This is a genomic window from Francisella sp. 19X1-34, assembly GCF_041102755.1.
GTDB lineage: Bacteria > Pseudomonadota > Gammaproteobacteria > Francisellales > Francisellaceae > Francisella.
Map to the genome: position 1 here is coordinate 1 of NZ_JBGCTX010000005.1, position 57,545 is coordinate 57,545.

A 57,545-nucleotide genomic window follows, 5' to 3' on the forward strand; every position below is an offset into this window, starting at 1 on the left:
CGGTTTTTCGCTTATTTTAACCTAAAAACACTACTAAACCCTTAATTTACAATGCTTTTAATTCCGAACTGAGGTTAACTTTACGCTAAGATTACTCTTTGAATGACTCTTCGAATAAATTAGTGTATGATGGTACAGTTCAGTTTAATCTTGTTAGTACTACAGATGGCACTAAAGTCAATTGGGATTGAAGAAAATCAGCTACATAGCTACTATTGATGACATTCTAATTTCCTACAAGCTGTCAAGATGCTTTCACAATAATTATAATAAGAATTTTATTTACAAGATTCATTCTTCTTTAAGAATACTTCAATCAAAAAATACCTCTAAAAATAAATTAGTTTTTATTTTACAAAATCTCTCAACTATATTCAAAAATACTATTGATCAAACTATTTTTATATTTATAATTAAAAGTATCTAAAGAATTTTATTTCTTTAGATATTTGAAAAATTATGTAAGGAATGAAGTGATGAAAACAAAAAGCAAAGGAGGTTTCTCACTGGTTGAACTAATGGTTGTAATTACTATCATTGCTATTTTAGCAGCTATTGCAATTCCTCTTTACTCAAACTATAAAGAGCGAGCAGCAATTATTGATTCGATATCAATAATAGGAAATGTAAAAACACAAATTAGTGAATACTTAAATGAGGGTGATAATATCTCCAACATAACTTTCGCAAATATACCTACGGGGATTTCCGTAATAAATGGTTCAACTTCTGGAGGCACTATTGAAATAAACCTAAGCCAAACTTCTCCGGATGTCTTTAGTAGCGCAAATGATACCATTAGGTTTATTGGTTCTGTAAATGGTAATACTACAATAGAGTGGTCCTGTGCATATAACAGTAATGCTTCAGACCTAACAACTAGTAATGTGCCAAGCACATGTCCCAATACTTTTTGATAATTAGAAGTTAAACTTCTCCTAAAAGCTCTTTTGCATGCTTAAGAGTATTTTCTGAAATATCTACGCCCCCTACTATTTTTGCTATCTCAGATACACGCTGATCATAACTAAGCTCTATAATCTTTGATTCTGTTGTATCTTTGAGGTACTTCTTACTTACGTGTAAATGTGTTTGGCCTTGTGCAGCAACTTGAGGCTGATGTGTAATACATAAGACTTGTAACTTTCCAGAAAGCTTCTTCAAAAGTCGGCCAACTATTTCAGCTGTTGCTCCAGAAATACCAACATCAACCTCATCAAAGACTAATGTCGGATATGAGCGTTTCTCAGCAGAAACAGCTTGAATTGATAGACCTATTCTACTTAGCTCACCACCTGAAGCTACTTTTTTAACAGGTGCAAGCTCTTCTCCAAGATTAAAATTGATCATAAACTGACACTCATCAAATCCTCTTGGTGTATTTGAGTTAGCTTTTACTAACTGTGCAATAAAACTACCTTTAGGAATATTTAATGAACGAATATTTTTCTCAACTTGTTTTGAAAACTCTTTTGCTGCTTTATTACGAGCATTACTAAGCTTAGCTGCATACTCATTATACTTTTGTTCTAAACCTTGCTTTTGTTCCTCAAGTTCATTTAATCTTGTAGTTTCATTAGCAAAACTCTCAAGCTCAGTTTGTAATTCTTCAATATATTGATACAAATAACTTGGCTCTACCTTATGCTTACGTGCAAGATCGTATATTTCGCTCATTCTTTGCTCTATCTTTGCAAGTTCTTCAGGATCTTGTTCTAATGCATCTAATTTATTTTGAGCTTCTTGATAAGCTTCTTGGGCATATACTTTTGTCTGAGATATTAACTCTTGTAGATTACTAAAACTAGTTCCTTCTAACTTTAAAGACTCTTTTTCAAGCTCACTTAGCATAGCTGTTATATTTGTTTCTTCATCATAGATTAAACTAGATATAAGATTTAAACTATAGCTAATATCATCGACACTAGACAAACTCTTTTGCTTTTGAGATAACTCTTCAAACTCATTTTTATCTAACTCTAAGGAAATAAGTTCTTCTAACTTATACTCAAGTAATTCTCGCTGACTATTTTGACTTTCAACTAACTCTTGTAGCTCTTTTATTTGAGCATTCATTTTTTGTAGTTGATAAAAAGACTCTGAAACATCATTTAATAGCTTATCATTATTTGCAAAACTATCTAGTAAGCTTAACTGTGACTTTGGGTCTAACAAGTCTTGATGTGAATTTTGACTATAGATATTTATTAACTTATCTGATACTTCTTTAACATCTGCTGCCTTAACCACACTACCGTTTATAAATAAACGACTTTGTTTTGACTTATTAACGACACGTCTAAAAGTACATTCATCATTCTCATAATCAATAAAAAGTTCATCTAGAAGCCGCTTTGCTTTTTGGTTATCTTTTATGCAAAAAGTAGCTGATACTTCTGTAACTTGCTCATCATGTAAAAATGTCTTTTCAAGCCTTGCTCCAAGAACAAAGCTTAAGGCATCAAGTAAAATTGACTTACCTGCACCAGTCTCGCCTGTTAAAACTGTCATACCACTTTTAAAATCAATTTCTGTAGATTTTATAATCGCAAAGTTTTTTATAGATAAATGTAATAACATAAATGATCAGTTATTTTTTATTGAACATAACTAATATATATTCTAGCCTAATTTTATACAAGTTTTGTCAACAAATATAATTTATTAGCCTTTCTTTAATAGATAAAAATATATTATAATTCAATATGTAAAACCCAACAAAATATAGGATCAAGAAAATGCAATTATCAAAAAGAGTACAGGCAATGCAAGCCTCTCCAGTTCGTAAGTTAGTGCCATATTCAATCCAAGCTGAAAAAGAAGGTAAAAAAGTTTACCACTTAAATATTGGTCAGCCAGATATTAAAACACCTCGTGAATTTATGGATGCTATTAGAGCTTATGATAAAGAAACTATTGCTTACTCGGTAGCAAATGGTGAACCTAGCCTAATCAAAGCAATATCAAAATACTACAAAAGATTTGATATGGATTTTGCAGAAAATGAAATCTTAATCACAAATGGTGGTTCAGAAGCTCTTATATTTGCAGCAATTGCAACTTGTAACGCTGGTGAAGAAATACTTGTACCAGAACCTTTTTATACAAACTACAATGGTTTTACTACAGCTGTTGATGTAGCTATTAAGCCAATCACAACAAAAGCTGAAGAAGGATTCCATTTACCATCAAAAGAAGAAATCTTAGCTTGTGTTACAGATAAAACTCGTGCAATTATGATTTCAAACCCAGGAAATCCAACGGGTGTTGTTTATACTAAAGAAGAACTTGAGACTTTAGCTGAAGTTGCTAAAGAGAAGGATCTATTTATTATAAGTGATGAAGTATATCGTGAATTTACGTATGATGGACTTACTTGTACTTCTTTTGGCAATATCAAAGGCGTTGAGGATAGAGTAATAATAGTTGATTCAGTTTCTAAACGTTATAGCGCTTGTGGTGCAAGGATTGGCTCTCTTTGCTCTAAGAACAAAGATTTTATAGCTCAAGTAACTAAACTTTGCCAAACTAGGCTATGTGCGCCAACACTAGAGCAAATTGGCTCTGCGGCTCTTTATGAAGTTTCTGAAGAGTATTTAAAAGAGGTAAATACTGAGTATGAAAAAAGAAGAGATGTAACTTTTGAAGCTCTCTCTAAAATGGAAAATGTACTTTGTGAAAAACCAACTGGTGCTTTTTACGTGGTTGCAAAACTTCCTATTGATGATGCTGAGAAATTTGCCCTATGGTTACTAACTGACTTTGAAGATAACAAAGAAACAGTTATGATATCTCCAGCAGCTGATTTCTATGCCACAAAAGGACTTGGTAAAGATGAAGTAAGAATCGCATATATCTTAGAAGAAAAGTCTCTTAAGAGAGCCTTAGAGCTTCTTGAAAAAGCTATTAAAGCTTATAACAATAAGTAATTTATTTTCTAGATTCTACGATTAAATCGTAGAATCACATCCCAATTTCATAATTGATCTAAACTTTCTGAAAAAAATTAAATATAGAACTAAATATAGAAACTTCTTAATAAACAAGCCTAAAAACTAACAACTGTTCTGATATTGTTATGCATATTCTCAAATCCTTTATTGATATCTTCAATTTTAATATTTGAAGTTATAAGATTATCTATATCTATACGGCCATCCATATACCAATCAACAATCATTGGTACATCAGTTCTTCCACGCATACCACCGAAGGCAGAGCCTTTCCATGTGCGCCCTGTTACAAGTTGAAATGGTCTGGTACTAATTTCTTGGCCAGCTCCAGCAACACCTATTATTACACTTTGCCCCCAACCTTTATGAGCACATTCTAGGGCCTGGCGCATAACTTTTGTATTACCAATACACTCAAAACTATAGTCTGCTCCTCCACCAGTTAGGCGGATTAGATGCTGAACAAGATCCTCATCAATCTCATTTGGATTCACAAAATCTGTCATACCATACTTTTCTGCTAGCTCTTTTTTATCATTATTAAGATCAACTCCAACTATTTGTCCAGCTCCGACGAGTTTAGCTCCTTGTATTACATTTAAACCAATTCCACCTAAACCAAATACAACCACGCTAGCGCCAGCCTCAACATTTGCAGTTTTAACAACAGCCCCTACTCCTGTTGTTACACCACAACCTATATAGCAAACTTTATCTAAAGGTGCATCTTTACGAATTTTAGCTACTGCTATTTCTGGTAGCACTGTGTAATTTGAAAATGTAGAGCACCCCATATAATGAAATATCTCTTGGCCATCATGCGTAGTGAACCTAGAACTACCATCAGGCATCAAACCTTTTCCTTGAGTTTCTCTAATTGCTTGACATAAGTTAGTTTTTGGATTTAAACAATATTCACACTCTCTACATTCGGGAGTATACAGAGCAATCACATGATCACCTGGCTTCACAGATGTAACATTTTTACCAACCTCTACTACAACACCAGCTCCTTCATGACCTAATATTGCTGGAAATAGTCCTTCAGGATCAGCACCTGATAAAGTAAATGCATCTGTATGGCAAATGCCGGTTGCTTTAACTTCAATTAAAACCTCATTATCTTTAGGTAGTGAAACATTTACCATCTCAACAGTTAATGGTTGGCCTGCCTTGTATGCAACAGCTGCTTTTGATTTTATAGCCATAGAGATACTCCTATTATTAAAATGTAAATTCAATAACTATTTTAAATGAAGGAGTATAGAATAAATATTTTTTTTAGTATTTTTTTAGAAATTAGTCACGCTTATAGATATCTTCTAAACGTACGATATCATCTTCACCAAGATAATCACCAACTTGAACCTCAATAATTTGAATATCACTATCCGTAAAGTTCTCTAATCTATGTACAGCTTCTTTAGGGATAAATATATGCTCACCAACGTTATATTCTTTAACACTATCATCAACTGTTATAGTTGGTTTACCTGTCACAACGACCCAATGCTCAGCTCTCTTAAAATGTTTTTGTAAAGAGAGTTGGCCTTTAGGTTTTACCGTTATGATTTTAGTTTGGCTTTTTTCTGTAAAATTAATTGTTTGGTAAGTTCCCCAAGGGCGCTCATAAATTTTACCTATTTCATTTATTGTAGACATTATTTTTACCTTTTTATTATAAAAAACGATCAAACATTATTATTAATGAAATTAATTCACAATTCAAGCTTATATGCATATTCAATACCTAACGTGTGAAAGGCATTTTGAGCATATTTTTAAGGCTTTGAGTAATATTAGAATCTTTGTACTGGTCTAAACCAATATCCATCAACATATAGCCTTTTTTAGGTTGCTTTTTATAAGTACCTAAAAGCTTATCCCAAAAGATTAAATTAAAGCCAAAGTTTGAATTAGTTTCAGAAGGTATTGTTGAATGATGCACCCTATGAACATCAGGAGTAATTATAAAAAATCTTAAAAAAATATCTAAGCTTTTAAAGAGCCTAATATTACCATGATTAAACAAGGCTAAACCATTTAAGGTAATTTCAAAAATAATCACTGCTAACACTGGAGCCCCAATAAAACATATTGCAGCAAACTTGATTAACATTGATAGGATAATTTCAACAGGGTGAAAACGTAAACCTGTAGTAACATCATAATCTAAATCAACATGGTGAACCTTATGAAATCTCCATAATAAAGGCAAATAGTGAAATAATACATGTTGAATATATATAGTAAAATCTAAAACTAAAAAAGCTATAATAATCTTAGACCATAAAGGTATACTAAATATATTAAGTACACCCAAACCATATTCATTACACAGTAATGCAACTCCAACAGCTGTGGTTGGAAAAATAATTCTAAGCACTAAAGTATTTAATACTACTAATACTAAATTATTGACCCAACGTTTTTTCTTTGAAATTTTCAATTTCCTCATAGGAGCAATAAGCTCCCATAAAGACACTACTAAGAATATTCCAATAAAAAAACTCAAGCGAATCCATGAATCATGATACATATAATTAATCCGAAATAATTCCGCACCACATTCTATTGCCTCCTCCACCAAGAGGCTTAGGACTATCTGAATAATTATCAGAGCCCTCATGGATCATTAAGCTATGCCCTTCAAGCTCCTCTAAAGAGTTTAGCTTCGGTGCTAAAACAGGCTTAGTCGCCGTACCATTTGGATTAACAACAAGAACAGGTAAATCACCCTTATGACCATTCTCATCATATGGCCCTAAATGTTTACCAGTATGTTGCGGATCCCAATGCCCTCCTGCAGCCTTGCCATTATCATCACAACTTGGATTGATATGAATATGCATACCATGAGTGCTAGATTTCGACAGATTATATAAGTGTGGTGTTATTAACATCCCTTCTTGCTTACCATTTTGTATATATGGTGATATTGTAACCGTACCTACTGCTTTTTTTGTTTGGGTACTTTTCATATGCACGATCAACTCATCATCATGATTAAGATCATAAGATTTTTCCTTAAAAAAAGAAAAACCTGACAATAAGACTAAAGCTACTACTAAGCCTAATATTCTATAAGGTTTATCTACAACCATGTATACCTCCAACATATTAAATATACACATTAATCATGATACAAATATTTATAAATATAATCCATGTTAAAGGTTGCTAATCTAAAAAATATTTAATGTTTTAACTTCTCGATCCATATGCTGATTATGTTAGAATCAAAGTATTCACTCATACTATTATATTATGTTTATATGAAGAAGTTTTTAGCCTTATTAATACTAGTAATTCCAATACTTGGCATATCTGAAACTCCAAAATGGCAAAACTATAATAAATCAGAAGCAATAAGTAAGCTTAGTAAGTTACAATACTATGTAACTCAAAAAGGTGGTACAGAAAGAGCCTTTCATAATAAATATTGGAATAACCATAAACAAGGCATATACGTAGATGTTGTTTCAGGAGAGCCTCTGTTTAGTTCAACAAACAAATACAATTCAGGAACAGGTTGGCCTAGCTTCACAAAACCTATTAATAAATCTTTTATTATTACAAAGAGTGACAATAGTTGGTTTATGAATAGAACAGAAGTTTTATCTAAATACGGTAATTCTCATTTAGGCCATGTATTTAATGATGGTCCCAAACCTTCTGGTAAAAGGTACTGTATGAATTCAGCTGCTCTTAAGTTTATACCTAAAGAAGATATAAAAAAAGATGGCTATGGTGCATATCTATATCTTTTTAATAAAAATTAAAATAAAGATAATATATTTAATAAAAAGCTTATATAATATTAATAAGCCACTTACTTAGATTGAGGTTACTATTATCACTAAGGAACTTGTTGGAACTATAATTCTAAACACTGGTTTTTTTGCATACTCAATACAGTATGTGCCTCAGATCATACATAATATGAGACACAGGGAAAGGCTATCAAATATAAGCATCTTATCTCAATTTGCAATTTTTGTTTCGGTATTATGTGATATGGTTATAACTATTGGGTGTGGATATAAATGGCAATATGCTGTCGTTGCTGTACTTTATCTACTTGGGGTCTGTATACAACAAATACAAATTACTTTTTTGTCAAAAAAAGTCCCTGAACAAGCCAATTTTCTTTTTATATTATGCTTTGCGATCGCAATGCTTGCAATGGGCTCAAATTCAGCAATTGTATATGAAGTTGCACAATATATTGGCTTTACTATAAGTATCTTCTTTTGGTTTCCTCAAATATATAAAAACTATCAGCAAAAGAGAGCCGATGGATATAGCTTAACCTTTATAATTATAGCTTTAATTGGTACTTGCCTATATCTATCTAGCTGTATATTTTTCTCTTGGGATAATGTATATAAAATTAATGCCGGCTCAATCTTACCTGTAGTAGCAATTCTTTTAATTCAAAAAATATATTATAAAAATTCGAAAAATTAATTAGACCTAATATCAAATATTTATTTTAAGTAAAAAAGGTGACTATTTTGTTATATCATAATATTGTTTATTTTTTCTTATCATTATTTTTATTAATTTTATGTTCTAAAATAAGTATCCATATAAAATCACTGACAATGCCTATAACTCTACAAACATATGCAATTGGAATTATTATTTTATTTTCGCCATCATGGATATTACTGTTAAGCATATTTACGTATGTAAGCCTAGGTATTCTTGGGTTACCTATATTCTCAGATAATTCTAAAGGAGTGAGAGTTTTATTTGGTCCAACTGGAGGATACATTATTGGCTTTCTTGTCGTTGCAGTCTGTTTTTACTTTTTAAAGAAATTATCACTTTTTTCAACTGAAAACCTATGGATTACATTTAGCTGGATAATCATTGCTCATCTTATAATAATTACTTGTGGATTTTGTCGACTTACCTTTCTAATAGGATATAGAAAAGCTTTTTATAATGGTATCTTAATACTAATAATCCCTGCAATAATTAAATCTTTGATGATAATTTTAACTTTTATTATATTCAAACATATTCAAATATTTTAACCATATACCTAAAGCTTATAAAATCAGACCCATATACCGATAAAATAAAAACAGTATTTATGTTATTATAAAGCTCATAAACTATTTATTATTATTAAGCATGTCAGGAAATACTTTTGGTAAAATTTTTACAGTAACAACATGTGGTGAGAGTCATGGAGATTCTCTTGCTGCTATTATTGATGGTTGCCCGAGTAATATTCCCTTAAGCGAAGAGGATATTCAGATAGAACTAGACAGACGTAAGCCGGGACAGTCAAAGTTTACAACTCAACGCAAAGAGCCAGATGAAGTTAAAATAATATCTGGCATCTTTGAAGGCAAAACAACAGGAACTCCTATTGGTTTAATTATAAAAAACCAAGACCACAAATCAAAAGACTATGGAGAAATAAAAGATAAGTTCCGCCCTGGCCACGCAGATTATACATATTTTAAAAAATATGGTATTCGTGACTATAGAGGTGGTGGTAGATCTTCAGCAAGAGAAACAGCAATGCGTGTGGCAGCTGGAGCTATAGCTAAAAAAATCCTAAAACTCCATGGTATCGAAATTTATGGCTACTGCTCGCAAATAGGAAATTTAAAAATTGATTTTAAAGAAAAAGACTTTATAAATGAAAATCCTTTTTTTATTGCTGATAAAAATGCTATTGGAAACTGTGAAAAGCTAATTCATAAAATCCGTAAAGAAGGTGACTCAATAGGCGCTGAAGTAACAGTTGTTGCAAGTGGTCTAGATGCAGGATTAGGCAGACCTGTTTTTGATAGACTTGATGCAAATATTGCCCATGCTCTAATGAGTATAAATGCTGTTAAAGCTGTAAGTATTGGAAATGGATTCGACTGTGTTGCTCAAAGAGGCAGTCAACATCGCGATGAAATAACACAAGAACAAGGCTTTTTAACCAATAATGCAGGAGGTATCCTTGGAGGAATCTCTACAGGACAAGATATAACTGCAAAGCTAGCTTTCAAACCTACCTCAAGTATCTTACAACCAGGTAAAAGTATAAATACTGATGGTAATGACACAACTGTTATAACAAAAGGAAGACATGACCCTTGTGTAGGTATAAGAGGGGTTACAATAGCTGAAGCTATGCTAGCATTAGTTATATTAGATGAACTATTAATTACAAAAGCTTATAAGAAATAATCATGAGTGAACAACAGTTCTGGAGTCTTTTACTTCATTGGGGATATCTTGCTGTAGGCTTGGCAGTATTTGTAGAGGGAGAGATCTTTCTAATTATGGTTGGTATCGCTACTGCAGCTACACTATTTAGCTATCCCTTAGTAATTATTGCGGCAACTCTAGGAGCTATTGCTCATGATAACACTATATTCATCCTATCTAAGTTTATTGGCAAGAAGCTTATTCAACGAAAGGCTTCATGGAGCTATAAAGCTAAAAAATCCTCTAAATTTTTAGAAAAATATGAATCTCTAGCCATTCTTAGTATTAGGTTTTTATACGGATTAAGGACAGTTACTATTTTAATAGTTGGTCTAAGTAATATTAGTAAACTAAAGTTTGTTAGCTTAGATGCTTTAAGTAGTTTTATATGGGCTTTTATCTATATAACATTAGGCTACTTATTTGGTCACGCTATCTTAAAATTCGTCAACCATATAGAAATATCTAACTGGATATCTAATAATAAATATTTATCCATATTTATACTTATCTTACTTTCAAGTATTATATACTTTAGTTATAAAATATTCAGGTCGATATCAAAGAGGCGTATAAAATGAGCAATCGATTAGATCTTCTAAAAAAAAATGCTGGCAATGATAAAGAAGAAACTAAAAAGAAAAGTTCTCGATCTGATATCTTTAGTGAGAAAATTCAAAAAGCTCAACAAGATAAACATAGTGAACTTACGAATGACCATGATCGTGATGATGAGTTTAAAAACGAATCTGATTATTCTGATGCTTCTGAATATGATATTGATGATGAGGATAATGATAACTCAGATGAAAATGTTAATGTAATTGAGATTAATTTAGATGAAAGTCAAGGCTTAGATCCATCAATACTTGAGGATGATTTTGATCAAGATGAAGAGCAAGTTAAAACAACAAACTCCTCTCTAAAAGAAGAGGAAGCTAAAGCAGAAGATCACAGCCTAGAAAATGAAATAGTCGAAGGTAGCATAACCATAGATTATAGTGAAGAAGATATCAAAGAAGAACTAGAATATACCTTTGATCACCGCGAAGAAATTTATCATATCCATTTTAAAATAATTAAAGATGGTGGTATGGAAATAAACTCACATAAGGTCTTTGAGCTTGGAGACATCATTAGAGTATCAATTACTCTAACAGAGCTTAAGGAGCAAGTTGGTTGTGAAGCACGAATAGTATCTATATACCCAAAAAGTATTCGCTCCTCCAATGAAGAAAATACTAACCAATATCGTTATATGATACAGTTTATAGGACCTAATGCATCAGAAACAGAAAGAGTTGTTAGTAAATATCTACTAGGTTATAAAATAAAGTAATTTTTTATGTCAAAACAAAAAACTATTTTCATCTGTCAAGAATGTGGCGCTACTTCACCTCGTTGGCAAGGTCAATGCTATAGTTGTAATCAATGGAATACATTAGTTGAAGAGGTTCAAGTAGATACTAAAAAAACCCCAAAGTCTAGAGCTGGATTTTCAGGAAGCATCTCAAAAGCTACTGCACTTTCTGATATAAAGGGTAAAGAATACTCTCGTACATCAACCGGTATCACTGAGTTTGATCGAGTACTTGGTGGCGGGATAGTTAGAGGTTCGGTAACCTTAGTTGGCGGTGACCCTGGCATTGGTAAATCATCAATTTTACTTCAAATAATGGCTTTTTTATCCTTAAGTAAGAAAGTCTTATATGTAAGTGGAGAAGAGTCCTTAGAACAGATCGCATTAAGAGCAGAAAGACTTAATCTACCTAAAGATGAGTTATTGGTAATGTGTGAAACAAATATTGAGCAAATCTCTAATTATATTATCAAGCATAAGCCTGAAGTTATAGTTATTGACTCAATTCAGACCATGTATAATCCTGAGCTTCAATCAATGATAGGTGGAGTATCACAAGTACGAGAATCTACAGCATATATCACACAAGTTGCTAAACAGCATGAAATAGCTATTTTCCTTGTTGGTCATGTTACAAAGTCTGGTGATGTAGCTGGGCCTAGAGTTTTAGAGCATATTGTTGATGCTGTAATTTTCATCGAGCCACAAGATAATGGTAGATACCGTATGATGCGCGCACTTAAGAATAGATTTGGTGCTGTCAATGAGATTGGTATATTTGCTATGACTGATAAAGGCATGAAAGAGGTTAAAAATCCTTCGGCAATATTTTTAAATAATGGTCGTACAAATCTTGTTGGTAGTGTTATAGTCTCTGTATGGGAGGGAACTAGACCACTATTGGTTGAGTTGCAATCTTTAGTTGTTGATAAAAATATTAATCAACCTCCTAGAAGATTATGCGTTGGTATCGATAGTAATCGTCTAGCAATGATTTTAGCTGTTATACAACGTTATATGCACATTGATTTATATGACAAAGATGTATTTTTAAATGTTGTTGGTGGTATCAAGATAAATGAAACAAGTATAGATTTAGCCCTTATTTTAATAATCTATTCAAGTATCAAGGAAATAGAGATACCTCATGACATGCTGATAATGGGAGAAGTTGGCTTATCTGGAGAAATTCGCCCCATTCCATACGGCATAGAAAGGATAAATGAAGCTAGAAAACACGGCTTTAAAAAAATTGTTGTTCCTCAAGCAAATATATCAAAATCATTATCACAAAAAGATATTGAAATTATTGGAATAACTAACCTAAATCAAATAAAGGATATAATAACAGGGTAAATAGATATGAACTTTTTAGATATTTTAATAATAATAGTAGTTCTAGTATTAAGTCTTTTTGCTTCAGTAAAAGGTTTATTTAAAAATATAGTATTATTAGTTTTAATGATCTTCTCAGTTGTTCTTGCTGGAATTCTGGCTCAGAAAATACAAGTAGCTTATATAAACTCTTTGATAGAAGATCCTAATATTGCATATATTGTGTCTTTCATACTAGTACTGCTTGGTGCTTACCTAATAATCTTTGGTATTATGAAAGTATTTCTGCGTAACAATAAAGAAAAGGAAAGTCTTTCAAATACAATATTTGCCTTTTTTGTTGCCTTAGTGCGTTTTAGCTTTGTATTTGCAATAGTTTGCTCAACTCTTAACTCTTTTGATAAAGTTAAGGAAAATAGCTTATGGGAAAACTCAACTATTGTGAAACCACTTATTAAATTTGGAGATTACGCATTTAATACAAGAGTTAGAATGCAGCAAACAAATTTCAAAGACTATGTACCAAAAAAAGTTGCTGGTGGTTAAATATTAGTTCTCATTTTTTAATTGACGAGTCATCAATTCTTTAACAATATCTCTAGGCTCAATAAACTCGTATAAAACCTTATAAGCAGCAAAGACTAAAGGCATGTCGACATCATGTTTTTTAGCAAGCTTATAAACTGCTTTTGCTGTTGAATAACCCTCGACAACGTTATTTACTTTCTCTAATGACTCTTCAATAGTCATTCCTTGGCCAAGATAAAGTCCAAATCTTCGGTTACGTGACTGATTATCTGAACAAGTTAAAAGTAGATCGCCTAAGCAACTAAGTCCGATAAATGTTTCAGAGTTTGCTCCAAGCTTAAGTCCAAGCTTTTTGATCTCAGCAAGACCACGAGTAATCAAAGCAGCATGAGCATTTACACCAAATTTCATGCCATCGGCAACACCGGCTGCTATAGCTAAAACATTTTTAACAGCCCCACCAACTTGAGCTCCAATAATATCTGTAGTTGTATAACACCTAAAATTCTCATTACTAAATAACTGCTGTGCATATTTTGCATAATCGATATCCTTTGATGCAACTACCACTGCTGTTGGTAGCTTATTTGCAACTTCTTTTGCAAAACTAGGACCTGTTAATAATGCAAATTTTACATCAGGTAATATGTTTCCAACAATTTCACTTAATAATGCATAAGTATCATGACAGAATCCTTTTGTTGCACTAATAATATTTTGATGTGGTTGTATAGCTTCTCTAAGCTCTAAAATAATATTTTTAAACCCTGAGCTTGGAGTTGCTACTAATATATCATCAAAACTACCTATATGATCTTGCCAGTTTTGTATCGCACTTAATGTTTCTGGAAAATTTTTTATACTTGGAAGATATTTAAAATTATTACTATCTTCTAACATTTGTTGATTATGCTCTTTTCTCCAAGAACTTATCTTAACATTATGTCCTTTATAGGCAAGCTGTAAAGCTAGTGCTGTGCCCCAAGCTCCTGCGCCTAAAACGAGTATATTTTTTTGCATAAAATAAAATCATATAACCACTATATTCCTACTATATTCTATAGTTGATAAAGTGTAAACACTTCTCACTAAGAACTTTCTATTATCATAAAATATTGATGCTGTATGCTAGAAGATAGCTAAAGTGGTTTCTTAGTATTAATTTAAAAGTAGAAACTTTTTTCAATTGACTAACCTTATATTGTAGTATAATCAGATAAACAGATAATTAAATAAAAACATAATGAAGCAGTTAATAACTGATTTTAAAATCTCTTTGCAAGAGAACTATTCTGTAATAAAAATATCTGCAATTTATACAATATTGATATATGCTTATTTCATATTTTCCTGGACCCTTTCTATAGATACAGAACTAGCAACATATAGTTTAGGAAATAGCCAATACTTATATCCATTGAATGTCCAATTTTTTAAACTTGGTAGACCTATATTAGGTATATTAGTCTGGTTAACAGGCTCTGTACCCATACCATACTTTAACTCTCTGTTAGCTGTAGGCCTTATTTTCTGTTCTTACATCATATGGATAGTTGTATTAAGTAAAATTTATACAGATAAAAAGCTAACTATTATTTTTGGACTATTTTATTTAGTATCACCAATATATATTTTTCAACTAAACTTTGTAAATCAAAATATAGGTATTGGATTAGGGTTTCTACTTACTTCTATTTCAATATACTTTTTATCATTATACTTTTATAAAGAAAATAATTTCTTTAGCTTTATTTTAAGCATTTTGCTTTTATTTCTTTCAATAGGTATTTACCAATCATTTTTAATATACTTTTTAGAGGGATCTATAGTAGTACTAATACTCAACTGCTTAAAATCAAACTTTAATTTAAAACAAATCCTAAAGTATAATTTATATTTACTTTCTATAGTTATTATAAGTCTATTTTTTTACTTTCTGACAACTCATATTATATATTTATTTATAAGTAAATCGCACTATTTAACAAACTTCTTTGATGGTTGGTCAAAACATCACTCAATTCTAAAAAGTATTCAGCTACTGGTAGACTATATTTTTAATATTTTTGAATCTCGCTTTACTATTATTTATGCTTTATGCTACATAGTAATTCTACCTCTAATTTTCAAAATAAGAAAACTATATAGCTTAATAGTTTTTATAGGTTTAATAACCCCATTATTATTACCAATTATATTTTTATCACCTATGCCTTTGAGAATACTATTCTCAATACCACTAAGTATTTCTATGCTAGCTACTGTTTGTTATAAGGTTTTTAATAAAAAACGCCTTATATTAGTGATAGCTATAATCATTGCTCTTTTTAACTTTAAGCAAATATGCCTTCTAACATATAGTAAAAATATGGCTGAGAAGTATAATGAAAAGATACTCAATACTCTCTATCAAAAAGCTTATAGAATGATTGGAAAAGATATATACCATACACCAATAGTCTTTGTAAGCTCTAAAAAAATTAGCAATAGCTTTTTTATTGAAGAAACTAAAAAGCAGCCTTTTTATTCTAACAGTGATTTTGATTTGTTTAGTAGTATATTCCCTGGTACCTCCTGGCAAGAAAGCAACTTGAATCATAGAGCATATTTTTTCTCTCACTGGTTAAATAACTACTATAAAATGCCTTCACATAAGCAAGTAAAGCTTGGTGAAAAAATCGCTAAGAATATGCCTATATACCCTAATGAGGGATCCATAATAATGAAGGATGATATTTTAATAATCAAACTTTCTAATTAAAAAGTTGATATATCCATTGAAAATTTATGATTTTACAAGTAATATTTCGCTATTTAGCGAAATATAGTTTTAAAAAATGAAACTTGCCGACATAGTAGACTTCCAAAAAGCTTTAAGTGATGAGACAAGGATACGAATTTTAATGGTAATATATCAGCATGAATTATGCCTTTGTCATTTAGCGCATATATTCAAACTTGCTAACTCAACTATTTCTAAACATTTAGATATCCTCAGACGTAATGGATTTATCCATAAACGTAAACAGGGTCGTTTTCATTATTTTTATTTTAATTCTATTTATAAAGAACAATTAAACTGGCTTTTAAAAATACTTGAAGATGATAGTACTATTCAAAGCGACCAAAAAATAATTAAACAGATGATAAAAGAAAAACTTGAACATCTGCCTGAAATACATGCAAAGGAGAACTTGCTATGAATCAAAGTAATCAACACTTAGAGTTCAAAGTATATGGTTTAGACTGTATTGAAGAAGTAAATATTATAAAAAAAGCTTTAGGTAAAAAGGTATCTGAAGAGAATATGCAGTTTGATCTACTTAATGGTAAGCTCCTAATAAATCAACAAGGTATTTCTGCAAAAGAAATAATTTCATTAATCAAGAAGTCAGGCCTAAATACCAAAGCTTGGAGTGAACATATTGCAGATGATCAAAGTTCTAGCTTTATTAGTAAATACTTACGCTTAATCACAACATCTATTAGTGGTATTCTAATAATATTTGCATATTTATTTCATGCTTTTGATCATGGCTTCATAAATGCATTTATAGATAATGATAATGGTTCAGGTACAACGCTTACTCTAATGTCACAATTTAGTTATATTTTGGCTATAGTATTTGGTAGTTGGTTTGTTTTCCCAAAAGCTATCGCTTCATTAAAGCGTCTTAATGCTGATATGAACTTACTGATGGTGATAGCTATAGTTTGTGCTGCAGCAATTGGACAACTTTTTGAAGCTGCCGTTGTAAGTTTCTTGTTCTCTTTATCTCTCGTTTTAGAGGCTTGGAGTGTTGGTAATGCACGCTCAGCAATAACCAAACTTATGGATCTAACCCCCGACACAGCTTTAGTATACTGCTGTCATGATAAAGAATTTGAGGAAAAACCTTTAGCAGAAATTAATGTAGGTAAAAGACTACTTATCAAACCTGGCCAAAAAATTGCTCTGGATGGTATTGTTATAAAAGGTGATAGCTTTATAAACCAAGCACCTATTACAGGTGAATCAATTCCGATAGAGAAACAAATCGGTGATGAAGTTTTTGCAGGTAGTATAAATGGTAACTCATCTATTGAAATTAAAACCACAAAAACGGCAAGTAATTCATCTATAGCAAAAATTATCCAAGCAGTAGAACATGCACAATCAAAACGTTCATCATCTGAAAAATGGGTCGATAAATTTGCTAGAGTCTATACTCCTTGTATGATAGTACTCGCTATATTGATTGCTATAGTCCCTCCACTATTTTTAGCCCAACCATGGATTAAATGGATATACCAAGCTTTAGTTATTCTCGTGATAGCATGCCCTTGCGCACTAGTTATATCAACTCCAATATCAATAGTTTCTAGCTTAGCAAGAGCCGCACGAAATGGTATTTTAATAAAAGGAGGAAACTTCATTGAAGTTCCTACAAAACTTAAAGCTATTGCTTTTGATAAAACAGGAACTTTGACTAAAGGTCAACCCGTGGTAAAACAAATTATCACTAACGATAACTTCTCTGAAAAGCAATTAATAACTATAGCTGCCAGTTTAGAAAAAACTATTGATCACCCTATTTCTAAAGCAATTATTGATTATGCTAATCAAAATAATATACAAATTGAAGAAACTATAAATACAAAAGTTATTGGTGGTAAAGGTATAACAGGACAAATAAAAGACTCATCTTATTGGCTAGGAAGCCATGCCTTTGCTCATGAGAAACAGCTTTGTAATAATAAGTCCATACACGAACAAGCAAATGAGCTTGGAGCTAATGGTTTTACATTAATTTTTATTGGAAATAATAATCAGATAGTTGGAGCTATAGCAATACAAGATAGTATAAAAGATAATATTAGTGAAGCTTTAAAACAGTTAAAAGAATCTGGAGTTAACCAAAATGTCATGCTTACCGGAGATAATATTGGTACAGCAAGAGCTATAGCCAAACAGGCTGGTATAGATAAATACTATGCAGAACTTCTACCGGAAGATAAAGTTGCTAAAGTAGAAGAGCTTGTAAATAAATATACTAATGTTGCAATGGTCGGTGATGGTATCAACGATGCTCCAGCTCTTGCTAGATCAAACCTAGGTATTGCTATGGGAGCTATTGGCAATGATATCGCTATAGAAACTGCAGATATCGCTTTGATGTCTGACGATATTGGCAAACTACCATGGTTAATCAAACATTCTAAAAGAACGTTAGACATAATAAAGCAGAATGTAACTTTTGCTATAGCTGTAAAAGCTATATTTATATCATTAGCTATGGCAGATTTAGCAACTTTATGGATGGCAATTGCCGCAGATATAGGAACAACACTTATTGTGATAATAAATGCGTTAAGATTATTAAAATAGTTTAGATGTCATATCTAGTCCATAAAGGTAACATTCTTTTTATGTCTTTCATAAATTTAAATAAGCCAACATTTAGCTCAACATTACCATTAGGATCTGTAACTTTCTGAGGGAATCCAATACCAACACCAAAAAGTCCCGGTGCTATAATTCCTGTAGTAGGATCATACTGTCTTACATCAACACCTTCTGCACTTGGCACTCTTTGTTGGAATCCTGTAGCATAAATAACTTTATTATACTTATGTAAATGATTATTAACTTGTTCACTTGTAGATAAGTATCTTTTGACTCTACTATCTAAGTTCTGAGAAATATTTTTTCTAACCCATTTAGCTGTCTCACCTTTTAAACCTGAATTATCATAAAGAATATAGTCACCCATATTAACAGCATACTTTAATGGTTCTAAATAAAAGTTAGCAACATCACTAACCCCAGATTCTAATAAATTTCTAATAATGATCATAGCTGAATGTGAAGATCCAAAAACTGCCACTTTATCATCAGACTTAAGTTCTTGTTTTAATTTACTAGGTGTTAAAGCCGTTGAAAGATCAACTTCTTCAGTCACTTCAAAATTGTGAATATTTAATGATTTTGGTATAGCACCAGTAGCAAGAACTACTTTCTTAGCAGCATAACTACCACTTTCACCACTAATATCCCAAACACCATCAGATACCTTTAAATCTGTAATCATATCTTTACTATTATCAACCCTATTTAAAAGGTCGTTTGTAACCCATTTTAAAGGCTTAGTAACTTCTTTTAATGAAGTAAATCCAGCTCTATCAAAGCTTTCTAAGGGAAACTTTTGATTATTTTCTGCATAATTAAATGATTTTATATCCTCTATAAATCTAAAGAAAAGTTCAACAGAAGTGTTACTACTTACTTCACCCCACTTCTCTCCAAAGTCTCCAACTTCAAAAAGTGGATCAACCCATAGAACATCACTAGCTTTAACACCATTATCCAATAAAAGGCCTAATGTAGCCATACCTGCAGGACCCGCTCCAATTATAGCCCATTCATACTTTTTAGATTCTTGCATCTGTGTCTCTCCAATTATTTATTAAATTTAACAATAGATTAATTTTATATTATATAGAAGCTTCCACTATGATCCTAATTAGTAATTCTAATATTGCATATCAGAAAATCTTATAATACAATTTTAATATATAAGTTTAGCTAAAATTAATATGCGAATTACATTAAAGCAACTTCAAGTTTTTGTTAATACTGCTAAATCAGAATCAATTAGTGCTGGTGCTGAGAAATGTTTTATATCTCAAGCTGCAGCAAGTATGTCACTGTCTCAACTTGAAAGTATGCTTGATACGACATTATTTGACAGAGTTGGCAAGCGCATGAAACTAAATGCCAACGGTAAAAACCTCCTAACAAAGGCTATAAAAATATTAGATGAAGTCCAAGAGTTTGAAACTTTTACTGATAGTGATTCAGAATTATCAGGAAAAATAATTATTGGGGCTAGCACTACAATAGCAAATTATATACTTCCTAAATATGTAGCTACATTTAGAAAAACTTATCCAGATGTAAACTTTGAAATAATATCTGGTAATACTCAAAAAATTATCAATAGTATTGAAACGCTAAGCTGTGATGTAGCCTTTATTGAAGGGGAATGCAGTAGCCAAAGCATAGAAACTAGTTTATGGAGGAAAGATGCTTTAAAGATTATTTGTCGAGCAGATCATCCTTTAAATAAGAAAAAGAATATAAAAATAAAGGACCTTTTAAAATACGAATGGGTCACTAGAGAACAAGGCTCCGGAACATTTGATATTTTCTTCAATGCTCTTGAAAATAATATGTCAAATATTAAAAAAGCGATTACTCTAAGTGGCTCAGAAGCCATAAAACAATACATTTCACATAGTGACTGCTTAGCATGCTTATCAGAGATAATAACAAGTCACTCCGAAGACACTAATAGATATAAAGTACTTGAAATACAGGATCTTGATCTTAGACGAAACTTATATAAACTGTTACATAAGAAAAAATATCATACAACTCTAACAAAAGCTTTCTGCGACTTCATAGAAGAAAATTTAAAATAAACTTGAAAAAATAATCATTTCATATCATCTTTATACTTAGATAACTCATTTAAGGAGACAGAAATGACATTTGGTATAATTCTACTAGTTATTATTGCAATAATTGTCATCTACATGGTAATGACATATAACAAGCTAATAGCAGAAATAGAAACTGTTAAAAACTCAGAAAAGCAAATAGACGTTCAATTAGATCGTAGAGCTAAAGTTTTTGATTCTTTAGTCAATGTTGTAAAAAAATACATGGACTACGAACAAACAACTCTTAAACAAGTAGTTGCTCTGAGAAGTAAAGCAAATACTGCTAAAGAACAAGGAGATACCCAAACAAGAATTGCAGCTGAAAACAAAATTTCTGATTTAGCTAAGGGTATCAATATCCAATTTGAAAATTACCCTGAACTAAAAGCTAATCAAAATGTAATACAACTACAAGAAGAAATCACATCTACTGAGAATAAATTAGCTTTTGCAAAACAAGCACTAAATGATTCTATCGAAAGATATAATGCACATAAAAAATCATTTTTTGCTGGTATTGTGGTTAATTTCTTCAAAAAACTAAATGAAGATTTTATTTACTGGAATATCTCTGAAGAGAAAAAACAACAACTAGAAGACTCTAGAGTGGAACTATAAAATGTCAAACACTGATAATCTTCAATATGGCTCAGTAAATTGGCGAGAAGTTGTCCGTAAAAACACTCGTCGTACCTATCTAGTAATAGCAACTTTCTTGATTGTATTTTTTTTACTGGGAATCTTTGTTGATACATTTTGGCGCTATAGTGAGCTGGCAAATTACTACTACGCACACACAGGTAATCAACTACCTATTGGCCAAGTATTTATGTGGCTCGTAACATTTCAAATACCTCCATACGCAACAATGATGATATCAGTGATCGCTATAATATGGATTTTCATAACCTTTAGCATGTACGACAAGATTATGCTCTCAGGCACGCAATATCATGAAGTATCTGCTGATAGCCAAGATCTTCTAGCAAAAAGAGTCTACAACGTAGTTGAAGAAATGAAAGTTGCTGCCGGAATGCGTTATATGCCTAAAGTATTTTTAATTGATGCAAATTATATGAATGCCTTTGCCTCAGGTTATTCTGAAAAATCTGCAATGGTTGCTATTACCTCAAAACTTGCAAATGCTCTAACTCGAGATGAGCTACAGGCTGTAATGGCACATGAGTTAACACACATTCGCAATCAAGATATTAAATTAAATCTATTTACAATGGTTTTATCAAATATGATGTTAATCATTATGGATTTACTATTCTACTCAGTCCTTTTCTCAGGTAATAACCGCAATAATAATCGCAATAATAACGCAGCAGCTTTCTTTATTATAATTATGATTTTAAGATATGTGCTACAAGTATTTACAATATTTATGATGCTATTTTTAAGCCGAACACGCGAGTATATGGCTGATGCTGGAGCCGTTGAACTTATGCGGACAAATATGCCGATGGCAAATGCCCTTATAAAGATTGCAAACGACAGTCATACACAAGAAGCACAATATAGCTACAAACATAATAAAAATGAAAATCTTCGTCGCGCATCATATATATTTGATCCACTAAGTGCTGGTTTTAACGGTGGTGATATGTCAGATTTATTTTCTACACATCCATCTATAGAGAAAAGACTAGCATCAATAGGAGTTAAATCAAGATAGTTAATAAATACTAAAAAACTATATCTTTTATTAAGATTACAACTCGTTAAATCTACATTTTTCTTGATAAATATATTATAATGAACGAGAAATCTTATTCAAAACTATAATTCTAAAACAAAAATTAACGCAAAATAAGTGAAATAAATGTCAGATCAACAACCACGCAAAAAACTTTCATTAGGTAGAAAAAAATTATCTACAACAAGAACATCAGCTATTAGCTCTAACCTTAAAACTAAACTAAAAGCTAAAAAAGAAGATAACATCCAAAACTTCTTTCAAAATACTAATAAAGAGCTTCGAGAGTTATATCAACAAAGAAAAACGCTAGAAGAACAAATTAAGCAAATAGAACAGAGACTACTTTTTGCAAAAAGTGAGCCATTACAAGACTTCTTATTTGAATTAAAATCAAAAGACTTTGATTTATTAATAAAGATAAACTCTTATATTCAAAATATCTAAGACTATTTCCTAAAATATTAACTCAAATATTTCTTTAATACCTTTTTTAGCTAAGCCTAGCATTTTTGCAAATTCTTCTTCTGAGAAATCTTTGCCTTCTGCTGTTCCTTGGATTTCGATCATGCCACCATTTGAATTCATTACGACATTCATATCTGTCTCAGCATTAGAATCTTCATCATAATCAAGATCTAACACTGGCTCATTATTATAGATCCCTACAGAAATAGCTGCTGCTTGAGATAAAAGAGGATCAACACCAGCCTCTATCATACCTTTATCTTTCATATAGATAATAGCATCTTTAATAGCTAATGATGCTCCTGTTATAGATGCTGTGCGAGTTCCGCCATCTGCTTGGATTACATCACAGTCTACCTTGATAGTATTCTCACCTATTTTAGTTAGATCGACACTTGCACGTAATGCTCTACCTATTAGACGTTGGATTTCCTGAGTTCTGCCTGATTGTTTACCACGAGCAGCTTCTCTATCCATTCTAGTATGTGTTGAACGAGGAAGCATGCCATATTCTGCTGTTAACCATCCTTCTCCAGAGTCTTTTTTAAATCTTGGTACTCCTGGTATTACTGAAGCTATACAAAGAACTTTAGTATCTCCAAACTCTATAAGAACGGAACCCTCTGCATGTTTTGTAAAATTATGTGTAACTTTTATATTACGTAATTGATCATTATTTCTGCCACTTGGACGCATTTTCGAATCCTTTTATTAATTTCATAACTTTATAAGTGTATAATTATACAAATCGAGAATAAAATAAGAAACCTTAACTTTAAGGTATTTCTAAGATATGAATATAATAAATAAAAATAGCCTAGATAAAGTTAAAAGATATTGGCTTAATGATGCTAAAAACTTAGTCACAAGTTTATCTAAATTTCATGGTGCTATAACACTAGATAAAATCTCTCAAAAAATTACAAACATAACACCACTAGAATCAAGTCTGCTAGATGTAAATGATGCTCTTGTAAGACAAATTTCTCTATCTAATAAAGACAAGACTTTTGTTTTTGCTAGAACAATCGTACCAAAAGATACTTATAATCATTTTACTCAAGAACTCGACAGCCTAGGTACAAAACCAATTGGTGATAACTTACTTTTTGATAAATCAAAATTTGATAGAGACGAGTTTATAATTCGTCAGCTATCAGCCGAAGATTTTCATCAAGAGACTGGTAGAAATCAACAGCATAAAATATTCTCTCGTAGCTCTATCTTTGAATATAAAAACGACAAAAAACTTAAATTTCTAATTACTGAATATTTTCTAATTTTACCGGAACAATATGATGGCTAGTAAAGAGAAGTTAAATGCATACTTTATGCTAATGAGGCTACACCGTCCTATCCCAATACTTTTGATACTATGGCCTACTCTTACAGCTTTAGTTTTAGCAGGTCATGGAGTGCCAAATATTAAATATTGGCTTATATTTACTCTTGGTGTTGTAATTATGCGTACAGTTGGCTGTATTGTTAATGATATTGCTGATATTGATTTTGATAAGCATGTTGCTCGTACTAGTAACCGACCATTAACTAGTGGCAAACTTAGTGTAAAAAATGCCGTTTATCTTTGCTTGATTCTCACTCTAATTGCTTTTATCTGTGTACTTTTTTTAAATACTCTTACAATCTTATTATCTTTCGTTGCAATATTTTTAGCAATACTATATCCATTTTGTAAAAGATTCTTTGTTATACCTCAGCTAGTATTAGGACTTGCTTTTAATTTTGGTATTTTTATGGCTTTTTCAGCTTTACAAAACAAAATACCTCTAGAGGCCTTAATTTTTTATTTATCAACTATATGCTGGACTATTGCTTATGATACTGTCTATGCTCTAGCTGATAGAGATTTCGACTTAGAGATAGGTATAAAATCATCCGCTGTTTTATTTGGTGATAAAGTATTCAAATATATATTTTTATTTAACATCCTATCTTTAGTATTACTTCTTATCTTAGGTATATACTGCCACTTTAATATAATTTTCTATTTAGGAGTAATAGCGTCAGCACTATTTTTTATCAAGAATTATTTTATCTACAAAAAGCTAGGCATCGCTAACTGTATAAAAGCCTTTTCTGACAATCACTGGGTTGGATTAATAATTTTTGTTATTGTATTATTACAATATCTTTAATAATTTTTTTCTAAAGAAATAAGGATTACAAGTATGGATTATATTACTATCCTTGGGTGGATTGCGTGTATTATAACTATTATTTATACTGCTCTAGGACTACCAGCTCAAGTAAAAAAGAACTACCAACTAAAATCAACTGAAGGACTTTCGTTATTCCTATTTTGCTTTCTTTTTTTAACATTCACATCTTGGGTTGTTTATGGAGTATGTAAACCTGATTGGTTTATCGTTGTACCTAATGGTTTAGGGGCAATATTTGCTTTTGTCATTGTGTTACAAATACTATTTTATACATCAAAAAATAAGTAAGGGAATAATATGCAACTTAACTCAGACAATATCAATAAAATAGTCCAAAATAAGCCTAGTATAAAAGTTTATACTAAACCAACTTCTACCTCTAAAATTATTCATTTTGGTGTAGGAGGGTTTCATAGAGCTCATCAAGTTATATACACGGGTGATGCTATGGAAAAATCCAATGATAATAGCTGGGGTCTAACAGGAGTTGGAATTCTTGAAATAGATAAAACAATGGCTAATTGTCTAAAAGAACAAGATTACAATTATACCCTAATGCTTAAACCAAATGCTGGTGAGAACTCTGCTAGTATAGTTAGGAGTATTGGTGACTACGTATATGCTTATAATGACTACGACCAACTAATTAAAAAAGCTTTAAATCCAGATTTAGCGATAGTTTCTATGACTGTTACCGAAGGTGGCTATAATATTGACCCTAACACAACAAAATTTGACTGGAATAGTGAACTAATTAATTATGATCTTAAAAATCATACTTCTCCAAAAACAATATTCGGCTATCTAGCATTGATTCTTAAATACAGAAAAGCCAATAATCTTAATGGTGTAACATTACTAAGCTGTGACAATGTACAACATAATGGTAAAGTATTAGAATATACCTTTCTCGAGTTCCTATCAAAACTTGACCCAAATCTAGAAGATTGGACTAAAAGAAATTGCAGTTTCCCAAACTCTATGGTTGATCGCATAACCCCAAAAACCACTGATCAAGACAAAAAAATGCTTCTAAATCAGTTTGGTATCGAAGATAAATGGCCTGTAGTTTGTGAGCCATTTACTCAATGGGTTATAGAAGATAACTTTGTAGCAGGTAGGCCAAAATGGGAACTTGCTGGCGCTCAGTTTGTCAAAGATGTATCTCCGTATGAGAAAATGAAACTTAGACTTCTTAACTCATCTCACCAAGCTTTAGCATATTTAGGATACTTACATGGATATCGTTATGTTCATGAGTCAGCTCAAGATGAAACTATTCAAAAATTTCTTTTGAAATACATAAAGCATGAAGTTGAAGCAACTCTTGACCCTGTTCCTGGCATAAACTTAAATGAATACCAGCATAGCCTAATAGAGAGATTCGCTAATCCAAATATTGCAGATACTCTTCAAAGAATATGTGAATTTACAAGCGATAGAATCCCTGTTTTTAATCTTCCAGCAATTAATGAACAAATTAATAAAGGCAAAGATCTAAAACTATCTGCATTGATTATAGCATCTTGGAGAGCATATCTAGATGGAGTAGATGAAAGTGGCAAAAAAATAGAAATCGTTGATAATAAAAAGCAAATGCTTCTTGATTTTATTACTGGAAATAGCGACCCTGTTGCATTTATAAAAATCAAAGATATATTCCATAGTTTAAGTAATGACATCACATTTGTTCAGCTTTATAAACAAGCATATATAAATATAAAAAAATATGGAGCTATAAAAGCGACTTCACTATTTCTATAACAACTTATCTTATCAATTTTTATAACCAAGGAGAAAAGATGAATCTAGCAATAGGAGCGATTCTAGGTTTTATCTCTGTAGCTTTTGGAGCATATGCAGAGCATGGACTCAAAACTCAAATTTCAGCAGAGCATTTTGATTTTATTATGACCGCTTTACGCTACAATCAGATATATGCTATTGTGATTAGTGGTATTGGTATAGCTCTTTTGAGTAGCAAGCAACTTGGTCAAAGCGTATTACTTAAGTTAAGTAGTTTTTTATTTATCATAGGAACACTACTTTTTAGCTTTAGTATTTATATTTCTATAGTGTTTAATCTTCCTAGCATTCTAAAGCTTGCTCCCATTGGCGGCACTACTTTAATGATTGCTTGGGTTGTATTAGTGATATCTGCTATTTATATTAAAAAAAGCTCGATAAACTTAGCATAATACATAAAATCACCAGAAATATTACAAATAAAGGAAAAATGAATCTTAACCAACTTAAATAATTAACTCGAGCAGTAGCTAAATATGCTAAAAGCATCCCCGATGTAGGAGTAATCATATTTGATAATCCATTGCCAAATAAAAATGCTGAAACAGTACTTTGAGCAGTCACATGTAATTGATGCCCAACAGGAACTAATATCGGTAATGTCACAGCTGCTTGGCCTGATGTTGAAGGGATTAGAACATCCAAAATCATTTGAATAAACATCATAATATTAGTAGAAATAATTCCATCACCAAACTGTAATAGACTACTTAGATCATAAATTATCGTGTCTAATATCATAGATTTCTTTAGTAAGATATCAACAGCTCCAGCCATTCCAATTAAAACTGCTGCTAAAACCATTCTGCGCATTCCTGATATAAATGCTTCAGCTGCAACACTTGGATTTAGACGAGCAACTATTGAGATTAATAAAGAAAATATAATATAGAAAGTACTTAATTGGTTAGTATTCCATGCCCAATGATGCTGAGCATAAATTAAGAAAACTATAGCTATAACTATTAAAATTAATAGTGCAAAACTTGTCTTATCAAGCTTTTCTGTTTTATGATGATCTATTACTACTGGTATAACAGCCTGTTTCTTAATATAAAAAAACATATATGTACAACCTGCAATCAATAATAATATATATGCACAAAAACGAAATGGTATACCGCTTAATACTGGAATACCTGCTATTGGCTGGGCAACAGATAAGGCAAATGGATTAGTTACAGATGCTATATAACCTAGCTTAGCTGAAATGGCAACTACAGCAAGACCTACTAAATTAGATAGCCCAAAGCGCGACATTAAAGCTACTATAATAGGAATAATAATTAGATATTCTGATATCAACCCAACAAATGTACTTCCTAAGCTTAGAATAACCATCAAAGTGAAAGTAAGCAAATATAAATTTGCCTTAGTCAAGACTAATAAACGATCTATACCTTTTTCTATTAATCCAGTTTCTTGTAATACTCCAAACATTCCACCAATAATCAACACCATCATTATTAAAGTAGAATAATTTTTGAACCCATCAGGTATCGCAAGAAATATATCTAAAATCCCTAAACCTGAAGAGGTTTGCTTTGAGTGAACTAAAAATAAATTTGTTAAGCTAAAGTGAGCATTTTTAATTGCAGTATAACTATTTGGTATAACATTTTTACCACTATAAGAAAAAGTACCCGATGGAATTAAATAACTTAAAACCAAGCATAGAAAAAGAACTATTAGCATCAACAGTACAGGATGCAATAGCTTCTTAGATTTATTATTTTTACTATCCATGACTTTTCCTAATTATTGGCTAATTTAGATTTAACATAATTAGAAAGCTTTTGGCTTAAAATACCAAGATTAGTTTGCAAGTTAATAAAACCTTCTTTTTTCACATAACGAGTTTCGTCCAAATATAGAGCTCTATTAATTTCTATTTGCACGCTATGAATATTCATACTAGGGTCGCTACAACTACGAACAATATCTCCTCCTTTATAAGGGTGATTATAGCTAATGCTATAACCTTGCGATTCTAATGTCTCAATACATAGTTTTACAAACTCTTTTTCGCTTGTTGTTCCTTCGGCATCACTTATTACAAAATCAGGTCTAGGTGCTCCAGCATCAATATTCATCTTATTACCTTTTGATTTCATCGAATGACAGTCAACATGATATGCTCGCCCAAACTTGTTTTTTTTCTCTTGAAGTAACTCAGCTAACTTATTGCGATAAGGAAGATAATACTTATCTATTCTTTCAACAACTTCTTCAACAGATAGCTTACTTGCATACATCGGCTGATTTGGTAATGCATATCTACGGATAAGTCCCATTCCTCTTTTTGAATAGTCAGTAGTATGGATTTCTCTAGTCCACTCACCCTCAATTAAATCTAAATCGATATCAGTAACAGCCCTATTTGGATCAATAAATGCTCTTGGAAAAGATGCTGATAGTATAGTTGCACCATACTTTAGTGACTCCTGCCAAAGTTGATCAACATACCAGTCACAGCCACTCTTTAATGCCTCAAGACTCGCACATGTTTTAAACTCTAAAGGAAAAATAAAACCGCTATGTGGTGAATCAAATAATAAAGGAATACCTTCAGAAAAAGGTTTATGAATAGTATATGACATAAATTTTATTTGTATAACTTTTTATCCACATTGTACTTTTAATCTAGGTATATTAAAAGAAAGTATACAACACTTACTCGTTATTTAACTTATGGCATTACCTAGTTTCAATAAGATATATTAAAAATATATGGCGGAGAGGAAGAGATTCGAACTCTCGATAGCTGTTAAGCTATACACGCTTTCCAGGCGTGCGCCTTCAACCACTCGGCCACCTCTCCAAAGAAATATAAAGTATACAGTAAAAGCTTATATTTTCAACTTTTTAGATAACCATAATAACGCCTGAAACAAACATCAAAATTACAAATAAAGATTTAAGTAATCTAGGGGATATAACACCCAGATAATTTACAGCTATAATGCTTCCCAATAAGGCAAATGGTATTGAAGATAAAAGCAAAGGTATACTTAAATATCCAAGTGTTGATGGAACATTTACAGACACTCCACAAGTAAGCATAAGTGTACCAATACCTGCTGTAATAAATACACATACGCTAGTAATTGCTATAGCTTTTTTAATATCAGTCCCAATCTTAACAAAAAACATTGTTGCAAATGTTGTCGAACTTGCCAATACACTTAAAACTCCACAAAGACCAAATATACTATATCTAGAAGCTCTTGGGAGCTTTATAACTTTATTATCATTATGTGATATCATCCAAATACCACTACCAAATAGTAAGAATGCAAATATTATCTTTAGCAAGTCAGTATTTATATATTTAGCTATTAACCCTCCTAAAATAGATCCTATAGCTAAATATAATAAATAATACCTAAGCTCCCCTAAATGAATGTTACCTCTCCTATAATGCTTATATGTAGCCATTAAGCTAAGAAAAACCGACATCCCGAAACAAGTTGCAAGAGCTATTTGCATTGCATACGATGGCCCATAAATATGGACAATAATATAGTAAAATGCTGGGACAGCTATTAATCCAGCACCACCACCTAATAAAGTTGAGATAAAGCTAGCCACAAAGCCAACAATAGCTCCTAAAATAATCACTAACATTTTTTGTTCCTTTTAGAATTAATTATTTAAGATAGTTATAAACAGTAGCTCTACTAACACCTAATGCTCTAGCTATGTATTGACTTGCGTTTTTACCATCTAATGCACCTTGGTTTTTGAGCTCCAAGATTAAGTCTTTTTTCTGAGAACGAGTCATATTATCTATTGATAAACTTTTTTCAATACAATACTTCTGCACAAATTTATTTATTTTCTCATACAGTGTATCTTTAAATAGGCTCTGCTTTTGCTCAGACATTTTATCGTCGTTATTCTTTAAAAATGCATTTATTAATCCTTGATACTTATCAAAGATAGAAATATCTAAATTTACACAAAGTGTCCCAATAACATTGCCTTTATCATTCTCAATTACAGTTATAATACTTTTGATTTTACGACCATCATAATTAAGCTTTTCATAAGGTCCTATTACTTTAGGAAGCTCATCGTAAACATCTAATCCAATATGATCCATATATGAAGAATCTCCCACTTCCCTTTTAGATATAGGGTTAAAAATAGCTTTTATCTGCTTTTTTTTAAGATCATGAATAACTACTTCAGCAAATGGATATAGCAACTTACTTATAGCTTCAGCTATATTAGAATATTCTTCAAATTTAGATTTCATGAAAGTCTTATTTAGATATTTTTAGATATTATATTCTAAATTAGAATAATTTGTCAATAGGTGTTAAGGGAAATTTACTTTGCTTTAATATTTCGACGAATATTTACAATATTAACAATAATTGGACCAATGATATTTTGCCAAATAGCATAAAATGTTGCAGCAATAGCTGCCTGATTTCCAAAAAATACCAAAGCTATCACAATTCCTAAACCAACGTCTAATATACTAAATTCAAAAAGTAAAGCTAATCTACTATCAATATCCAAGCCTAAAAACTTTCCTATTAAGTATCCTAAGATATTAGCGAATATACTAAGAACTATGACACTTATAATGATATCTATAGGTATAAGCATCATAGTGTGCTTATTTAGTGCTGTTACTATCATTACTATTAATATAATTAAAAGAATTGGAATATTGGATATTTTGTTTAAGACAGACTCATTTAATCTACTAAACTTACTAATTAAAATTCCTAATGCTATTGGAACAATAACTATTATAGCCATAGTTTCAAACATACCAAGCCAATCTAATTTAATACTCTTTGAAAAAAAGATATAAATAATTAATGGCATAAATATTGGGGCTAGTAATGTTGTTAAAAACGTCAAACTAACAGTTAACGAAATATTTGCTCTAGCTAATAGAGCCATCACTCCAGAAGCTGTACCACCAGGACAAGCTCCAACAATTACCAGACCTACCAACGCCGGTAGATTTAATCCCAATAGTTTACCTACTATAAAAGCAACTATAGGTGTAATTATTAATTTTAGCAGTAATATGACGGCTAATTTGTATTTAAGCTTAGCTACTTTGACAAAATCTTTCGTTTGTAAATGTAGTCCTATAACCAGCATAATAGCAGCTAATAAATAGGTAATATAAGGCTTTAATGGTGTAAATATAGAAGGTATTGAGATTGCTAAAACAACTCCTAATATCACTACAATTGCAAAATACTTTTGGATAAAACTCATTTTTATATTTAATAAATAAATTCTTTTAAACTATTTAAGCATAGATTTATATCTTTTATAACATTTAAAATTAAAAACAAGCTTGGAAAACCATAGCAGCTTGATATAATGAAATTGTTAGACTATTAACTCATATGACAAATAACAACCTCGTGAGGTGAAATTATGATGAAGAAAAAAACAATAATAATAGCAACGCTGTTAGCAGCTTCTATGTCGATTACATCATGTACAACTGCAGCTGTTGCTGTAACAGGTTTAGTTTTAGCCAGTGTCGCAGTAGGTGCTTTAGCATATAAATGGATGGAAGATCCTGACGCATATAATGCTTATGCCAAGAATAGAGAAACCGTATTTGCTGCTGCTACAGAAGTATTAAAAGAAAGTAAATATGTTACAAAAGAACAAACTGTTGATGAGAAGAAATCTGAGATCAAAGCGGTATCGCCAACAGGCGACACTATTGATATAGTAGTCCAATCTGCTAAAAACAATCCTAACCAATCTGCTCTTTATATTAAAGATGATAGTAAAACGAATGCCACAATCGTACTTAATCAAATTAATCAGAAACTTGCAGATTCAAAATAATATCTATAAATAACTTCTATCTAATAATTACACGATCTACCCAGCATTGCTTTAATATACTTATTCCTAACAAATGCTTCTAAAAATTTAACTATGGAATAATCTCTTTACCATCCCATGCAAAACATTTACCACTATCTTGTAGTTTCAAACCATATAATACTTCAATTAACTTACAAGCTGAATACTCTGGAGTGAAAAGTTTTCCTTGAGGCACTCTTGCTTGAAAAGGTTCTGATAAATGACTATCTACAGTCCCTGGATGTACCCCAACTATTACAGCGTTTGGATTTAAACGCTTAGTTTCAACACTTGCAGTTTTGATAAACATATTTAAAGCAGCCTTTGACGCTCTATATGCATACCAACCACCAAGCTTATTATCAGAGATACTACCAACACGTGCAGAAATCGCTGCAAATACAGACTTAGTATCTTTTGCTAATTTAGGTATAAAATGCTTTGCGACCAAAGCCGGAAATATTGTATTTGCTTTAAAAAGCTCAATAAATTTATCAGCTGATAATTCTTTTAGTGCTTTCTCTGGTTTTATTTCAGAGGTATGTAGTATACCAGTAGCGACAAAAACTAAATTAACAGCTCCTGATTTTTCATAGACATATTTTGCAGCTTCCTTAATTGTTGACTCATCATCATAGTTAATATATTGATAAACTACACCTTCTACACAATTGTTTACTTTAGAACGTGAAAAAGCATATATATTAGCATCTGGATATAAATATATTAACCTCTTGATTATGGCATGGCCTATAGAACCAGAAGCTCCTATAACAACTAAATTACTACTCACAGTACTTTCTCAAAATAAAAGGTTAATACTCCAAGTATACAAATAAGATTATGATTTTTTTATACGGATAAATAAATATTAAGAAAGTTTAATAAAAAGAATCTAGTCAGCTATTAGATCATATTCAGTAGATTCAGTAATCTCAACATTAGCAAACTCACCTACTTTCAAACCTCTTTCTACTGCATCACCAACAATAACTTGTCCATCTACTTCTGGAGCATCATATCTTGTGCGGCCAATTGCATAGTTTTCGTCAGGATTTATTGAATCAATTATAATCTGCTGCTCTGTACCAACAAAGCCTTCAAGCTTATCTGCACTTATTTGAGCCTGTAGCCCCATAAATTCATCTAGCCTTTGTTGCTTAACTTCTTCAGAAATCAGATTATCAAACTGGTTAGCCTTAGCTCCTTCAACTTCAGAGTATTTAAAACAACCAACTCTATCTAGTTGAGCTTTTTCAGCAAAATCTAATAAGTGTTCAAAGTCAGCTTCTGTTTCGCCTGGGAAGCCAACTATAAAAGTACTACGAATAGTTATATCTGGGCAAATATCACGCCATTTATTGATTCTATCAAGAGTCTTTTGCGTATGTGCTGGGCGCTTCATCCTTTTTAAAACCTCTGGTGACGAATGTTGCAAAGGTACATCTAAATAAGGAAGTATCTTTCCCTGAGCCATAAGTGGTACAACTTTATCAACATGAGGGTATGGATACACATAATGCATTCTTGTCCACATATCTAAATCGCCAAGAGCTGTAGCAAGATCTAAAATATTACTTTGATACTCTTTATCATTCCATATTCCGGGCTTATACTTAATATCAACACCATAAGCAGATGTATCTTGTGATATTACAAGTAGCTCTTTTACTCCAGCATTTTTAAGCTTTTCAGCTTCTTTCATGATATTGTCTATAGAACGACTTTTTAACTTACCACGAATATCTGGAATAATACAAAAAGTACAAGTATTGTTACATCCTTCTGATATTTTTAGATATGAATAATGTCTTGGAGTAAGCTTAATTCCTTGTGGTGGTACCAAAGATACAAAATCATTAGCAAATATAGGTGCATGTGTATGTACTGCTTCTATTAAGTTCCCATAATCCTGAGGACCAGTGATGCTTAGAACTCCTGGATGTTTTTCTTTAATTAAATCAGCTTTATTACCCAAACAGCCTGTTACTAAGACTTTACCATTCTCAGCAATTGCCTCACCAATAACCTCTAAAGACTCATCAATAGCAGAATTTAAAAATCCACATGTATTAACGATAACCATATCAGCATTATCATAACTATCAACTAAGTCATAACCTTCAGCTTTTAACTTTGTAATAATACGCTCAGAGTCAACAAGATTTTTAGGACAACCTAAACTAACAAAACCAATTTTAGGAATTTTAATCATAATAATTAAACTTAATAAAAAATTATGGACTATTGTAGATGAATTTAACTAAAAAAAATAGATAAAGATAGATTTAGATCTAGTAATTAGATTGAGCAGAAGAATCAGTTTGGTCACATTTAACACCAAAATCAAGCTCTGTTCTTCTATCTAAATAATATGCTTTTTCAGAGGCTTTATACATACAAGCATCATTTACACCATCAGTACAGAACTCATCATAGAACTTAGTTGGTTCTGCTGCAGGTTTTAATTTACCATAGCTAACCACGCATATTTGGTCTTTACTTACACCTTTATTTAGGAGGTAATTATAAACAGATTCTGCACGTTTTTGACCTAGGTTAAAGTTATATTTTTCACTTCCTCTTGGGTCAGTATTACCTGATAGCTTAATTGGTTGATTTGGATGAGCTATCAAGTAATCAGCTGTTTTATCTAAACAATCTTTAGCATCATCAGTGATATTATAGCTATCAAAACCAAAGTATACCGATCTACAGTTAATTCCCATAAGTTCTTTTTTCATTTGATCGACTTCATCAGAACTTAAGTTATCAGATCCATAAATTTGTGAAGACATTTGTAAAGCTTGTGAGCTATCAACTCCAGCATACTTATCTTTAATTAAGTCACTATTATCTGGTCTAGTACTAGAACAACTTGCTAACATAAGTACAGAACCTACTACCGCTATACTTAAAAGACTCTTTTTCATAGTTTACAACTCCTATTTAAATTTTATTACGCAACATTATCAAAACTTGTGGTTTCAAAATTACCACCATCATCAGCAAACCCAGTATATCCGCTTCCATCCTTTTGAGCTGATTTGAGTGTACTAAAAATATTAGCTCCTGATGTTTTATTTAATGCAGAGCCACTAAGATCAGCATCTGCATTTGCTTGTAAAGGAGGACCTTTATACCAAGCACACCCTGTCAGTAATGCTGCAATAATAACGAAGGTGTAAAATTTAGTAAAAATCCTCATGCATGCCCCTTAATAGTTTCTTGGTGACCAGCTTGGTGACTGAATTATAGTACCACCGTTACTTGCGGCCTCAACACTAAAGTGATTATCTCCATCTAATGATACCATATCTAAAGAACTATAGCCTTTCGAATTTGTAGAAATGTATGCAATCATATTTCCATATGGTGAGACAGTTGGTGAGCTATCAGACTTACCTTTTGTTAAAGTAGTTATATTGCCACTAGCTAAATTAAAATCTGCTATTTGAATACCACTTGAACGTGATCTTTGATACATAAACACTATATCTCTACCATTAGGTGTATAATTAGGTTCATATCCTTGGTATATTTTGGTGCTTAATCTTGAAGATTGTGGGTATTTAGAGTTTACTGGTGCTACATAAATATTAGGTCTGCCATTACCCCTATCAGATGTAAATACAATGCTTCTGCCATTTGGTGAAAACCTTGGAGCCGTATTTATACCATTGATAGTCAATCTTTTAAGCGCTTTTGTTGCCAGATTCATGATATATATATTTGTCTGATCTGAATTACCTTTAGATAAAGCTAAAGCAATACTTCTATCATTAGGAGAGAATGATGGTGAGCTATTTATACCTTTAAAGTTAGTTAAAGGAGTAACTTTCCCAGTAGCTATTTGCAAGTCATAAACTCCCATGCTACCACTACTATAGCTTGAGTAAACAATATCTTTACCATCAGCAGACCATGATGGTGTCGCAATTGGATTATCAGTTTGTCTAAGCACTGTATGTTTATTAAATCCATCATAGTCAGATATAACAAGCTCATAAACTCTACCATATCTAGCATATGGGTTACTTACTTTAACATAGGCAAGTTTCGTTAAGAAGAAGCCTTGCTCCCCAGTAAGTTTCTTATAAACATAGTTTGAAATCTTATGTGCTAACGTTCTCATAAGAGAAACATTAATATTTCTATATGTAACTGATTGGATATAACTTGTATCATTTCTCTTTAAAATCTGAACTTCTACAGTGTAGCTATTATAGGAGTTCTTAGTATATTTAGTTAAAACAACATAATCTCCTTTAATCTTCTTCCAAGGAATATCATGCTTTTGTTTTATCTCATACTTTATAGTATCTGAGCCTTGCAATTTAGCATTATGATTAAGGTCTGCAACAATCACAGAATTCACATTTTGAGAGAACTGGTCAACAACATCATTACTCATTACTGAAACTAAAGGTTTTTGTATAACTCCAGTTGTAACCTCTGCAACTAAATCTGCATATATATTAGATACTAAAAAAATTAATACTGAAAAGCTCAAAATGATTTTTTTCATTATTATTCCTTATCAAGTTTGTTTAAAGATAAAACTTATATTTTCCGTTTGTATAGTTTTTCGCGCCGCACTATTTGAAATCTGCGGAGGAGTTGTATTCTTAATAGCATTGATCAAAGACTGATCACACCTATAACTACCAGAAGTGCCAGTTAATTTAATAAATCTACCATCTCTAATAATAGCTCTTGGTAAATTATAAATCCCTCTACACGGATCCTTAATCCAGTTATCTCCAACTCTAGTTTGATACTCTGCTATATAACTAGAAATTGCTCTTTGAGCCTGATTTTGCTCAGCTTGTCTTTTAGCTGCGGCTATTGCTTCTGCTCTTGCTTTTGCTAATCTTTGTTGACGTGCTTTACGCTCGGCTTCTAATTTAGCTTGTTTTTGTTGTTCTAACTTACGCTGTTTTTCTTGCTCTTTTCGCTTAGCTTCTTCTTTGGCCTTTTTCTTAGCATCTTCTTTAGCTTTACGCACTGCTTCTAATTTGGCTTGCTTTTGCTGTTCTAACTTACGCTGTTTTTCTTGCTCTTTTCGCTTAGCTTCTAGAGCTGCCTTTTTTTTCGCTTCAATTCGAGCTCTACGTTCTGCTTCTGCTTTTTGCTTCATCAATAACTTATGCTTTTGCAAAGCCTCTTGCTTAGCCTGTTTTACATCTTGTCTAGCTTGACGCAACTCTTGCTGATGATTTTCATAATTAGATATTTGTTTATTAAGTTCGCTACTACTTATTGACGTAGCTTGAATAACTTGCATTTGCTTTGGAGTATCTGCAATTTCTGCTTTTAAAGATGCTGAGGTGGAATCAAATCTCAAAATACTTATATAAGATAGAATATACAAGATTATAACTATAGCAATATGCACAAGTATAGCTTTAAACACAAAAGGATTATGCTCAACCTGCTTTTTAAAAGATTGTAATAACTTTTGGTAATTAAGATTTGCCATCTTCTGTGACTAACCCCACTTTGTCAACGCCTGCTCTTTGGATAAGAGCCATTGCTTTTACTACCTCTCCATAACTAGCACTACTGTCACCCCTAACATATACTGGCTTACCAGGGTTCTGTTGTGATAACTTAATTACAGCATTTGCAAGACTTGTAGGGCTCAGTGGTGCTTTTGGATCACTAACCCCTTGATTAACAAAATACTCACCTTGCTTATTTACAGTAACAACTATTGGCTTACTATCGTTAGATGGAATTTTTTCTGACCTAGCTTTTGGTAAATCAACTTTTACACCTTGAGTTAAAATAGGTGTAGTAATCATAAAAATAACCAATAGCACAAGCATAACATCAATATAGGGGACTACATTGATCTGTACCATTGGTCGTTTTTTGCGATAGAATTTCTTATTTCTTTTTCTCATATCTAAAAGCCTTTACTAGCTTTCTTGATTTTGATAATGGACTTGATCTCTGTGCGCCTCTTTTAAAAGCAAGATACATAAGTCATCTTGAAATGATTCATAACTAGATAATACATCATCCACCTGATTTGATAATCTGCTATGTCCAATAACCGCTGGGATAGCCACAAATAAACCAAGAGCTGTTGCAATCAGAGCCTCTGCAATATGAGGCGCTACAACAGATATTGTAGCTTGCTCAACACCTCCAAGAGTATTAAATGAAGACATAATTCCCCAAACAGTACCTACTAAACCAATATATGGAGCAACTGCACCAATTGTACCTAATGCCGGAAGCTTTCTATCTAACTCTTTAGCTTCTTGAGCAATAGCTATACTTACAGTTCTTTCCATACCTTCAAGTATAGTATCACCTTTTAAGATGCCCGTTTCTTTAAGATTATTAAACTCTCTTAAAGCCGAGCAGAATATTATTGATTTACCAAAGATATTTTCTTTATGCTGTAAGTAATAATCATAAAGCTTTTGAATATGATGACCCGCCCAAAATAATTTATCAAACTGTGTTTGTTCATGACAGTATTTTTTTACACGATTATTCACTTCAAGCATTATAGCCCAAGAGTAAACTGACATAGCAATCAAAGCTATCATTATAAGCTGAACAATAAAGTTTGCATGCCATATTAACTGAATTAGAGAAAGGGAGTTATCTTGCATAATTAATCCTAAAAATTTATGTTTCTTTACTTTTTCACATACCTGTTCGCAACATTATACGTAAAGATTTTAAAATTATAAACAGTTAAGTTTACTTAAATTATACATAAATCTGATATGATTATTAATAATATATAATCTATTCATTAATAAAATTTAAGCATGAAAAATATAAAACTTTTATCATTAAGCATTACTACTTTAGCATTAATATCATGCTCTACCTCAGCAGATGATCAATTTAAGTATGTGACTCCGCCACCGACTCAACAAAACATTGATACAAGCAATACTGTTATTTCAGATAAACAAGAACCAACAAGTAATAAACTTGAAGTGTCTAGTACTAGTAAACAAAAATTGTAAATAATGAAAAACTGAAAGAATAATTTAGCTTATTAGAAATTAAGAATCTGCATCAACTATTTTTTTGCCATCTACATTAGATTTCTCATTTAAGTCACTATTTTTTATTTTTTGCTTATATTTATAATGAGAAATTGGCCCTGATAATGCATAGCCTATCATTATTAAATAAAGTAACTTATCAGGCGTTGTAAATAACATTAAGATAATTAGTATAAAACAAATAACATAAACCTTACTAATGTTACCTTGACCATCACTATCTTTAAAACTTCTAAACTTAATATCACTAACCATCATAAAGGCTAAATATAAAGCCGTAAATGCAGTAAGAGCAACAACCACAAAACTTGAAAATGTAGATCCACCTACCAAAAACCTTTGTCCCATCCATATAAGACCTGAAATAGTAACAGCTCCAGCTGGGCAAGGCATACCATAAAAGTATAATTTACGTTCAAGTATATCATCTTCACTAAGATCTTTAGGTGCTGGCTGAGTATCAAACTTGGCTAATCTTAAAGCTACCGCTAGTAAATATAAAAAGCAAATTGCAGCCCCTAAAGAACCTAGATTATGTAATGTCCAAAAATACATAACCAAAGCAGGAGTTGCTCCAAAAGAAACCACATCTGCTAAACTGTCTAGAGCTGCTCCGAATTCTGTTTGAGTATGTGTATATCTAGCAACCCTTCCATCAAAAGCATCTGCAAACCCAGATAGTAGCATATATACAGCACATGAAACAAAGCTCTCTTGAAATGCAGATATAATAGCTAAAAAAGCAAATAATAAACTAGCACTAGTAAATAGACTAGGAAGTATATATTTAGATTTCTTCATATCTATATTTTCTAACAACCACATAGCATACCTTTTATTTTATTAAATCAGGCCTTAATTTTTTTGCTTCATGCAAATAAACATGCCTAATATCATCTTGATCCTTTTCTGTATTATATGTCAACATAACTCTAATACAAAGCTCTAAAGCATCATCACACATCATTTGGTGGCAGTCAATTAATGGAACACTAGTCAAACCTATCTCACGAGCAGCAACTGCAGGAAACGTAGAAGTTATATCAGATGTAGCAGTAAACATGATATTGACAATACTTTTAGTTTCAACGTCATTCTTAGTTAATATATAGTATAAAAGCTCTTTTGTAGCTTCGATAACATTCTCTTTAGTATCCTTTGTTATCGTTGTCGCACCTCTTATAGATCTTTGCATAAATTACTTCGCCTTAATTTTAGTAGCTTTTTGTTTCAAAAGCCTTGGTAATGGAAAATGAACTTCTTCTTTAATACCCTCAAATTCATCAACTGTAACATTATTATTACAAACCTCAGATATCTTAGATATTATATCCTGAACCAAGTATTCAGGAGCTGATGCTCCAGCACTTACACCACATACCTGCTTATTTTCAAACCAAGCTCCCTCAATATCTAAAGGGTTATCAACCAAATAAGAGTCCATATTCTCTAACGTGGCAAGTTCTTTAAGCCTATTTGAGTTAGAACTATTTTTAGAACCTACTACAATTAACATATCTATATGCTTTAACATCGACTTTATTGCAGTTTGACGATTTTGTGTTGCATAGCAAATGTCTTCTTTTTTAGGTCCTTTTATATTTGGATATCTATCTTTTAAAGCTTGTATTATACTCTGTGTTTCATCAACAGAGAGAGTTGTCTGTGTTGCATAGTAAAGATTATCTGGATCATTAATTTTTAGTTTAGCGACATCTTCTTCATTTTCAACTAAGTATATAGCACCTTTTGTACTACGGTACTGTCCCATTGTGCCTTGAACTTCTGGATGGCCTTTATGACCAACAAGAACACATTCTGCATCATTGTTACTAGCTAATCTAACACCACGATGAACTTTCGTAACTAAAGGACATGTTGCATCATAAAGAACCAGGTTTTTTTTAGCAGCAGCCTCTTCAACCTTTAGAGAGACTCCATGAGCACTAAAAACACATACAGAGTCATCTGGGACCTCATCAACCTCCTTGACAAAGATAACACCTTTCTTTTTAAGTGAGTCTACAACAACTTTATTATGTACAACTTCATGACGCACATATACAGGAGATTTCTCAACTTCTAACACTTTTTCAACTGTTTCGACAGCTCTACTAACACCGGCACAAAAACCACGTGGATTAGCTAGCAATATTTTCATCTAATTTACCCTCTTCATCAGCGATATCTAATATTTTAGCTTCAAAAACTATTATTTGACCTGATAGTGGATGATTAAAATCCACAGTCACATCATCTTTACCAATATCTGTAACTAATCCAGGAAGTTTAGAGCCATCTTTTTGACTAAATGACACTATTAGCCCCTCTTCTAACTGCATATCTTTAGGGAATCTGTATTTTGGTACAGAATAAATACTTGCAGGATGCTTCTCACCAAAAGCTTCTTCAGGCATTAAAACAACTCTCTTACTATCGCCAATGGCAGCTCCTACGAGCTCGTTTTCAACCTTATCAGTAAAGCATCCTTGACCCATTTGGAATATAAAAGGTCTATTATAATTCTCTGTATCTTCAGCAATTGAGCCATCTTTAAGCCTAAATTTAAAATGCATTTTCACAAAACTATCTGACGCGATTTTCATATTATTTTTTATTATTGATATTTTGACTTTCAAGATACCATATTTAAAATCTTTATTCATCTAATCTTTGTACAAAACCCTATTTACAAAAGTAACAAATACCCTACACAAATATCGTTAACTTATAGTAGAATACTTTTATAGGGAATCTCTTTAAATATACAAAAGTATGAAGAAACTGTTATGTATTGTTCTTTTAGCAATATTTGCTAGTCTTGTCACAAGCTGTGACACCATGGGTAAAAAAGATAATAAACCTTTATCATTTCCAACACTAAAGTACTGTACTTCTGAAATGCTAAAGAGTGATAAGTCATTTATTTGTATACAGCGTCAAAAAGGCCCAGACTTAATAGAAACTAATATTAAATTTGATACCGATAGCTTCACCCTAAATAATCAAGCTAAGGCTGTTTTAAATAAACTATTTGCTTATTTAAAACTTACAAATACAACTAGATTCACAATTAAAGGTTATGCTGGCAAAATTGACTCAAACCTTATTTCTGATAAAAACCTACTAACTGAGCATAATATACGTTTATCAAAAAATAGAGCTATTAGCGTCAGAGAATATTTAGTTAAAAAAGGTTTGGAGCCAGATGAAGGTATTGAACCTGCTGATGGTATAAAAATCGAAGCTTTAGGTTATCAAGACCCTATTGCACCTAATGACTCTAGTGCTAATAGAGCACTTAATCAAAGGGTAGAAATATCTATAGAAAGTAAGTTAGTTGAACAAATTGATAATATTGAGCATAACCTAAAACACTTGCGTCCAGCAGATTATACTAATTTCTTCTCTAACGTATATCTTTTAAATGACAATCAATTAAAGGATACTGCTGAGATCTATGACTCTCGCGAAAAAAGACCCGTTTTAGGACCTAACTTCACAATATTTGCCAACAAACAATATACAGCAAAACAAGATAATAGTAACTTTATAATAGTATCAAAACCAAAACTTATTGCTAACTTTAATGATGATCAAAAGGTTTATAAGTTAGGTACAGCAATATACAAATTCACATTTAATGGAATAACAGCTTTACAAACTAAAAATATGAGTCGTGAAGCTAGTGTTGGTGATTATGTAATTCCTAATGATATTGTTTCTGAAAAACTACCTGATAAAACTTTCAGAGTCGAAGATAAGATTACTGCTAATGTAATGGAAGATGTATTAAATACAAATACATTTTCATCTTCTTATAATAGTGCCGTATTAAACAAAGGCTCTTCTGATGGCTTAAAACTAGGAACGGAAATGATATTATATGAGCCAGCTACTAGAGTTGATGGCTTCCCAGTACCTCCTAAATATATTGGATATGGATTCGTCTACCGACAATCTGATCACTACTCGATCATGCTGGTAGTAAACTCATTACAAGAAATAACCAATGATACAATGGCAACAACAACCCTATAATGCAAAGTAGTACTAAAAGCCTAATTATTCTATCATGCACCCCATACTTTGGATCTAGTAGGTTTCTAAAATCACTAGCACAAGGTATTAACCTTGAAGAGATAATTAACAACCCATCTAAACATTCAAAATCATTATCTTTACGCCAAGAAACTATAGATTTTCTGAATCAAAACAAATATGAAACATATCTAAAAAAAGTTACTAAATGGCTAGCTAAGCCAATAAATCAAATATTAACCTTTTTAGATAGCAAATATCCAAAATATCTAAAGCAAATACCAAACCCTCCAATCATTTTATACTGTTGTGGTAATATAGAGCTTCTAAAAAAGCCTCAACTTGCTATAGTTGGGGCTAGGAACAATACCACATATGGTAAAAATGTAACTAATAAAATATGTACAGACCTTAAGAATTCACAGCTATCAATAATAAGTGGTCTTGCATATGGTATTGATACATTAGCCCATAAGTTTGCGATCGAGAATGATCTCAACACAATAGCAGTAGTTGGCACAGGAGTTGATATCATATATCCTAGCTCAAATAGAGATCTATATGAGAGACTTCTAAATACAAATAATTTAATAATTTCTGAGCTTGCTTTAGGAACAGCTCCTTTACGTCACCACTTTCCTCAAAGAAATCGCATAATTAGTAGTTTGGCAGAAGGTGTTATAGTTGTTGAAGCTGCTAAAAAAAGTGGCTCTTTAATTACAGCTCAACTCGCTTTAGAGCAAAATAAAGAAGTATTTGCAATACCAGGGAGTATTTTTAGCAAAACAAGTGATGGAACTAATGAGCTAATCCAGCAAGGTGCAAAGCTAGTTTATCGAATAGATGATATTCTTGAAGAAATAAATATACACTCCACAATTACACAAAAAGACTCACTCCCACTTAAAAATAGCGATCACAAAGATATCAGTACTATTGAGAAAGCTGTTTTAGATAGCATCGATACTGAATTAACAACTCTAGACAAAATTATAACAAGATCCAAACTACCGTATAGCCAAGTAGTTTCTACCCTACTAGAATTAGAACTAGAATCATTAGTTGAGTCAGTAGCTGGAGGATATATAAATATTCAATAATAGTTTTTACAAAATACTATTTCTATGGCCTTATTATTAATTATAGGCACTCAAGTATCATTGCACTCATAAGATGCTTCTAAAAAGAATTATTTATATCTTTTTTGGTAAGCCATTCTCTCATATATTCTTTGACTAATACTTACTTAACTGTTTTACTAACTATATTCCAAAGTAAGGATTACTACTATGAATAGCCATTTAAGCCCTTTTGAATTTAAAGAAGAACTCATAAAGCTTGCAGAGAATAAAACAGATAGGTTAATGCTAAACGCAGGTAGAGGAAACCCCAATTTTTTAGCAACAGCTCCAAGGCATGCATTCTTACGTCTCGGAGATTTTGCTATTAAAGAATCTGAACGGTCATATTCTTATCTTGATGGACTTTTTGGAGGTTTACCTGAGAAGAAAGGAATTCTGGAAAGATTCGACCAATACTCTTTAATTAACAAAAATGAAAGTGGTATTAACTTTCTAAAAGCTACTCTATCTTTTGCAAATGATCACTTAGGAATTAATAAGGAAAATCTATTATATGAAATGGTTGGTGCTTTTTTAGGATGTAACTATCCTTACCCACCAAGAATGCTACCTATCATGGAAAATATTGTTATGCATTATTTACGTGATGAATTATATCAAGCTACCGATACACCTCTAGAATTTGATATCTTCGCAACAGAGGGTGGAACTGCAGCAATGACATATATATTTCAATCTTTAAAGATAAATGGTTTACTCAAACAAGGTGATAAAGTTGCCATAATCACCCCTATTTTTTCACCATATCTTGAGATACCTCAACTACCAGAATATAATAATGAAATAGTGCATATTCATGCTAGTAAAAAAAATGACTGGCAAGTCTCAGATAAAGAACTCAAGAAGTTAATAGACCCATCTATCAAAATCTTATGCTTGGTTAACCCTAGCAATCCTCCATCTGTAAAAATGAATAATTTAACGTTAAATAGTTTAGCTAAAATTATAAAGGATAATAGACCGGAACTTATGATTATCACAGATGATGTTTACGCTACATTCTCTGATAATTTTGAATCAATATTTTCTAAGTGCTCCTACAATACTCTTTGTGTATATTCTTTTTCAAAATATTTTGGAGCTACCGGATGGCGCATTGGCACTATTACATTACACAAAAATAATATTTTTGACTCTTTAATTAATAACCTAAATAATCAAAAGCTTAAAGAACTTGATAAGCACTATGGTTCATTAACACCGACTCCTAGAGAATTAAAGTTTATTGATAGATTAGTTGCTGATAGTCGTTCAGTGGCTCTAAACCATACAGCCGGCATTTCTTTACCACAGCAGTTACAAATGACTCTATTTGCCCTTTCTAGCCTTCTAGATAACCAAGATACTTATCGTAAAGAAGCAAAAAATCTTATTCGTAGACGTTACAATATTCTATACAGGTCGATATCACCACAGTTACAAAGAAATTATGATGAAAATAATGTCGGCTACTACACACTACTAGATTTAGAAGAGCTTTCAAAAGAAATATATAACGAAGATTTTTCTATTTGGCTAATGCAAAATCATAATGGGCCAGAAACTTTAAAAACCTTAGCAAAAGAGACTGGCATTGTTTTACTTCCTGGTAAGGGATTCGATGTTAAACACCCTTCCGCTAGAGTCTCACTAGCAAATTTAAGAGAATATGACTATCAACAAATTGGTATCAATGTCAGACAACAGTTAGATAATCTATATATTAGATATACCAAGCAGTAAAACAAGATAACATTTAGCCTCATGGATAATAGTTTTGTACTATGTTAGAGATATGATAAATAGAGGAGAGAAAAATAAATGGATGATAACTTAATAGGCAAACATAAGCTTGATCTTGATACTCCGTGCTTGGTTATAGATAAGGTAAAACTAATAGATAATATCAAGAGAATGCAAAAATTTGCTAAAGCAAAAGGCAAGCAAGTAAGGCCTCATGCTAAAACTCATAAATGTCCAAATATCTGTAAGTTACAATTAGATCATGGAAGTATTGGGATCTCAATAGCAAAACCTACTGAAGCTTTAGAGCTTGCAAAAGCAGGTATAAAAGGTTTATTAATCACATCACCGATTGTTACAGACAAAAAACTTGGAACTCTCACTAAAATCCTTCAATTGTCTCCAGAAACTATTATTGTTACAGACTCTTTAGAAAATATCCAGCAGCTAGATACACTAGGAAAGCAACTTCAACAACAAATCAATATACTTGTTGATATTGATGCAGGTATTAGTCGTACAGGTGTAGGTTTTGATACTGCTTTGAAACTTGCAGTAATTGCTAATAAGAAAGAGCATTTACAAATGATGGGGATTCAGTGCTATGCTGGACATCTACAACATATCAAAGATATGCAACAGCGTATTAATGCTACAGAACAGCTTTTAAATCATGCAAGCCAACTGAAATTACAAATAGAACAAGCTACAGGCTTATCTAATCTAATACAATCAGGTTCTGGAACTGGTACATTTGAAATTGATTGTAATATAGAAGGTGTAACTGAAATACAGCCAGACTCGTATACAGTTATGGATAAAGAGTACTATGACATAGATAAAACAATAACTTTTAAAGCAGCTATGACATTACTAACCACCGTCATAAGTACAAACACTAAAGCACATGTAACTGTAGATGCAGGAACTAAGGCAATATATAAAGAAACTACTTTACCACAAATTATAAGTCATCCAAATTTAAAATATGATTGGGATGGCTTTGGAGATGAGCATGGTAAAGTCACAGGGAATAATTTACCGTGTGTAGGTGAAGTTATAGAAATGATAGTGCCTCACTGTGATCCAACAATTAACCTTTATGATAGATTTTATGTAACTGAGAATGATATAGTCACTGATATATGGGATATAACTCTGCGTGGCAAAATACAATAAATAAACTAAAGTTAGATAGACTTTTCTTATACTAATCACTAAAATATAGCATTTAGTATTTCATTAGCATCAAAATGTTACACAAAATAGAAGCTTTTTTTGATCTAAAAGCAAACAATACCTCTATAAAAAAAGAGTTTTTTGCAGGCCTTGCAACTTTTTTAGCAATTTCATACATTATTGTAGTTAATCCTAAGATTTTAGCATCTACTGGTATGCCTAGTAACGCCTTAGTTACTAGCACTATAGTACTATCTGCATTTGGTAGCATAACTATGGGACTTTTCACTCGCAATCCATTTGTAATCGCACCAGGAATGGGAATGAATATTTTCTTCTCATATACTGCTGTATCTGTATATCACTTACCATGGCAAACTGCACTAGGGGCTACATTTTGGTCTGGAATTATATTTAGCTTACTTGTAATTTTAAATATCCGTACTAAAATCATGCTTAGCTTACCTAAATCAATAAAGCAATCTCTTGGTGCTGGAATAGGGCTATTTATAGCTTATATTGGTTTTGTGAATAGTCACTTTATAACATCTCATGAGGGTCTATTAACCTTAAACACTATTAACCCACATATAGTGCTATTTTTGGTATGCTTAATTTTACTAATAATTCTGTTTATAAAAAAAACCCCTGCCTCGATCATTATTGTTATAGTTGTTGGATATATATTATCATTCCCTATATCTTATTTTAGTCATGAAAATATAGTATCTCTTCCAAATCATATTATAAGCCTTCCAGACTTCTCATTAATTGGACAAATTGACTTCACTAATGGCTTAAAGTTTGCAATTTTGCCAACAATCTTTACCTTTTGTTTTTTAAGTCTATTTGATGGAACAGGAGCTATATCAAGCCACTACAGTAGCATGAGAAAAAAATGCTCGCCAACAGATAAAGAACTTAAAAGAACCTTCCTTGTCGATGCTACTAGTGCAACTATTTCTGGAGTATTAGGCTCAAGCCCATCAACTGTTGTAGTTGAATCTGGCGTAGGTATAGCACAAGGAGCCCGCTCAGGCCTTACAGCAATATTCGCTGGATTAATGTTTCTGCCATTTTTATTTCTATCTCCTTTGATAAGTTCAATCCCTATAGAAGTAATCTCTCCAGCACTTGTGCTAATTGGAATAATGATGATGCAACAAGTATCAAAAGTAAACTGGTATGATTTTGTCCAAGCCACTCCTGCTTTTTTCACTATTATTATGATGACATTATCTTCATCTATATCAACTGGAATTGCCACAGGAATTATTGTTTGGTTTCTAGTTTCAATTTTCTGTAATAAAAATGAGTTAAACTTTACAGCTGGTGTTATAACTATCTTTTGTTTTATAATGTTTCTTCACGCTGTTAATTTATTTTAAATAAAAAATTAACAAAAAGTACATAATTCCCAAAACCATATAATTTAATATTTACTAATATTTTTTTCTCTATCATAATGTTGTTATAGCTGTAATGAAATAATTTTTTCGTTGGGCTGTATAATATAATTTGAACTGTAAATTGAAGGAGAAAAAGATGAATTTAAAAAGAACATTAACTGTTACATTAGTTACTGGAGCTTGTGCTCTACTATTAGCATCATGTGGTCCTAATAAAAAAGAAGAAGCTTTAGCAAACTTACAACAACAACAGAAAGATCTTAATCAAACAGCGAAAAATCAAAAGTTACAAGCAGATAACCTAATCACAGATGCAAGCAATCTTGAGAAAGAATCAAAAGAAAGTAGCTCAAAAGCAAAATATGAAAAAGATCAAGCAAAAGTTCTAAATGCAAAAGCTGAACAAAACCTTTCAAAAGCAGCTAGTTTAGATTCACAAATTGCAGCAGCTAAAGCAGAGGTGAATGCTCAATCTTAATTGAGCTTACCCCCATTTTTCTTGATATTCTTTCTTATTCCAACCAGTTCTAGCATAATTCCCGTCAACAACTAAAGGTCTTTTGAATAATAAAGCGTCGGTAACTAGTAATTTAAAAGCATCTTCTTCAGATAGACTATTAAACTTTTCTTTTAAGCCCATATCTGAAAAAAGTCTACCGTTAGAGTTAAATAAATCAATAACCTCAAAATTACCAATTTGCTTTATTTTCTGCATTTCTTGCCAAGTAGGCCTTTCTTTTCTCAAGTTAATATATTCAACTTTTTTACCCTTCTCTTCAAAAAATTTAAGAGCATTTCTAACACTTGTGCAATTATTTATTCCAAATACTTTTATCATCATCTTTCCTTACAAATTTGACTTAGACTCACTAAATTAAAAAGAAATCATCAACACCATCAAGCATTATTTCAACAGAGAATGCAGTCAAAAATAAACACGGCAATTTAATTATCATTTTCATAATTTAACACCTCTCTTTACTTTTAAAATACTAAACTATTCTCATAAGCTTTTAGTATAAAGTCAAGTTTTTTCATTAATTTCAAAGTTCTTAAAAAAAGAATCCTTTGATTCCATCAAACATCATTTCAACGGCTAACGCTGTTAAAAACAATCCCATTATTTTCGCAATAATATCCATCACATTATGACCTAACACATCCAAAATCCTTGGTAGCTCTCTGAAAAATACCCACAGCAGTAGAGTGACAAATAACACACAACCTGATGCAACTATTTTAGTTTCTGACGTTATAAAATAAACATGGACATCTGAAATTGTCGCAACCAATGATCCAGGACCTGCGATTAAAGGAATAGCTATTGGTACAATTGCTAATTTTTTAGTATCCTGTTGAGTTTTTGATGCCGGTATTGGAGGAATAACTCCAATAACTCTTAAACCAAAAAAGAGCACTATAATACCACCACCAAATCTAAATGCATCAATATTTATACCAAAAACATTTAAAACGCTAATACCAATCCAAGTTACAATAATAAGAGTTACTAGTACAGCAGTTGCAACAGTAAAAGCAAAAGTATTTTGTTCCTTTTTAGTTAACGAATCAACAGCATCCAAATATATTCCCGAAATAGAAAAAGGGTTAATTATGGCTAAAAGTGTTACTATAAATTTTAAAATTATTGTTAAATGTACGCCTAAAATTATCATTAAATTACTCATTTTTACTAAATTAGTACAAATGGTATTTACCTACAATCTAAATGTAAACCCTACTCGTAATATATTTGATTATTTTTATATGTATCTAAAATAATATCCAACTCTTTTTTAGTTAACTTATGGGATAACTTTGGTAAATTATCTAGTTCAAAAAACTCAACCTTATTAACTTCAAAGTTAGGATTGTTTTCACCTCCAACAATCTCTGCTAAAAAAACTAAACTATAAACGTTATAGATTTCACTTTGGGTATATTTATTTCGATCCATCAATGCTAAAAACTTGGTTACTTTTATATCATAACCAGTTTCTTCTTCAACCTCTTTGATACATGTTTCAACAGGCGAAAGATCAATATCACACCATCCACCAGGTATAGTCCATTCTCCTGGAGTATCTGCATCTTGAGCCATTAAAAGTTTACCATCTTTAAATATAACTACTCGAACTCCAGGTTGAGGTGTTGGATAATGAGTTCCTAAGTAAATATCATATGGTTGAACATCTGATTTTATATACTCATGAAGCATTTTGGTGCTCAACTCAAGAAGTTCATGATAATTATCTAACGCATATTCACATTTTGAATAAACTACTCCCGTATGGGATATTGCTTGAACCTTTTTTATAAACTCGAAGATTTTATCTCTATTCACTATTTATCTTTTTCCGTAATCAAATAAGGTAAAATATATCATATAAGAAGATCAAGATTAATCTCTAAATATATAGGAAAGGATATATTAAAAATTAATTTTGTTTATGAATACTTATTTGCAATTTGCACTATTGAATGAGCTGCTTGCTCAGAACCAGGTTTTTTTTGCAAGTCCTCACTTATAACTGCTAGTTTCTCAGCCATTTTTTTATCATGCAAAAGTTTATTAATAGCCTTATCAAGATAAAATACACTATCTGAATAACGAGGAATATGTATTCCTAAACCTAACTGTTGAACTCTAGCTGCAACATTAAAACCATCCCAAGCAAAAGGAATAACAATAGAAGGTTTACCAAAATATAGAACTTCATTAAAAGTATTATTTCCTCCATGAAAGATAACTACATCTGCCTGTTTAATTATGTCTGGTTGAAAAGTAAAAGATACCAGCTGAATATTATCTGATAAGTCTCTATATTTAGAAATAAACTCATCTCCAACACTTGCAATAACTCTATAGTTTTTGTTTTTAAAACTCTGAAGCTGTCGGTTTGTAAATTCAAAGTCAGCATGTCCCATAGAGCCATATGATAAGTAAATTAGAGGATAATTTTGATACTTAACATCAAAAAAGATATTGTTACTGTTACTCTCATTTGGTGAAACTCTCACACTAGCATTCAAATAAATAAATTTTTGAGACAAAGGTTCTTTTCTTTTATAGGCTATACTTTTAGGTGTCAGCAATAGATTTAAGTAAGGAGATGGATTTAAGAGCCTACCTAAAGGTAACTCTTCGACACCATTTTGTTTAAGAAAAACATTATATTTTTGATGAACTTCTTTAATATTTTCATTGAAAGCTAAATCAAAACTCTTCCACTCTGCTACTTCATTTGTTGAAAAATCAGATAAATGAGAAGGTATTGCATCATCTTGAACTTCTGTTTCAAAGCATGAAATTATTCTCACCCATGGCTTAGAACTCTTTATAACAGCAGGGTATGTAACAACATCATCAACACATAACACATCATAATCTATTGTTTTAAGCACATGCTCAATATTTGGATTTGCTGCTAAAGAGGACTCAACTATCAAACTATAGTAAGGTAACATATATCCTTTTATTTGATCAATAGGCTTTTTTCTCCAGTATTTAACACCTGAGTTAACCAATTGATTCCATGCTTGTTTTGCGGATTCTGAAGGATTAGTTTTTATAGTAACACATTCAAACCCATACTCTTCTACCATCTGAGAATATGATAAATCTACTAAAAATATGCACGAATGCCTCATCTGCCTTAGCCGTTGTGCTATAGCAATGCAGTTATATAACTGGCCAATAGCATCTACATAAAATACTATTTTCACCTATACTTCCTTAGCTTAGATAACTATTTATGCTTATCATCAATAACTAAATCATCATCTTTATACTTAGACTTCTTTAAAACTATAGCTATCAACATACCTATTACAGATACTGCTAAAATAACAAAAAATATTTTTATAATAAGAAATACTATATCTTGCATAAATTAAACCTTTTTATTTTGAAATTTCTTTTGAGAGAATATTTTGAGATTACTTATATTTTATTACTATTCAGGTTTACAAGCTTTCATAGTATCTTTTGTTGTTGCTTTATCAATACATGATTTGGCTTGTTGCATTTTATCTAATTTTTGTTGCATTTTTGTGATTCTATTTTGCATTCTTTCAGTAATTTTTGCTTTTCTTGCTTCAAACCTCTGCTGTTGCTGATTATTCTGCTGACTATTATCGTTAGCATTGCTAGAATCTGCAAAAGTTATAAAAGGTGCTAGTAGTATAGTTGCTAATAATATTTTCTTCATTTTTACATCCTCTTAGTTATGAGTCCAATATCAATCATATCACAAAAAATATATAAACTTACTTCTTAATCTCAGCTATTTTTGCTTTCCATAATTTAGGACCTTGCTGATGAGCTGACACACCAAGAGAATCAACTGCTACAGTTACAGGCATGTCTTCAACTTCAAACTCATAAATAGCTTCCATACCAAGATCAGCAAATGCTACAACTTCAGCCTTCTTAATTGACTTAGATATTAGATAAGCAGCTCCACCAACACCCATAAGATATACAGCTTTATTCTTTTTGATAGAGTCAATAGTTGCTTGACCTCTTTCAGATTTACCTATCATTCCTGCTATACCAGCTTTTTCTAGCATAAAAGGAGTAAATTTATCCATACGTGTTGCTGTAGTTGGTCCAGCAGGTCCTACAACCTCATCTCCAACCGGATCTACAGGACCTACATAATAAATAAATCTATCTTTCAAGCTTACAGGGAAATCTTGACCTGCTTCATACATATCTTGTAAACGCTTATGTGCCGCATCACGTCCAGTTAAGATCTTACCACTTATTAAGACATTATCACCAGATCTTAATGATTCAATTTCTTCTTTAGTAACGGTATCAAGATTTATTCTTTTAACATCATCATTTTGATCTTGCTCAATTACAGGCCAATCCTCTAATTTAGGAGCAGGTAAATCCACAGCACCAGAACCATCTAACGTAAAGTGTACATGGCGTGTAGCTGCACAGTTTGGTATAAGAGCTACAGGCTTACATGCCGCATGAGTTGGATACTCATTTACTTTAACATCTAAAACAGTTGTTAAACCACCAAGGCCTTGGGCACCTATACCTAGAGCATTAACGCGATTATAAATATCTAATCTTAATTGTTCAGTTTCATTTTGAGGTCCATTTTTAAGAATATCCTGCATATTAATCTCTTCTCCAAGAGACTCTTTAGCTAAAAGCATAGCCTTCTCAGCTGTGCCACCAATACCAATACCAATAATTCCTGGAGGACACCAACCAGCTCCCATAGTTGGTAGCATTTCTTCAACCCAATCAACAATACTATCACTAGGGTTTAGTACTTTAAATTTTGACTTAAACTCCGATCCACCACCTTTTGCAGCAATATCTATATCAATTTTATCACCATGAACTAAATCAATATGTACAATTGCTGGAGTATTATCTTTAGTATTTTTTCTCGCTCCATGAGGTGGAAAAACCATAGATGCTCTAAGTGGGTTATGCTCATCACCATAGCCTCTGCGAACACCTTCGTTAACAAGCTCTGTAATCGTTCTATCTGTTTTATCAAGCTTAGCATCCATACCAACTTTGACAAATGCACAAACCATACCAGTATCTTGACAAATTGGACGTTTACCAGTCGCTGACATTCTTGAATTTATAAGAATTTGCGCCATTGCATCTTTTGCAGGCTTTGATTCTTCACGTTGATACGCTTCATACATTGCATCAACAAAATCTTTTGGGTGATAATAAGAAATATACTGCAGAGCCTCTGCAACACTATTAATTAGGTCTTCTGTTTTAATAACTGCCATTTTAGAAATCCTCTCATTGGAAAAATATTAAAATTCAAAGAATATTATAACAGTAATAAGGTAATTTTTAAGCTTGATTATCCTTTGATTTTATAAAAGATCTGATTAGGGATATTGTATTATAACCAATAACTATGACTAATAACCAATGCAATCCATCTGCCGATAGCATTGTTACAATATTTACACCGATAAATACACCAATAACTCCAAAACAACCAACTATCAAAGCTTTTTTAAGAGGTATTGTATTATTTATTAAAAACGCAAATGTAGTAACTGGTTGCTGAATAGCTCCTGCTGTTGTCATAATTGGAAAGGCAACTTTTGGCGACATACCAAGTAAAAATAGTATAGCCTCAACTAAAGCAAACAGCCCAACTCCAAAACAAACTAAAAATCCCGCAAAAAACATTCCTATAAACCCAATAAAAAGCTTAATACCAGATAGCTTTAATAAATCTCCTCCCACAGGCAAAATATTAAACAAATTACCAAGCAATAAAAGAATAACTCCCACAAATGCAAATATCATTATTAGTCTAATTGCTGTAGCCTTAATTTTTGAAGCAAATACCCCACCTATAAAACCACCCAAAGTAGCCCCAAACACAAGAACTACTAAAGTAATAAAATCGACATGTAGCACCCCAAGAAAGAAAACTGCTTCAATAGCACCAGGTATAATCTGACAGCCATTTACAAATCCAGGTAACTCCACATCTTTAACAAGCTTTAGTGTTTTGCCAATAGCTATATTAGCAGCAAAACTACCAACGCCTATAGTATCTGCTATGAAAGATATAACACCAGTACAAGCTAATGCTAGCTTTTGATACATACTAGGGGCTTCATACAGATCTTGACCAGTGCCGAGTTTATAAAAGTAATAAACCATACACAGAGTAGATAGTGCTATAACCAAAAAAATAACAATAAAATACATATTCACAACCGTTTAAAAAAATAATTAAGGCAAATATTAAGCTTTTTTATAAAATTAGACAACAAAAAACTAATAAATAATGTTTAATAGAATTACATAAATAAAACTGCTTAAACAAAAAAATACAAAAGCTAAGATTACTGCATTTATAATATAGTCTTTTGTCAATAACTTACCTTTTTTGATGCTAAATCTATACAAAGACCTAGCTATTATTAAAGTAAATAATAAAGCTACAATTATTGCTACTATAGTTGCTAAAATCATTTCTTACACATCCACATAATTAACTCGTTTACTAAACCATTTATTTACTAGTTTTTTTGCAACATCAGGATTATTCTTGAGAATTATCTCTGCTAGTTGAGCAACCTTTTCATAATTATCATAATATTCATTTATATCAAAAGTTTTAAAGGTTGAAACCCCAGATTGTTCTTTACCTAATATATCTCCAGCACCGCGTATCTCTAAATCTTTTTCAGCCAAGTAAAAACCATCTTGGGACTCTCTAACTAGTGATAACCTTTTTTTACCTACCTCACTAATCCTATCACTATATAAAAGCACACAAAAACTCTCTTTAGCTCCTCTACCAACTCTACCTCGAAGCTGATGAAGTTGCGATATCCCTAACCTCTCAGCATTATCTATTATCATAATACTAGCATTTGGCACATCTACACCAACCTCTATAACTGTTGTTGCAACTAGCACATCATATTTTGCTGCTTTAAAAGCATTCATTTCTTGAAGCTTTTCTTTAGATTTCATACTACCATATACAAGACCAACTTTATCTTGGCCTAAACACTCTGAAAGCTCTTTATGTAGAGTTTTAACATCTTGTAAAAAATCAAGATCCTCAGACTCTTCAACAAGTGGACAAACCCAATAAATCTGTTCACTCCTAGATACTGCATCTTTAAGCTTTGTAATTAGGCTTTCTTTTTTAGCCCGACTTAACACTGTAGTTACAATTGGCTTACGATTAGGTGGCAGCTCATCAAGTATAGATAGCTTCAAGTTACCATACAATGTCATAGCTAACGTTCTAGGAATTGGGGTTGCTGATATTATAAGCTGGTGAGGGGCCAAATTATTACCACTCGATGAAGCTTTATTTATTAGTGCTAAGCGTTGCTCAACACCAAATCTATGTTGCTCATCAACTACAACTAGACCTAAATTACAATACTCTACTCTATCTTGGAAAATCGCATGTGTCCCAACAACGACACAATCTTTAATAGTTTTTATTCTATCAAGACTTTCTCTAGTTTGTTTTGCTGTCAACTTACCTAACAAAGGTACAACTTCAATACCAAAATTAGAAAAATAATCTGATAAAAAACTAAAGTGCTGTTCAGCTAAGATCTCT

At 31.8% G+C, this 57,545-nt stretch carries 64 protein-coding genes and 1 tRNA gene (1 of these 65 running past the window's edge); 30 read left to right on the forward strand and 35 right to left on the reverse strand.

The window, feature by feature from the left end:
* The first annotated feature begins 476 nt into the window (after window positions 1-476).
* Window positions 477-917 carry a prepilin-type N-terminal cleavage/methylation domain-containing protein gene (locus AB8E56_RS01355; protein WP_329477174.1) on the forward strand — a complete coding sequence of 147 codons (441 nt, stop codon included), beginning with the start codon at window positions 477-479 and terminating at the stop codon, window positions 915-917.
* Window positions 918-927: 10 nt separating this feature from the next.
* Here AB8E56_RS01355 and recN read toward each other — a convergent pair whose 3' ends face one another.
* Entirely contained in the window at window positions 928-2,580 is a 1,653-nt protein-coding gene (recN, locus tag AB8E56_RS01360) for a DNA repair protein RecN (protein ID WP_329477177.1), read from the reverse strand.
* Window positions 2,581-2,738: 158 nt separating this feature from the next.
* Here recN and AB8E56_RS01365 point away from each other — a divergent pair, with 158 nt between their 5' ends.
* Window positions 2,739-3,929 carry a pyridoxal phosphate-dependent aminotransferase gene (locus AB8E56_RS01365; RefSeq protein WP_329477179.1) on the forward strand — a complete coding sequence of 397 codons (1,191 nt, stop codon included), beginning with the start codon at window positions 2,739-2,741 and terminating at the stop codon, window positions 3,927-3,929.
* Window positions 3,930-4,048: 119 nt separating this feature from the next.
* On the opposite strand, the gene AB8E56_RS01370 is transcribed toward AB8E56_RS01365, so the two are convergent.
* From AB8E56_RS01370 to AB8E56_RS01385, 4 genes are all read right to left on the reverse strand, one after another.
* A complete protein-coding gene (locus AB8E56_RS01370; protein WP_329477181.1) occupies window positions 4,049-5,161 on the reverse strand; it encodes an S-(hydroxymethyl)glutathione dehydrogenase/class III alcohol dehydrogenase in 1,113 nt (370 codons plus the stop codon).
* Window positions 5,162-5,252: 91 nt separating this feature from the next.
* A complete protein-coding gene (locus AB8E56_RS01375) occupies window positions 5,253-5,615 on the reverse strand; it encodes a phosphomannose isomerase type II C-terminal cupin domain (RefSeq protein WP_329477183.1) in 363 nt (120 codons plus the stop codon).
* Window positions 5,616-5,703: 88 nt separating this feature from the next.
* Window positions 5,704-6,492, reverse strand: coding sequence for a sterol desaturase family protein (locus AB8E56_RS01380; RefSeq protein ID WP_329477186.1), 789 nt, complete (start codon window positions 6,490-6,492; stop codon window positions 5,704-5,706).
* Window positions 6,493-6,496: 4 nt separating this feature from the next.
* Window positions 6,497-7,057, reverse strand: a complete 561-nt coding sequence (locus tag AB8E56_RS01385; protein WP_329477188.1) for a superoxide dismutase family protein — start codon at window positions 7,055-7,057, stop codon at window positions 6,497-6,499.
* A gap of 171 nt (window positions 7,058-7,228) precedes the next feature.
* Between AB8E56_RS01385 and msrB the strand changes: the two genes are divergently transcribed.
* The 8 genes from msrB to AB8E56_RS01425 all read left to right on the forward strand — a co-directional run bounded on the left by msrB (window position 7,229) and on the right by AB8E56_RS01425 (window position 13,419).
* Complete coding sequence (msrB, locus tag AB8E56_RS01390; RefSeq protein ID WP_329477191.1) at window positions 7,229-7,735, forward strand: peptide-methionine (R)-S-oxide reductase MsrB; 507 nt, start codon at window positions 7,229-7,231, stop codon at window positions 7,733-7,735.
* A 73-nt stretch (window positions 7,736-7,808) separates the two neighbouring features.
* Window positions 7,809-8,423: a PQ-loop repeat-containing protein gene (locus AB8E56_RS01395; RefSeq protein ID WP_329477303.1), complete on the forward strand. Its 615-nt coding sequence runs from the start codon at window positions 7,809-7,811 to the stop codon at window positions 8,421-8,423.
* A gap of 137 nt (window positions 8,424-8,560) precedes the next feature.
* Window positions 8,561-8,998, forward strand: a complete 438-nt coding sequence (locus tag AB8E56_RS01400) for a biotin transporter BioY (protein ID WP_329477193.1) — start codon at window positions 8,561-8,563, stop codon at window positions 8,996-8,998.
* A 100-nt stretch (window positions 8,999-9,098) separates the two neighbouring features.
* Window positions 9,099-10,157: a chorismate synthase gene (gene aroC, locus AB8E56_RS01405; RefSeq protein ID WP_329477195.1), complete on the forward strand. Its 1,059-nt coding sequence runs from the start codon at window positions 9,099-9,101 to the stop codon at window positions 10,155-10,157.
* Between the two features lie 2 nt (window positions 10,158-10,159).
* On the forward strand, window positions 10,160-10,759 hold the full coding sequence (locus AB8E56_RS01410) for a DedA family protein (protein WP_329477197.1): 600 nt from the start codon (window positions 10,160-10,162) through the stop codon (window positions 10,757-10,759).
* Window positions 10,756-11,517 carry a PilZ domain-containing protein gene (locus AB8E56_RS01415; RefSeq protein ID WP_329477199.1) on the forward strand — a complete coding sequence of 254 codons (762 nt, stop codon included), beginning with the start codon at window positions 10,756-10,758 and terminating at the stop codon, window positions 11,515-11,517. Before AB8E56_RS01410 ends, AB8E56_RS01415 begins: the two co-directional genes overlap by 4 nt.
* Window positions 11,518-11,523: 6 nt before the next feature.
* Window positions 11,524-12,894, forward strand: coding sequence for a DNA repair protein RadA (radA, locus tag AB8E56_RS01420; protein ID WP_329477201.1), 1,371 nt, complete (start codon window positions 11,524-11,526; stop codon window positions 12,892-12,894).
* A 6-nt stretch (window positions 12,895-12,900) separates the two neighbouring features.
* Window positions 12,901-13,419, forward strand: a complete 519-nt coding sequence (locus AB8E56_RS01425; protein ID WP_329477203.1) for a CvpA family protein — start codon at window positions 12,901-12,903, stop codon at window positions 13,417-13,419.
* A 3-nt stretch (window positions 13,420-13,422) separates the two neighbouring features.
* Here AB8E56_RS01425 and AB8E56_RS01430 read toward each other — a convergent pair whose 3' ends face one another.
* A complete protein-coding gene (locus AB8E56_RS01430) occupies window positions 13,423-14,421 on the reverse strand; it encodes an NAD(P)H-dependent glycerol-3-phosphate dehydrogenase (protein ID WP_329477205.1) in 999 nt (332 codons plus the stop codon).
* A 223-nt stretch (window positions 14,422-14,644) separates the two neighbouring features.
* Between AB8E56_RS01430 and AB8E56_RS01435 the strand changes: the two genes are divergently transcribed.
* From AB8E56_RS01435 to AB8E56_RS01445, 3 genes are all read left to right on the forward strand, one after another.
* Window positions 14,645-16,162, forward strand: a complete 1,518-nt coding sequence (locus AB8E56_RS01435) for a glucosyltransferase domain-containing protein (protein ID WP_329477206.1) — start codon at window positions 14,645-14,647, stop codon at window positions 16,160-16,162.
* Window positions 16,163-16,238: 76 nt separating this feature from the next.
* Window positions 16,239-16,604, forward strand: coding sequence for a metalloregulator ArsR/SmtB family transcription factor (locus tag AB8E56_RS01440; protein WP_329477208.1), 366 nt, complete (start codon window positions 16,239-16,241; stop codon window positions 16,602-16,604).
* Entirely contained in the window at window positions 16,601-18,769 is a 2,169-nt protein-coding gene (locus tag AB8E56_RS01445) for a heavy metal translocating P-type ATPase (protein WP_329477210.1), read from the forward strand. Before AB8E56_RS01440 ends, AB8E56_RS01445 begins: the two co-directional genes overlap by 4 nt.
* 1 nt (window position 18,770) lies before the next feature.
* On the opposite strand, the gene AB8E56_RS01450 is transcribed toward AB8E56_RS01445, so the two are convergent.
* Window positions 18,771-19,826, reverse strand: coding sequence for an FAD-dependent oxidoreductase (locus AB8E56_RS01450; protein ID WP_329477212.1), 1,056 nt, complete (start codon window positions 19,824-19,826; stop codon window positions 18,771-18,773).
* Between the two features lie 151 nt (window positions 19,827-19,977).
* Between AB8E56_RS01450 and AB8E56_RS01455 the strand changes: the two genes are divergently transcribed.
* The 4 genes from AB8E56_RS01455 (at window position 19,978) to AB8E56_RS01470 (ending at window position 23,035) form a co-directional block, all read left to right on the forward strand.
* Window positions 19,978-20,865 carry a LysR substrate-binding domain-containing protein gene (locus AB8E56_RS01455; protein ID WP_329477214.1) on the forward strand — a complete coding sequence of 296 codons (888 nt, stop codon included), beginning with the start codon at window positions 19,978-19,980 and terminating at the stop codon, window positions 20,863-20,865.
* Window positions 20,866-20,928: 63 nt separating this feature from the next.
* Window positions 20,929-21,504 carry a LemA family protein gene (locus tag AB8E56_RS01460; protein WP_329477215.1) on the forward strand — a complete coding sequence of 192 codons (576 nt, stop codon included), beginning with the start codon at window positions 20,929-20,931 and terminating at the stop codon, window positions 21,502-21,504.
* Between the two features lies 1 nt (window position 21,505).
* Window positions 21,506-22,567 (forward strand): zinc metalloprotease HtpX, encoded by a 1,062-nt coding sequence (htpX, locus tag AB8E56_RS01465; RefSeq protein ID WP_329477217.1) that lies wholly within the window; start codon window positions 21,506-21,508, stop codon window positions 22,565-22,567.
* A gap of 147 nt (window positions 22,568-22,714) precedes the next feature.
* Window positions 22,715-23,035 carry a hypothetical protein gene (locus AB8E56_RS01470; RefSeq protein ID WP_329477219.1) on the forward strand — a complete coding sequence of 107 codons (321 nt, stop codon included), beginning with the start codon at window positions 22,715-22,717 and terminating at the stop codon, window positions 23,033-23,035.
* A gap of 9 nt (window positions 23,036-23,044) precedes the next feature.
* Here the strand turns inward: AB8E56_RS01470 and rph are convergent, their stop codons facing one another.
* Window positions 23,045-23,752, reverse strand: coding sequence for a ribonuclease PH (rph, locus tag AB8E56_RS01475; protein ID WP_329477221.1), 708 nt, complete (start codon window positions 23,750-23,752; stop codon window positions 23,045-23,047).
* Window positions 23,753-23,849: 97 nt separating this feature from the next.
* On the opposite strand from rph, the gene AB8E56_RS01480 reads away from it, so the two are divergent.
* From AB8E56_RS01480 to AB8E56_RS01500, 5 genes are read left to right on the forward strand one after another with little or no spacing between them, the layout of a single operon-like run.
* Window positions 23,850-24,362: a chorismate lyase gene (locus AB8E56_RS01480; protein ID WP_329477223.1), complete on the forward strand. Its 513-nt coding sequence runs from the start codon at window positions 23,850-23,852 to the stop codon at window positions 24,360-24,362.
* Window positions 24,355-25,212: a 4-hydroxybenzoate octaprenyltransferase gene (ubiA, locus tag AB8E56_RS01485; protein WP_329477305.1), complete on the forward strand. Its 858-nt coding sequence runs from the start codon at window positions 24,355-24,357 to the stop codon at window positions 25,210-25,212. The genes AB8E56_RS01480 and ubiA overlap by 8 nt, the downstream gene beginning before the upstream one ends.
* Window positions 25,213-25,245: 33 nt before the next feature.
* The gene (locus AB8E56_RS01490; RefSeq protein ID WP_329477225.1) at window positions 25,246-25,524 is read left to right on the forward strand and encodes a SemiSWEET family transporter; all 279 of its coding nucleotides are present in this window, start codon (window positions 25,246-25,248) and stop codon (window positions 25,522-25,524) included.
* Window positions 25,525-25,533: 9 nt separating this feature from the next.
* A complete protein-coding gene (locus tag AB8E56_RS01495) occupies window positions 25,534-27,000 on the forward strand; it encodes a mannitol dehydrogenase family protein (RefSeq protein WP_329477227.1) in 1,467 nt (488 codons plus the stop codon).
* Between the two features lie 38 nt (window positions 27,001-27,038).
* A complete protein-coding gene (locus tag AB8E56_RS01500) occupies window positions 27,039-27,434 on the forward strand; it encodes a DUF423 domain-containing protein (protein WP_329477229.1) in 396 nt (131 codons plus the stop codon).
* Here the strand turns inward: AB8E56_RS01500 and AB8E56_RS01505 are convergent.
* From AB8E56_RS01505 to AB8E56_RS01530, 6 genes are all read right to left on the reverse strand, one after another.
* Window positions 27,406-28,788: a hypothetical protein gene (locus tag AB8E56_RS01505; protein WP_329477231.1), complete on the reverse strand. Its 1,383-nt coding sequence runs from the start codon at window positions 28,786-28,788 to the stop codon at window positions 27,406-27,408. The two genes, AB8E56_RS01500 and AB8E56_RS01505, sit on opposite strands and share 29 nt — an antisense overlap.
* Window positions 28,789-28,796: 8 nt before the next feature.
* Window positions 28,797-29,642 (reverse strand): N-formylglutamate amidohydrolase, encoded by an 846-nt coding sequence (locus AB8E56_RS01510; protein ID WP_329477232.1) that lies wholly within the window; start codon window positions 29,640-29,642, stop codon window positions 28,797-28,799.
* A gap of 131 nt (window positions 29,643-29,773) precedes the next feature.
* Window positions 29,774-29,863, reverse strand: a tRNA-Ser gene (locus tag AB8E56_RS01515).
* Between the two features lie 44 nt (window positions 29,864-29,907).
* Window positions 29,908-30,669 carry a sulfite exporter TauE/SafE family protein gene (locus AB8E56_RS01520; RefSeq protein ID WP_329477234.1) on the reverse strand — a complete coding sequence of 254 codons (762 nt, stop codon included), beginning with the start codon at window positions 30,667-30,669 and terminating at the stop codon, window positions 29,908-29,910.
* Window positions 30,670-30,691: 22 nt separating this feature from the next.
* Complete coding sequence (locus tag AB8E56_RS01525; RefSeq protein WP_329477236.1) at window positions 30,692-31,303, reverse strand: PAS domain-containing protein; 612 nt, start codon at window positions 31,301-31,303, stop codon at window positions 30,692-30,694.
* A gap of 74 nt (window positions 31,304-31,377) precedes the next feature.
* Entirely contained in the window at window positions 31,378-32,292 is a 915-nt protein-coding gene (locus tag AB8E56_RS01530) for a bile acid:sodium symporter family protein (protein WP_329477239.1), read from the reverse strand.
* 165 nt (window positions 32,293-32,457) lie between these two features.
* On the opposite strand from AB8E56_RS01530, the gene AB8E56_RS01535 reads away from it, so the two are divergent.
* Window positions 32,458-32,883, forward strand: a complete 426-nt coding sequence (locus AB8E56_RS01535) for a DUF3568 family protein (RefSeq protein ID WP_329477241.1) — start codon at window positions 32,458-32,460, stop codon at window positions 32,881-32,883.
* A gap of 91 nt (window positions 32,884-32,974) precedes the next feature.
* Here the strand turns inward: AB8E56_RS01535 and AB8E56_RS01540 are convergent, their stop codons facing one another.
* From AB8E56_RS01540 to tolQ, 8 genes are all read right to left on the reverse strand, one after another.
* Window positions 32,975-33,697 carry an SDR family NAD(P)-dependent oxidoreductase gene (locus tag AB8E56_RS01540; RefSeq protein WP_329477243.1) on the reverse strand — a complete coding sequence of 241 codons (723 nt, stop codon included), beginning with the start codon at window positions 33,695-33,697 and terminating at the stop codon, window positions 32,975-32,977.
* 102 nt (window positions 33,698-33,799) lie between these two features.
* Window positions 33,800-35,119, reverse strand: a complete 1,320-nt coding sequence (gene rimO / locus AB8E56_RS01545; protein WP_329477245.1) for a 30S ribosomal protein S12 methylthiotransferase RimO — start codon at window positions 35,117-35,119, stop codon at window positions 33,800-33,802.
* 79 nt (window positions 35,120-35,198) lie between these two features.
* Window positions 35,199-35,837 (reverse strand): OmpA family protein, encoded by a 639-nt coding sequence (locus tag AB8E56_RS01550; protein ID WP_329477247.1) that lies wholly within the window; start codon window positions 35,835-35,837, stop codon window positions 35,199-35,201.
* A gap of 26 nt (window positions 35,838-35,863) precedes the next feature.
* The gene (locus AB8E56_RS01555) at window positions 35,864-36,112 is read right to left on the reverse strand and encodes a hypothetical protein (RefSeq protein WP_329477249.1); all 249 of its coding nucleotides are present in this window, start codon (window positions 36,110-36,112) and stop codon (window positions 35,864-35,866) included.
* Between the two features lie 9 nt (window positions 36,113-36,121).
* Window positions 36,122-37,432 carry a translocation protein TolB gene (locus tag AB8E56_RS01560; protein ID WP_329477251.1) on the reverse strand — a complete coding sequence of 437 codons (1,311 nt, stop codon included), beginning with the start codon at window positions 37,430-37,432 and terminating at the stop codon, window positions 36,122-36,124.
* Window positions 37,433-37,444: 12 nt separating this feature from the next.
* Window positions 37,445-38,386, reverse strand: a complete 942-nt coding sequence (gene tolA / locus AB8E56_RS01565; RefSeq protein WP_329477253.1) for a cell envelope integrity protein TolA — start codon at window positions 38,384-38,386, stop codon at window positions 37,445-37,447.
* Entirely contained in the window at window positions 38,373-38,813 is a 441-nt protein-coding gene (gene tolR, locus AB8E56_RS01570; protein WP_329477255.1) for a protein TolR, read from the reverse strand. The genes tolA and tolR overlap by 14 nt, the downstream gene beginning before the upstream one ends.
* 15 nt (window positions 38,814-38,828) lie before the next feature.
* On the reverse strand, window positions 38,829-39,536 hold the full coding sequence (gene tolQ / locus AB8E56_RS01575; RefSeq protein ID WP_329477257.1) for a protein TolQ: 708 nt from the start codon (window positions 39,534-39,536) through the stop codon (window positions 38,829-38,831).
* Window positions 39,537-39,698: 162 nt separating this feature from the next.
* Here tolQ and AB8E56_RS01580 point away from each other — a divergent pair, with 162 nt between their 5' ends.
* Complete coding sequence (locus AB8E56_RS01580; protein ID WP_329477259.1) at window positions 39,699-39,902, forward strand: hypothetical protein; 204 nt, start codon at window positions 39,699-39,701, stop codon at window positions 39,900-39,902.
* 39 nt (window positions 39,903-39,941) lie between these two features.
* Here AB8E56_RS01580 and AB8E56_RS01585 read toward each other — a convergent pair whose 3' ends face one another.
* From AB8E56_RS01585 to fkpB, 4 genes are read right to left on the reverse strand one after another with little or no spacing between them, the layout of a single operon-like run.
* Window positions 39,942-40,769 (reverse strand): phosphatidylcholine/phosphatidylserine synthase, encoded by an 828-nt coding sequence (locus tag AB8E56_RS01585; protein ID WP_329477261.1) that lies wholly within the window; start codon window positions 40,767-40,769, stop codon window positions 39,942-39,944.
* 10 nt (window positions 40,770-40,779) lie between these two features.
* Window positions 40,780-41,139: a chorismate mutase gene (gene aroH / locus AB8E56_RS01590; protein ID WP_329477263.1), complete on the reverse strand. Its 360-nt coding sequence runs from the start codon at window positions 41,137-41,139 to the stop codon at window positions 40,780-40,782.
* A 3-nt stretch (window positions 41,140-41,142) separates the two neighbouring features.
* On the reverse strand, window positions 41,143-42,105 hold the full coding sequence (gene ispH, locus AB8E56_RS01595) for a 4-hydroxy-3-methylbut-2-enyl diphosphate reductase (RefSeq protein WP_329477265.1): 963 nt from the start codon (window positions 42,103-42,105) through the stop codon (window positions 41,143-41,145).
* Window positions 42,086-42,550 (reverse strand): FKBP-type peptidyl-prolyl cis-trans isomerase, encoded by a 465-nt coding sequence (fkpB, locus tag AB8E56_RS01600; protein ID WP_329477267.1) that lies wholly within the window; start codon window positions 42,548-42,550, stop codon window positions 42,086-42,088. The genes ispH and fkpB overlap by 20 nt, the downstream gene beginning before the upstream one ends.
* A 169-nt stretch (window positions 42,551-42,719) precedes the next feature.
* Between fkpB and AB8E56_RS01605 the strand changes: the two genes are divergently transcribed.
* From AB8E56_RS01605 to AB8E56_RS01630, 6 genes are all read left to right on the forward strand, one after another.
* Window positions 42,720-43,985 (forward strand): OmpA family protein, encoded by a 1,266-nt coding sequence (locus AB8E56_RS01605; protein ID WP_329477269.1) that lies wholly within the window; start codon window positions 42,720-42,722, stop codon window positions 43,983-43,985.
* Complete coding sequence (gene dprA, locus AB8E56_RS01610; RefSeq protein WP_329477271.1) at window positions 43,985-45,085, forward strand: DNA-processing protein DprA; 1,101 nt, start codon at window positions 43,985-43,987, stop codon at window positions 45,083-45,085. Before AB8E56_RS01605 ends, dprA begins: the two co-directional genes overlap by 1 nt.
* A 189-nt stretch (window positions 45,086-45,274) precedes the next feature.
* Window positions 45,275-46,849 carry a bifunctional aspartate transaminase/aspartate 4-decarboxylase gene (locus AB8E56_RS01615; RefSeq protein ID WP_329477273.1) on the forward strand — a complete coding sequence of 525 codons (1,575 nt, stop codon included), beginning with the start codon at window positions 45,275-45,277 and terminating at the stop codon, window positions 46,847-46,849.
* 78 nt (window positions 46,850-46,927) lie between these two features.
* Window positions 46,928-48,028 (forward strand): DSD1 family PLP-dependent enzyme, encoded by a 1,101-nt coding sequence (locus AB8E56_RS01620; RefSeq protein WP_329477275.1) that lies wholly within the window; start codon window positions 46,928-46,930, stop codon window positions 48,026-48,028.
* A gap of 74 nt (window positions 48,029-48,102) precedes the next feature.
* A complete protein-coding gene (locus AB8E56_RS01625) occupies window positions 48,103-49,416 on the forward strand; it encodes an NCS2 family permease (RefSeq protein ID WP_329477277.1) in 1,314 nt (437 codons plus the stop codon).
* A gap of 157 nt (window positions 49,417-49,573) precedes the next feature.
* Window positions 49,574-49,915, forward strand: coding sequence for a hypothetical protein (locus AB8E56_RS01630; protein WP_329477279.1), 342 nt, complete (start codon window positions 49,574-49,576; stop codon window positions 49,913-49,915).
* Between the two features lie 6 nt (window positions 49,916-49,921).
* Here the strand turns inward: AB8E56_RS01630 and AB8E56_RS01635 are convergent, their stop codons facing one another.
* The 9 genes from AB8E56_RS01635 to AB8E56_RS01675 all read right to left on the reverse strand — a co-directional run.
* Window positions 49,922-50,275 (reverse strand): ArsC/Spx/MgsR family protein, encoded by a 354-nt coding sequence (locus tag AB8E56_RS01635; RefSeq protein WP_329477281.1) that lies wholly within the window; start codon window positions 50,273-50,275, stop codon window positions 49,922-49,924.
* Between the two features lie 214 nt (window positions 50,276-50,489).
* Window positions 50,490-51,125 carry a MarC family protein gene (locus AB8E56_RS01640; RefSeq protein ID WP_329477284.1) on the reverse strand — a complete coding sequence of 212 codons (636 nt, stop codon included), beginning with the start codon at window positions 51,123-51,125 and terminating at the stop codon, window positions 50,490-50,492.
* A 50-nt stretch (window positions 51,126-51,175) separates the two neighbouring features.
* The gene (locus tag AB8E56_RS01645; protein ID WP_329477286.1) at window positions 51,176-51,781 is read right to left on the reverse strand and encodes an NUDIX hydrolase N-terminal domain-containing protein; all 606 of its coding nucleotides are present in this window, start codon (window positions 51,779-51,781) and stop codon (window positions 51,176-51,178) included.
* 104 nt (window positions 51,782-51,885) lie between these two features.
* Window positions 51,886-53,163, reverse strand: a complete 1,278-nt coding sequence (locus AB8E56_RS01650; protein WP_329477288.1) for a nucleotide disphospho-sugar-binding domain-containing protein — start codon at window positions 53,161-53,163, stop codon at window positions 51,886-51,888.
* A gap of 23 nt (window positions 53,164-53,186) precedes the next feature.
* The gene (locus AB8E56_RS01655) at window positions 53,187-53,327 is read right to left on the reverse strand and encodes a hypothetical protein (protein WP_329477290.1); all 141 of its coding nucleotides are present in this window, start codon (window positions 53,325-53,327) and stop codon (window positions 53,187-53,189) included.
* A 66-nt stretch (window positions 53,328-53,393) separates the two neighbouring features.
* On the reverse strand, window positions 53,394-53,648 hold the full coding sequence (locus AB8E56_RS01660; protein WP_329477292.1) for a hypothetical protein: 255 nt from the start codon (window positions 53,646-53,648) through the stop codon (window positions 53,394-53,396).
* A 58-nt stretch (window positions 53,649-53,706) separates the two neighbouring features.
* Window positions 53,707-55,218, reverse strand: a complete 1,512-nt coding sequence (locus AB8E56_RS01665) for a fumarate hydratase (protein ID WP_329477294.1) — start codon at window positions 55,216-55,218, stop codon at window positions 53,707-53,709.
* Between the two features lie 67 nt (window positions 55,219-55,285).
* A complete protein-coding gene (locus AB8E56_RS01670; RefSeq protein ID WP_329477297.1) occupies window positions 55,286-56,116 on the reverse strand; it encodes a sulfite exporter TauE/SafE family protein in 831 nt (276 codons plus the stop codon).
* A 318-nt stretch (window positions 56,117-56,434) separates the two neighbouring features.
* Window positions 56,435-57,545, reverse strand: the 3' portion of a protein-coding gene (locus AB8E56_RS01675; protein WP_329477299.1) for an ATP-dependent DNA helicase RecG. 929 nt of this gene lie beyond the right edge of the window; only the last 1,111 of its 2,040 coding nucleotides appear in the window; its start codon lies off the right edge, out of view — the gene reads right to left on this strand; the stop codon is at window positions 56,435-56,437.

What these genes read in the sequence shown, in the direction of transcription:
- AB8E56_RS01495 (WP_329477227.1), top strand. Translation starts at nt 25,534, where the DNA reads ATGCAACTTAACTCAGACAATATCAATAAAATAGTCCAAAATAAGCCT.
- AB8E56_RS01665 (WP_329477294.1), bottom strand. Translation starts at nt 55,218, where the DNA reads ATGGCAGTTATTAAAACAGAAGACCTAATTAATAGTGTTGCAGAGGCT.
- AB8E56_RS01375 (WP_329477183.1), bottom strand. Translation starts at nt 5,615, where the DNA reads ATGTCTACAATAAATGAAATAGGTAAAATTTATGAGCGCCCTTGGGGA.
- AB8E56_RS01605 (WP_329477269.1), top strand. Translation starts at nt 42,720, where the DNA reads ATGAAGAAACTGTTATGTATTGTTCTTTTAGCAATATTTGCTAGTCTT.
- tolA (WP_329477253.1), bottom strand. Translation starts at nt 38,386, where the DNA reads ATGGCAAATCTTAATTACCAAAAGTTATTACAATCTTTTAAAAAGCAG.
- AB8E56_RS01550 (WP_329477247.1), bottom strand. Translation starts at nt 35,837, where the DNA reads ATGAAAAAGAGTCTTTTAAGTATAGCGGTAGTAGGTTCTGTACTTATG.
- AB8E56_RS01635 (WP_329477281.1), bottom strand. Translation starts at nt 50,275, where the DNA reads ATGATAAAAGTATTTGGAATAAATAATTGCACAAGTGTTAGAAATGCT.
- rph (WP_329477221.1), bottom strand. Translation starts at nt 23,752, where the DNA reads ATGCGTCCAAGTGGCAGAAATAATGATCAATTACGTAATATAAAAGTT.
- AB8E56_RS01660 (WP_329477292.1), bottom strand. Translation starts at nt 53,648, where the DNA reads ATGAAGAAAATATTATTAGCAACTATACTACTAGCACCTTTTATAACT.
- AB8E56_RS01490 (WP_329477225.1), top strand. Translation starts at nt 25,246, where the DNA reads ATGGATTATATTACTATCCTTGGGTGGATTGCGTGTATTATAACTATT.
- ubiA (WP_329477305.1), top strand. Translation starts at nt 24,355, where the DNA reads ATGGCTAGTAAAGAGAAGTTAAATGCATACTTTATGCTAATGAGGCTA.
- AB8E56_RS01460 (WP_329477215.1), top strand. Translation starts at nt 20,929, where the DNA reads ATGACATTTGGTATAATTCTACTAGTTATTATTGCAATAATTGTCATC.
- rimO (WP_329477245.1), bottom strand. Translation starts at nt 35,119, where the DNA reads ATGATTAAAATTCCTAAAATTGGTTTTGTTAGTTTAGGTTGTCCTAAA.
- AB8E56_RS01450 (WP_329477212.1), bottom strand. Translation starts at nt 19,826, where the DNA reads ATGCAAGAATCTAAAAAGTATGAATGGGCTATAATTGGAGCGGGTCCT.
- AB8E56_RS01525 (WP_329477236.1), bottom strand. Translation starts at nt 31,303, where the DNA reads ATGAAATCTAAATTTGAAGAATATTCTAATATAGCTGAAGCTATAAGT.
- AB8E56_RS01555 (WP_329477249.1), bottom strand. Translation starts at nt 36,112, where the DNA reads ATGAGGATTTTTACTAAATTTTACACCTTCGTTATTATTGCAGCATTA.
- tolR (WP_329477255.1), bottom strand. Translation starts at nt 38,813, where the DNA reads ATGAGAAAAAGAAATAAGAAATTCTATCGCAAAAAACGACCAATGGTA.
- AB8E56_RS01415 (WP_329477199.1), top strand. Translation starts at nt 10,756, where the DNA reads ATGAGCAATCGATTAGATCTTCTAAAAAAAAATGCTGGCAATGATAAA.
- AB8E56_RS01620 (WP_329477275.1), top strand. Translation starts at nt 46,928, where the DNA reads ATGGATGATAACTTAATAGGCAAACATAAGCTTGATCTTGATACTCCG.
- AB8E56_RS01640 (WP_329477284.1), bottom strand. Translation starts at nt 51,125, where the DNA reads ATGAGTAATTTAATGATAATTTTAGGCGTACATTTAACAATAATTTTA.
- AB8E56_RS01455 (WP_329477214.1), top strand. Translation starts at nt 19,978, where the DNA reads ATGCGAATTACATTAAAGCAACTTCAAGTTTTTGTTAATACTGCTAAA.
- AB8E56_RS01530 (WP_329477239.1), bottom strand. Translation starts at nt 32,292, where the DNA reads ATGAGTTTTATCCAAAAGTATTTTGCAATTGTAGTGATATTAGGAGTT.
- ispH (WP_329477265.1), bottom strand. Translation starts at nt 42,105, where the DNA reads ATGAAAATATTGCTAGCTAATCCACGTGGTTTTTGTGCCGGTGTTAGT.
- AB8E56_RS01445 (WP_329477210.1), top strand. Translation starts at nt 16,601, where the DNA reads ATGAATCAAAGTAATCAACACTTAGAGTTCAAAGTATATGGTTTAGAC.
- radA (WP_329477201.1), top strand. Translation starts at nt 11,524, where the DNA reads ATGTCAAAACAAAAAACTATTTTCATCTGTCAAGAATGTGGCGCTACT.
- AB8E56_RS01625 (WP_329477277.1), top strand. Translation starts at nt 48,103, where the DNA reads ATGTTACACAAAATAGAAGCTTTTTTTGATCTAAAAGCAAACAATACC.
- AB8E56_RS01655 (WP_329477290.1), bottom strand. Translation starts at nt 53,327, where the DNA reads ATGCAAGATATAGTATTTCTTATTATAAAAATATTTTTTGTTATTTTA.
- AB8E56_RS01615 (WP_329477273.1), top strand. Translation starts at nt 45,275, where the DNA reads ATGAATAGCCATTTAAGCCCTTTTGAATTTAAAGAAGAACTCATAAAG.
- AB8E56_RS01520 (WP_329477234.1), bottom strand. Translation starts at nt 30,669, where the DNA reads ATGTTAGTGATTATTTTAGGAGCTATTGTTGGCTTTGTGGCTAGCTTT.
- dprA (WP_329477271.1), top strand. Translation starts at nt 43,985, where the DNA reads ATGCAAAGTAGTACTAAAAGCCTAATTATTCTATCATGCACCCCATAC.
- AB8E56_RS01505 (WP_329477231.1), bottom strand. Translation starts at nt 28,788, where the DNA reads ATGGATAGTAAAAATAATAAATCTAAGAAGCTATTGCATCCTGTACTG.
- AB8E56_RS01400 (WP_329477193.1), top strand. Translation starts at nt 8,561, where the DNA reads ATGCCTATAACTCTACAAACATATGCAATTGGAATTATTATTTTATTT.
- AB8E56_RS01585 (WP_329477261.1), bottom strand. Translation starts at nt 40,769, where the DNA reads ATGTGGTTGTTAGAAAATATAGATATGAAGAAATCTAAATATATACTT.
- AB8E56_RS01440 (WP_329477208.1), top strand. Translation starts at nt 16,239, where the DNA reads ATGAAACTTGCCGACATAGTAGACTTCCAAAAAGCTTTAAGTGATGAG.
- AB8E56_RS01380 (WP_329477186.1), bottom strand. Translation starts at nt 6,492, where the DNA reads ATGTATCATGATTCATGGATTCGCTTGAGTTTTTTTATTGGAATATTC.
- aroH (WP_329477263.1), bottom strand. Translation starts at nt 41,139, where the DNA reads ATGCAAAGATCTATAAGAGGTGCGACAACGATAACAAAGGATACTAAA.
- AB8E56_RS01510 (WP_329477232.1), bottom strand. Translation starts at nt 29,642, where the DNA reads ATGTCATATACTATTCATAAACCTTTTTCTGAAGGTATTCCTTTATTA.
- AB8E56_RS01435 (WP_329477206.1), top strand. Translation starts at nt 14,645, where the DNA reads ATGAAGCAGTTAATAACTGATTTTAAAATCTCTTTGCAAGAGAACTAT.
- AB8E56_RS01430 (WP_329477205.1), bottom strand. Translation starts at nt 14,421, where the DNA reads ATGCAAAAAAATATACTCGTTTTAGGCGCAGGAGCTTGGGGCACAGCA.
- AB8E56_RS01470 (WP_329477219.1), top strand. Translation starts at nt 22,715, where the DNA reads ATGTCAGATCAACAACCACGCAAAAAACTTTCATTAGGTAGAAAAAAA.
- fkpB (WP_329477267.1), bottom strand. Translation starts at nt 42,550, where the DNA reads ATGAAAATCGCGTCAGATAGTTTTGTGAAAATGCATTTTAAATTTAGG.
- AB8E56_RS01410 (WP_329477197.1), top strand. Translation starts at nt 10,160, where the DNA reads ATGAGTGAACAACAGTTCTGGAGTCTTTTACTTCATTGGGGATATCTT.
- msrB (WP_329477191.1), top strand. Translation starts at nt 7,229, where the DNA reads ATGAAGAAGTTTTTAGCCTTATTAATACTAGTAATTCCAATACTTGGC.
- AB8E56_RS01480 (WP_329477223.1), top strand. Translation starts at nt 23,850, where the DNA reads ATGAATATAATAAATAAAAATAGCCTAGATAAAGTTAAAAGATATTGG.
- AB8E56_RS01355 (WP_329477174.1), top strand. Translation starts at nt 477, where the DNA reads ATGAAAACAAAAAGCAAAGGAGGTTTCTCACTGGTTGAACTAATGGTT.
- tolQ (WP_329477257.1), bottom strand. Translation starts at nt 39,536, where the DNA reads ATGCAAGATAACTCCCTTTCTCTAATTCAGTTAATATGGCATGCAAAC.
- recN (WP_329477177.1), bottom strand. Translation starts at nt 2,580, where the DNA reads ATGTTATTACATTTATCTATAAAAAACTTTGCGATTATAAAATCTACA.
- AB8E56_RS01425 (WP_329477203.1), top strand. Translation starts at nt 12,901, where the DNA reads ATGAACTTTTTAGATATTTTAATAATAATAGTAGTTCTAGTATTAAGT.
- aroC (WP_329477195.1), top strand. Translation starts at nt 9,099, where the DNA reads ATGTCAGGAAATACTTTTGGTAAAATTTTTACAGTAACAACATGTGGT.
- AB8E56_RS01670 (WP_329477297.1), bottom strand. Translation starts at nt 56,116, where the DNA reads ATGGTTTATTACTTTTATAAACTCGGCACTGGTCAAGATCTGTATGAA.
- AB8E56_RS01535 (WP_329477241.1), top strand. Translation starts at nt 32,458, where the DNA reads ATGATGAAGAAAAAAACAATAATAATAGCAACGCTGTTAGCAGCTTCT.
- AB8E56_RS01365 (WP_329477179.1), top strand. Translation starts at nt 2,739, where the DNA reads ATGCAATTATCAAAAAGAGTACAGGCAATGCAAGCCTCTCCAGTTCGT.
- AB8E56_RS01580 (WP_329477259.1), top strand. Translation starts at nt 39,699, where the DNA reads ATGAAAAATATAAAACTTTTATCATTAAGCATTACTACTTTAGCATTA.
- AB8E56_RS01560 (WP_329477251.1), bottom strand. Translation starts at nt 37,432, where the DNA reads ATGAAAAAAATCATTTTGAGCTTTTCAGTATTAATTTTTTTAGTATCT.
- AB8E56_RS01500 (WP_329477229.1), top strand. Translation starts at nt 27,039, where the DNA reads ATGAATCTAGCAATAGGAGCGATTCTAGGTTTTATCTCTGTAGCTTTT.
- AB8E56_RS01630 (WP_329477279.1), top strand. Translation starts at nt 49,574, where the DNA reads ATGAATTTAAAAAGAACATTAACTGTTACATTAGTTACTGGAGCTTGT.
- AB8E56_RS01385 (WP_329477188.1), bottom strand. Translation starts at nt 7,057, where the DNA reads ATGGTTGTAGATAAACCTTATAGAATATTAGGCTTAGTAGTAGCTTTA.
- htpX (WP_329477217.1), top strand. Translation starts at nt 21,506, where the DNA reads ATGTCAAACACTGATAATCTTCAATATGGCTCAGTAAATTGGCGAGAA.
- AB8E56_RS01370 (WP_329477181.1), bottom strand. Translation starts at nt 5,161, where the DNA reads ATGGCTATAAAATCAAAAGCAGCTGTTGCATACAAGGCAGGCCAACCA.